Source organism: uncultured Aliivibrio sp. (assembly GCF_946479765.1).
Taxonomy (GTDB): Bacteria; Pseudomonadota; Gammaproteobacteria; order Enterobacterales; family Vibrionaceae; genus Aliivibrio.
Genome location: NZ_CAMLHO010000027.1, coordinates 1 through 53062 on the forward strand (window position 1 = coordinate 1; position 53062 = coordinate 53062).

The 53062-nt window shown below is 39.2% G+C and carries 37 protein-coding genes, 1 tRNA gene and 2 pseudogenes; 27 read left to right on the forward strand and 13 right to left on the reverse strand.

Annotated elements, in window-relative coordinates:
* Window positions 1-308: 308 nt before the first annotated feature.
* Together Q1K78_RS11235 and Q1K78_RS11240 are read right to left on the reverse strand one after the other, a co-directional pair.
* Entirely contained in the window at window positions 309-1577 is a 1269-nt protein-coding gene (locus Q1K78_RS11235) for a HAMP domain-containing sensor histidine kinase (RefSeq protein ID WP_300178404.1), read from the reverse strand.
* Window positions 1574-2251 (reverse strand): response regulator transcription factor, encoded by a 678-nt coding sequence (locus Q1K78_RS11240; protein WP_300178407.1) that lies wholly within the window; start codon window positions 2249-2251, stop codon window positions 1574-1576. Before Q1K78_RS11240 ends, Q1K78_RS11235 begins: the two co-directional genes overlap by 4 nt.
* A gap of 155 nt (window positions 2252-2406) precedes the next feature.
* Here Q1K78_RS11240 and Q1K78_RS11245 point away from each other — a divergent pair, with 155 nt between their 5' ends.
* From Q1K78_RS11245 to Q1K78_RS11265, 5 genes are all read left to right on the forward strand, one after another.
* A complete protein-coding gene (locus Q1K78_RS11245) occupies window positions 2407-3435 on the forward strand; it encodes a glycosyltransferase family 2 protein (protein ID WP_300178410.1) in 1029 nt (342 codons plus the stop codon).
* Window positions 3432-4847, forward strand: a complete 1416-nt coding sequence (locus Q1K78_RS11250; protein WP_300178413.1) for a glycosyltransferase family 39 protein — start codon at window positions 3432-3434, stop codon at window positions 4845-4847. Before Q1K78_RS11245 ends, Q1K78_RS11250 begins: the two co-directional genes overlap by 4 nt.
* Window positions 4847-5236 carry a GtrA family protein gene (locus tag Q1K78_RS11255; protein ID WP_300178415.1) on the forward strand — a complete coding sequence of 130 codons (390 nt, stop codon included), beginning with the start codon at window positions 4847-4849 and terminating at the stop codon, window positions 5234-5236. The genes Q1K78_RS11250 and Q1K78_RS11255 overlap by 1 nt, the downstream gene beginning before the upstream one ends.
* A gap of 82 nt (window positions 5237-5318) precedes the next feature.
* The gene (locus tag Q1K78_RS11260) at window positions 5319-6083 is read left to right on the forward strand and encodes an efflux RND transporter periplasmic adaptor subunit (RefSeq protein WP_300178418.1); all 765 of its coding nucleotides are present in this window, start codon (window positions 5319-5321) and stop codon (window positions 6081-6083) included.
* Window positions 6080-9082 (forward strand): efflux RND transporter permease subunit, encoded by a 3003-nt coding sequence (locus tag Q1K78_RS11265; protein WP_300178421.1) that lies wholly within the window; start codon window positions 6080-6082, stop codon window positions 9080-9082. The genes Q1K78_RS11260 and Q1K78_RS11265 overlap by 4 nt, the downstream gene beginning before the upstream one ends.
* 134 nt (window positions 9083-9216) lie before the next feature.
* Here Q1K78_RS11265 and Q1K78_RS11270 read toward each other — a convergent pair whose 3' ends face one another.
* On the reverse strand, window positions 9217-12627 hold the full coding sequence (locus Q1K78_RS11270) for an Ig-like domain-containing protein (RefSeq protein WP_300178424.1): 3411 nt from the start codon (window positions 12625-12627) through the stop codon (window positions 9217-9219).
* Window positions 12628-13280: 653 nt separating this feature from the next.
* Here Q1K78_RS11270 and Q1K78_RS11275 point away from each other — a divergent pair.
* From Q1K78_RS11275 to Q1K78_RS11285, 3 genes and pseudogenes are all read left to right on the forward strand, one after another.
* Window positions 13281-13511 carry a hypothetical protein gene (locus Q1K78_RS11275; RefSeq protein ID WP_300178426.1) on the forward strand — a complete coding sequence of 77 codons (231 nt, stop codon included), beginning with the start codon at window positions 13281-13283 and terminating at the stop codon, window positions 13509-13511.
* Window positions 13512-13944: 433 nt separating this feature from the next.
* A pseudogene (locus Q1K78_RS11280) lies at window positions 13945-16203 on the forward strand (ATP-binding protein); the annotation flags it as partial.
* A 261-nt stretch (window positions 16204-16464) separates the two neighbouring features.
* Window positions 16465-17694, forward strand: coding sequence for a hypothetical protein (locus Q1K78_RS11285; RefSeq protein WP_300178431.1), 1230 nt, complete (start codon window positions 16465-16467; stop codon window positions 17692-17694).
* A 68-nt stretch (window positions 17695-17762) separates the two neighbouring features.
* Here the strand turns inward: Q1K78_RS11285 and Q1K78_RS11290 are convergent, their stop codons facing one another.
* The 3 genes from Q1K78_RS11290 to Q1K78_RS11300 form a co-directional block, all read right to left on the reverse strand.
* Window positions 17763-18122: a DOPA 4,5-dioxygenase family protein gene (locus Q1K78_RS11290; protein ID WP_300178433.1), complete on the reverse strand. Its 360-nt coding sequence runs from the start codon at window positions 18120-18122 to the stop codon at window positions 17763-17765.
* 98 nt (window positions 18123-18220) lie between these two features.
* Window positions 18221-19252, reverse strand: a complete 1032-nt coding sequence (tdh, locus tag Q1K78_RS11295; RefSeq protein WP_105063835.1) for an L-threonine 3-dehydrogenase — start codon at window positions 19250-19252, stop codon at window positions 18221-18223.
* On the reverse strand, window positions 19252-20448 hold the full coding sequence (locus Q1K78_RS11300; protein WP_300178440.1) for a glycine C-acetyltransferase: 1197 nt from the start codon (window positions 20446-20448) through the stop codon (window positions 19252-19254). The genes tdh and Q1K78_RS11300 overlap by 1 nt, the downstream gene beginning before the upstream one ends.
* A gap of 121 nt (window positions 20449-20569) precedes the next feature.
* On the opposite strand from Q1K78_RS11300, the gene Q1K78_RS11305 reads away from it, so the two are divergent.
* From Q1K78_RS11305 to Q1K78_RS11320, 4 genes are all read left to right on the forward strand, one after another.
* On the forward strand, window positions 20570-21490 hold the full coding sequence (locus tag Q1K78_RS11305; RefSeq protein WP_300178443.1) for a LysR family transcriptional regulator: 921 nt from the start codon (window positions 20570-20572) through the stop codon (window positions 21488-21490).
* A 2-nt stretch (window positions 21491-21492) separates the two neighbouring features.
* Window positions 21493-21870: an ATP-binding protein gene (locus Q1K78_RS11310; protein WP_300178446.1), complete on the forward strand. Its 378-nt coding sequence runs from the start codon at window positions 21493-21495 to the stop codon at window positions 21868-21870.
* A gap of 324 nt (window positions 21871-22194) precedes the next feature.
* A tRNA-Glu gene (locus Q1K78_RS11315) sits at window positions 22195-22270 on the forward strand.
* A 162-nt stretch (window positions 22271-22432) separates the two neighbouring features.
* Entirely contained in the window at window positions 22433-23353 is a 921-nt protein-coding gene (locus tag Q1K78_RS11320; protein WP_300178449.1) for a manganese-dependent inorganic pyrophosphatase, read from the forward strand.
* Window positions 23354-23786: 433 nt separating this feature from the next.
* Here the strand turns inward: Q1K78_RS11320 and Q1K78_RS11325 are convergent, their stop codons facing one another.
* A complete protein-coding gene (locus tag Q1K78_RS11325; protein WP_300178452.1) occupies window positions 23787-24317 on the reverse strand; it encodes a DUF2062 domain-containing protein in 531 nt (176 codons plus the stop codon).
* Window positions 24318-24323: 6 nt separating this feature from the next.
* Between Q1K78_RS11325 and Q1K78_RS11330 the strand changes: the two genes are divergently transcribed.
* From Q1K78_RS11330 to kdsB, 5 genes are read left to right on the forward strand one after another with little or no spacing between them, the layout of a single operon-like run.
* Window positions 24324-26630 (forward strand): DNA internalization-related competence protein ComEC/Rec2, encoded by a 2307-nt coding sequence (locus Q1K78_RS11330; RefSeq protein ID WP_300178455.1) that lies wholly within the window; start codon window positions 24324-24326, stop codon window positions 26628-26630.
* 34 nt (window positions 26631-26664) lie between these two features.
* Complete coding sequence (msbA, locus tag Q1K78_RS11335) at window positions 26665-28413, forward strand: lipid A ABC transporter ATP-binding protein/permease MsbA (RefSeq protein WP_300178458.1); 1749 nt, start codon at window positions 26665-26667, stop codon at window positions 28411-28413.
* Window positions 28413-29420: a tetraacyldisaccharide 4'-kinase gene (gene lpxK, locus Q1K78_RS11340; RefSeq protein ID WP_300178461.1), complete on the forward strand. Its 1008-nt coding sequence runs from the start codon at window positions 28413-28415 to the stop codon at window positions 29418-29420. Before msbA ends, lpxK begins: the two co-directional genes overlap by 1 nt.
* Entirely contained in the window at window positions 29401-29598 is a 198-nt protein-coding gene (locus tag Q1K78_RS11345; protein WP_300178464.1) for a Trm112 family protein, read from the forward strand. Before lpxK ends, Q1K78_RS11345 begins: the two co-directional genes overlap by 20 nt.
* Entirely contained in the window at window positions 29580-30326 is a 747-nt protein-coding gene (gene kdsB / locus Q1K78_RS11350) for a 3-deoxy-manno-octulosonate cytidylyltransferase (RefSeq protein ID WP_300178467.1), read from the forward strand. Before Q1K78_RS11345 ends, kdsB begins: the two co-directional genes overlap by 19 nt.
* Window positions 30327-30419: 93 nt before the next feature.
* Here the strand turns inward: kdsB and elyC are convergent, their stop codons facing one another.
* Complete coding sequence (gene elyC / locus Q1K78_RS11355; RefSeq protein ID WP_300178470.1) at window positions 30420-31289, reverse strand: envelope biogenesis factor ElyC; 870 nt, start codon at window positions 31287-31289, stop codon at window positions 30420-30422.
* 135 nt (window positions 31290-31424) lie between these two features.
* Here elyC and Q1K78_RS17395 point away from each other — a divergent pair.
* From Q1K78_RS17395 to Q1K78_RS11375, 5 genes and pseudogenes are all read left to right on the forward strand, one after another.
* Window positions 31425-31526: pseudogene (locus Q1K78_RS17395) on the forward strand (tRNA uridine 5-oxyacetic acid(34) methyltransferase CmoM); the annotation flags it as partial.
* Window positions 31527-31871: 345 nt separating this feature from the next.
* Window positions 31872-33209 carry a chromosome partition protein MukF gene (gene mukF / locus Q1K78_RS11360; RefSeq protein ID WP_300178475.1) on the forward strand — a complete coding sequence of 446 codons (1338 nt, stop codon included), beginning with the start codon at window positions 31872-31874 and terminating at the stop codon, window positions 33207-33209.
* Entirely contained in the window at window positions 33190-33933 is a 744-nt protein-coding gene (gene mukE / locus Q1K78_RS11365; RefSeq protein WP_300178478.1) for a chromosome partition protein MukE, read from the forward strand. The genes mukF and mukE overlap by 20 nt, the downstream gene beginning before the upstream one ends.
* A complete protein-coding gene (gene mukB, locus Q1K78_RS11370; protein WP_300178481.1) occupies window positions 33930-38402 on the forward strand; it encodes a chromosome partition protein MukB in 4473 nt (1490 codons plus the stop codon). The genes mukE and mukB overlap by 4 nt, the downstream gene beginning before the upstream one ends.
* Window positions 38403-38496: 94 nt before the next feature.
* Window positions 38497-39111 carry a DNA-J related domain-containing protein gene (locus tag Q1K78_RS11375; RefSeq protein WP_300178484.1) on the forward strand — a complete coding sequence of 205 codons (615 nt, stop codon included), beginning with the start codon at window positions 38497-38499 and terminating at the stop codon, window positions 39109-39111.
* A 4-nt stretch (window positions 39112-39115) separates the two neighbouring features.
* Here Q1K78_RS11375 and Q1K78_RS11380 read toward each other — a convergent pair whose 3' ends face one another.
* From Q1K78_RS11380 to Q1K78_RS11395, 4 genes are all read right to left on the reverse strand, one after another.
* Window positions 39116-40465, reverse strand: coding sequence for a HAMP domain-containing sensor histidine kinase (locus Q1K78_RS11380; protein ID WP_300178487.1), 1350 nt, complete (start codon window positions 40463-40465; stop codon window positions 39116-39118).
* A complete protein-coding gene (locus Q1K78_RS11385) occupies window positions 40446-41123 on the reverse strand; it encodes a response regulator transcription factor (protein ID WP_300178490.1) in 678 nt (225 codons plus the stop codon). Before Q1K78_RS11385 ends, Q1K78_RS11380 begins: the two co-directional genes overlap by 20 nt.
* Window positions 41124-41339: 216 nt before the next feature.
* Window positions 41340-42800 carry an N-acetylglucosamine-specific PTS transporter subunit IIBC gene (nagE, locus tag Q1K78_RS11390; protein WP_300178495.1) on the reverse strand — a complete coding sequence of 487 codons (1461 nt, stop codon included), beginning with the start codon at window positions 42798-42800 and terminating at the stop codon, window positions 41340-41342.
* 154 nt (window positions 42801-42954) lie between these two features.
* Complete coding sequence (locus Q1K78_RS11395; protein WP_300178516.1) at window positions 42955-44139, reverse strand: NnrS family protein; 1185 nt, start codon at window positions 44137-44139, stop codon at window positions 42955-42957.
* A gap of 213 nt (window positions 44140-44352) precedes the next feature.
* Here Q1K78_RS11395 and Q1K78_RS11400 point away from each other — a divergent pair, with 213 nt between their 5' ends.
* On the forward strand, window positions 44353-45204 hold the full coding sequence (locus Q1K78_RS11400) for an alpha/beta fold hydrolase (RefSeq protein WP_300178498.1): 852 nt from the start codon (window positions 44353-44355) through the stop codon (window positions 45202-45204).
* A gap of 49 nt (window positions 45205-45253) precedes the next feature.
* On the opposite strand, the gene Q1K78_RS11405 is transcribed toward Q1K78_RS11400, so the two are convergent.
* The gene (locus Q1K78_RS11405; RefSeq protein WP_300178501.1) at window positions 45254-46279 is read right to left on the reverse strand and encodes an acyltransferase family protein; all 1026 of its coding nucleotides are present in this window, start codon (window positions 46277-46279) and stop codon (window positions 45254-45256) included.
* A gap of 190 nt (window positions 46280-46469) precedes the next feature.
* Here Q1K78_RS11405 and Q1K78_RS11410 point away from each other — a divergent pair, with 190 nt between their 5' ends.
* From Q1K78_RS11410 to Q1K78_RS11425, 4 genes are all read left to right on the forward strand, one after another.
* Window positions 46470-46889, forward strand: a complete 420-nt coding sequence (locus Q1K78_RS11410) for a hypothetical protein (RefSeq protein WP_300178504.1) — start codon at window positions 46470-46472, stop codon at window positions 46887-46889.
* 104 nt (window positions 46890-46993) lie between these two features.
* Window positions 46994-48328 carry a TolC family protein gene (locus Q1K78_RS11415; RefSeq protein WP_300178507.1) on the forward strand — a complete coding sequence of 445 codons (1335 nt, stop codon included), beginning with the start codon at window positions 46994-46996 and terminating at the stop codon, window positions 48326-48328.
* Between the two features lie 10 nt (window positions 48329-48338).
* Window positions 48339-49808, forward strand: coding sequence for an efflux RND transporter periplasmic adaptor subunit (locus Q1K78_RS11420; RefSeq protein ID WP_300178510.1), 1470 nt, complete (start codon window positions 48339-48341; stop codon window positions 49806-49808).
* Window positions 49805-52936, forward strand: a complete 3132-nt coding sequence (locus Q1K78_RS11425) for an efflux RND transporter permease subunit (RefSeq protein ID WP_300178513.1) — start codon at window positions 49805-49807, stop codon at window positions 52934-52936. Before Q1K78_RS11420 ends, Q1K78_RS11425 begins: the two co-directional genes overlap by 4 nt.
* The last annotated feature ends 126 nt before the right edge of the window (window positions 52937-53062 follow it).

A 53062-nucleotide genomic window follows, 5' to 3' on the forward strand; every position in this document is an offset into this window, starting at 1 on the left:
TGGCTATTACCTCAGCCTTCCAAGCTGATGATGCGGGTTCGATTCCCGCAGTACGCTCCAATCTCTTTTTATCTTCCTCAAGAGATTGTTCCTGTTTATATTCATAAATACTTATTAAAAACAAACTACTTAGTTGTATTTTTCCACATTTGGAAAATGATCTTTAATTAATAGCTTATTTGCCTAACTTACATTTAGTTATTTTACTAAAAATTTGCTTTTCACTCCAGATAACGACGATTTATCCAGAACGTTATTTGATTATCAGTACATAAAAAATAGGTGCTAAATAGGTAGGTGAGCAATGTCTATTGGGATGCATTAAAGGTAATTTTAGCATTACATCCGCGTTCGGCATTATTTTCAAGGGTAAAGTCCCAGTCATAGCGATGACACAAATCGCTTACGATCAGTAAGCCAAGTCCATGTCCATCCATATTGGGCTCAGAAGATAACCCTGGACCTTCATCTTTAATTTGCACATCATTCTTAGTCATCTCAATATCAATGTTGCCTTGTTCGGTAACGGCAATGGCATTACGCAGCAAATTACCAATGATCATATTCATTACTGCTTCAGAGGCTTTAACTTTGGGTTCAGAATGAGTGTGTAGATTAATCGTAACCTCTTTTTCATGCGCTTGAGTTGAATTCTGCTTAATAATAGAGGAAAGCTCTTGTTGAGAAAAATCCCTCACAGGAGAGTAATCTTGATTTTTCTCATATTTTACTAAGCTAAGCAGTGCGTCAATGATGGTCGACATTTGATAGGTTGCATGGTTAATTCGATTTAACTGTCGAGTATCAAAGGCATTTTTATCTGTTTTTTGCAGTAACGTGTTAGATCCTTTAATCACGGTTAATGGTGTTCGTAGTTCATGACTTGTATAACGAGCAAAAGCTTGTTCTCTTTTTATTAGATCATTAATTTCATGTCGATAGTGGTTGAGTTGTTGTGATAGTTGGTGAAATTCAGTTGCAGAATGATCTGAAATAATAAAATCTTGATGAGTATTACGTGTGTTTTGATTTAACTGTATTGATAATTGGTTGATGGGTTCAATTAAGCGTTGAGAAAGCCTTGATAAAACCGAACCAAAACTGAAGAGTAAGATAGCCAATAAACTAAATACAAGAGCACTAACAATAACAACCTCTTCTGAGGTTAACTCGAGTTCATCGACTTTTGTTTCGACAACGATAGGGTATTTTTTACCATTTAAAAGGTATTCACTTTTCATCACTAATCGACTATTCGGGTATTCCCCTATCTCATTTAAGAAGGTGTCTTTTTCTGAGATTTCATTGTTAATAAAGTCGGGAAGTAAAGAAAGATCATTGTATGCGTTACTTAATGTATCCAACGTAATTTTACCATTTTCTCCTGCCATAAAACGATGGCTCGCCGCATTAAGGTCAATTCTAATGCGTTGAGCGCTTAATCTATCCTCAGAAACATGCAATGCGGCGAAAAAAATAAGATAAGAATATACTGCCACCACGGTGGATAGTGATATAAAAAATAGGGCCAATCGGCCGGTTAAACTTTTTGTGTTATTTAAAAATGGAGTCATCATATCTTTTGCTCCAACCGAAAGCCGATTTTTGGAACGGTAACCAATAATGGCGAAGCGAAAGGTTTATCAAGTTGAGCTCTTAGTTGATAAATATGACTGCGAAGTACGTCATTATCCGGCTCATTCTCTTGCCATAATTTATAAGAAATCTCTTCTCTTGTGACGACATCAGGCGCCTTTATACAAAGCAGTTCTAATATGGAGTATGTTTTAGGGTTAAGTAATAGGGTTTTACCTTGGCGAGTGGCTGTGCGTTTTTTTTGATCTATTTCTATATCAGCATAAGTGATGGTTGTTGACGTCACGGTTCCACGATAGCGTCGAGTCAGCGCATTCATTCGAGCTTCAAGGATATCTAAATCAAATGGTTTAGTTAGATAATCATCAGCACCATGACTGAATCCATTAAGCATGTCTTCTCGGCTGTCGAGTGCGGTGAGCATTAAAATAGGGGTATTGTTACCTTGTTCTCGCAACTTATTACAGACGGTTAATCCATCCATTCTAGGAAGCATTAAATCGAGTAAAATCACATCAAATGTATGTTCTAAAGCTAACTTTAAACCAAGCTCTCCATTATCTGCGTAATCTAGATCAACGCCTAAACACTCAAAATAATCAAACAGCATGTTTGCGATGTCACGGTTGTCCTCTACAAGTAATACACGTTTCATTGTCAGCCTCTAGTATATGAAGATGTTGATTATCAATAAGTCATGTCGAAAAAATGTAAATTTAATAAAGCAGGGTAAATTCTAACATTGACAAATTTTTCACATGATAAGAAATACCATACTCAGTATTGAAATACTAATAAAGAGTAACGTGTATGACAACTTCTTCGCCTGTTTCAGTGATATCTAACCGGTTACATTGTATTGATGATGCAGTGCCATTGACCCTTTCTGTCATTATCCCTTTTTATAACGAAGCCTCTGTCATTACTGAGTGTCATGAACGATTGATTGCGGTACTTAATACCATTAAAGGACATTGTGAGATTATCTATGTTGATGATGGGAGCATTGATGGAAGCCGTCAATTGGTTGAGCAATTTTCAGAGGATAACGTTAGCTTAAGATACATTGGACTTAGTCGTAATTTTGGTAAGGAAGCAGCGATGAGTGCAGGATTAGAGTATGCACAAGGAAGCGCGGTTATTTTACTTGATGCGGATTTGCAAGACCCACCAGAGTTAATTCCTAGCATGTTAGATAAATGGCAGGAAGGCTACGATGTGGTCAATATGCAAAGAATAAAGCGACAAGGAGAAACGTGGGTTAAACGTTTTTCTGCGAAGTGTTTTTATAAAGTATTAAATGCCCTTAGTGATATAGACGTGCCTAGTAATGTGGGTGATTTCCGATTATTAAGTCGTGAAGTCGTTTTACATATTAATCAAATGCCAGAAAGAAATAGATACATGAAAGGTATTTTTTCATGGCCAGGATTTAATCAAACCACATTACCGTTTGTTCGCGATGCGAGATTCAGCGGTGAAACGAAATGGAATTACGTTAAATTATTTGGGTTAGCGGTGGATGGAATAACCTCTTTTTCAATAAAACCATTACGCATAGCGACCATTCTAGGATGTGCAATTGCGTTGTGGGCGTTTATTTATGGAATGGTCATTATTATAAAAACCATGATCTTTAGTGAGGTGGTCAGTGGTTACCCGTCAATGATGGTGGTGCAGTTAGCGTTGGGGGGGATTCAGCTCCTTTGTATGGGCGTCATGGGGGAATACATAGGACGGATCTTCATAGAAGCAAAGCATAGACCATTATATCTAATTCAAACCGTTATTGACCAACCTGCAGTTCAGGCTGCTCAAATTTATGAGAAATCAGCATGATCATGAAACGACATCATTTATGGCTATTACTTGGCTTTGCTTTGGTTATCAGACTGGTCTCATTGGCTGCATATCCTTTAATGGACACAACAGAAGCACGGTATGGGGAGATGGCGCGCCTCATGGTTGAAACGGGTAATTGGTTAACTCCGCAATTTGACTATGGTATTCCATTTTGGGGGAAGCCTCCGATGTTTACTTGGATGAGTGCTTATGGACTAATCTTATTCGGGTTTAATGAGTTTGCAGTAAGAGCCCCGCATTGGCTTGCGGGTGTATTAACTTTAGTGCTAATCGGATTTATGGCAAAGCGTGCTGGATTCAACCCATTAATTGCTTCTATTGTACTAGCAACGTGTGGGATTTTTTCTATTTCAGCAGGGGCCGTAATGACGGATATGGCTCTGACGTTAACGTTCACCGTGGCAATGATGGGGTTTTATTACGCTTGGTTACATCATGAAAACAAGCATAAAGGCCGCTTATGGGGTTACCTTGGTTTTGTGGGATTAGGACTTGCGTTATTAGCTAAAGGTCCTGTCGCGATTGTTCTGATGGGTATTGCTGTGTTCCCTTGGTTGGTTTTACAGCATGGATTGATTGGCGCTTTTCGTGTTTTATGGCAGAGATTCCCTTTAATTACAGGCTCAATGTTAATGCTATTGATTGCGCTTCCTTGGTACATCATGGCAGAAATAGCAACGCCTAATTTTTTAAATTATTTCATTATTGGCGAGCATTTTAATCGATTTTTTGTCAGTGGATGGGAAGGGGATTTGTATGGTTCGGCGCATGATCAGCCTAAAGGAATGATCTGGGTTTTTTGGTTACAAGCTGCCGCACCTTGGTCTATAGTATTGCCTCTTTTAGCGTGGTTTAGAAGAGACCGAATTAAAGAAGTGAATCAAGATAATGTAGGGCTAATTTCCTTCTTTGTTTGTTGGTTACTTTCGCCTTTATTCTTATTTACAGTGGCAGGTAATATCCTCCCTGCTTATGTTTTACCTGGCATACCAGCATTGGGCATGTTAGTGGCTATTTGTACGACAGAAAAAGACTATAAATGGTTTGCGGGTGTATCTATGATTTTACCCGTGGTGCTATTAATTGTTTTATTGGTTCTAAATTTAGGGAAAGCAGATGAAAAAAGTGATCGTATTATTTTTGAAGCAATAACCCAAGATTTACCAATGTATTACGTAGGTAAACGTCCATTTTCAGGGCAATTTTATAGTCAAGGTAAAGCAAAAAAAATAGAAGATAGAAGCAATATAACGGCGACATCTGATTTTTATTTGATAGGAAAAAAACAAGACATTGAAGCGTTTGTCGATAAAGAAAATGATCTGTGTGCCTTAATATTATCGGCGCCCTCAAAAAGAGAACTTTATCATTGTTCCATTAAATCGTAATGATTAAGTTAATCAAGTTCGCTTGTGTGGGTGGGGTGGGTTTTGTCGTGGATAGTACGGTATTTATGCTGTGCTTTCATCTCTTTGATGCTCCTATTGCGGAGTCTAGAGTGATCGCCTTTTTCTTTGCCGCTACGACAACGTGGTTAGGAAATCATTGGTTTACGTTTGGCTCTACACATAATACGGCCTTTACTTTACTTAAAGAGTGGAAAAAATCGATGTTATCAGCATGCATTTCAGCGATACCTAACTTTATTATTTTTATGTCAGTGGTATCCGTATTAGGGAAAGAAACTGTATTTCTATATAGCGGATTATTATTAGGTGTTATCGGTGGAATGCTTAGTAACTATTGGTTTAATTTAAAATGGGTATTCAATAAATAAAACTATATTTCAAATTAAAAATTAACATTCATATATTAACCATATTTTTATGGTTACAAAATAAAAAATACAGGCTGAATAAATGAAAAAAATACTGTTTTTATCGTTATTTATGATGACATCTTATTCTTTTGCAGACAATTATATTGTAGGTAAACTTGCACCAGAAAAAATGGTGACCATACGCAGTGAAGTGAATGGGGTTGTTGATTCTTTCAATGTTGATAATGGGGACAATGTGTCACTAAGATCACCCTTGCTTTCTATTTCAGAAAAGGATTATTTATTAAATATTAATTTGGCTAAGTATGACTTAGATGCCAAAAAAGCAGAGTTAGAGATGCAAGAAAAGCAGCTGCAACGTTACCAATCTTTATTTAAAAAGAAAGGTATTTCTGAAGGCGATTTTGAAAATCAATTTCGCCTTACTCAGATTGGCCGAGCGCAATACAACATGAGCAAAACACAATATGAGATTGCCAAGCGTGTTTTAAATAAATCGACACCTGATGCTCCATTTGATGGGGTTGTCACGCTTCGTTCTGTTGAGGTTGGTCAATTTATTTCTGTTGGTGATCCACTATACGCTATCGCAGACCTATCTAAACTCAAAGTGCGTTTTCATCTTCTTGAAAGTGATTTTGAACAGTTTCAAAAAGGGGATAGTGTAAAAATAACGATACCGTCATTAGAAAAAAGCCTTACAGGTATCGTGACATTATTCTCACCATTAATGCAGGAAAATGATCCCGGCTTTTTAGTGGAAGTCACATTAGATAATACCAGTAATCTTCATCCTGGAATGGAAGCATATGTGTACTTCAATCAGAGTGAGGACGGTTTATGAACCTGATGCTTTCTTTTCTTTTTACTCGTAAATTTGCCGCTAAGCTACTGACACTGATGATTATTTGTATCGGTGCATGGACGGCATACAATTTACCACTAGCAGAAAAGCCACGTTTTGATATGAGGCAAGGCGACATTGTGACTCATTATCCTGGAGCAACGGCATTAGATGTAGAAAGTAATGTCACCAGTAAATTAGAAAAAGAACTCCTATCTATCTCTGGCATAAAACAATTTACATCAACATCAGAAAATGGTGTGTCAAACATTAGCTTTGAATTAAATAGTGATGTTTCTGTACCGAGTGTCACGTACCAAGATATTCGAGATGCGATTACTCGCGTTTCAGATTTACCCGCTGGGGTAACGGAAGCCCCAACCTTGTCGATTAAAAAATCGTACAGTCTTGATTTTATGGTCGTTGGTATTTCAGGTGATGTGCCTTATGCCACGCTTAGGGATAAAGCTAAAAATTTAGAATTAGCGTTGAGACGATTGGATGGGATAGGGGAAGTTCACCCTATTGATTTACGTAATCCTGAATTTATCATTCAGCTTGAGCCGATATCACTAAAACGATATGGCTTAACGATTGATGAGGTAGCCTCGATTATCGCGGAACGAAATGCGCTGATCAGCGGGGGGCGTTTAGAAGAGCTAAAAGATAACCCAGAATTAATTACCACTGCAGAGCTAAATAATATTAAAGATTTACAGGAAATGTTTATCTCTTTTAACCCTAGCTTACAGTTAAAGAATGTAGCGGGTGATATCGTTAACGGATTTGAAAAAGGGTCCTCTTATGGCTCAATTAATGGCAAACAAAGCATCCTTTTTGATTTACGTACTAGTGAAAGTGCGGATGTTATCAAAACCTCTCAAGTAGTTAAAGCCTTACTTGAACAAGAAGAAAAGCGAGTTGGAGATCAGTATACGCTAGCCATTGGTTCGGATCTGTCTGCGGATATAAAAGAAAAAGCGAATATAGTTCAAAATAATGGCTTAATTGGGTTGGCGTTAGTATTAGCGACATTAGCCTTATTCTTAAACAAACGCATTGCCTTTTGGGTTGCTGTTTCTATTCCTGTTTGTATTTTTGGAACGTTGGCAGCGTTGCCACTATTTGGTCAAATTTTAGATGTGTTCACATTGTCGGCATTGATTTTGATTATCGGTATTATTGTCGATGATGCGGTGGTTGTGAGTGACAAGATAGTCTCGTTAGTCGAAGAAGGATATGACGTTGATAGTGCAGTAATTGAAGGCGTTAAGCGTGTTTTTCCTGCGGTATTGGCAAGTATCGTATCGACCATGGTCGCTTTTATTCCATTGTTATTTTTTCCAGGAAATACAGGAAAAATGATGTTTGTGATCCCACTTACGGTGATCATCGCATTGTGCTTCTCTTTTATTGATGCGCTGTTTTTTATTCCAGCTCACTTAAAAGGAGTATTAAAAAAAGGGCACTCTTTAACGAAAAAGAAGAGTAGCCAATTTGTTGCGGTTAATAAATTAATCGGAGGAATGATTTCGCGTTATAAGATGGTCTTACCTTGTTCGATAATCATTGCGGTTGCTATCAGTGTGTTGTCATTTAAAAACATCAGTTATTTATTTTTCCCAACGGATGGTGCTTATTTAATTGAAGTTAGCGCAGAAGCCAATTCAGAATTATCGCTAGATGAAGTGTGGGAACAAACCCAACAAGTGGAAGCCATGTTTGAAGCCTCACCAGAGGTGGCGTATTGGTTTGGTGAAGTCGGCTCTCCAAGCAGTATATGGGCAATATCATTGACTCCACCGAATGACAGAACACGATCTGCAGAAGATATTGTAGAAGAATGGGAAGGTAACCTCTCTAATATCAAAGGATTAAATCAGGTTGAGTTTGATATTGATGGTGGTGGACCTCCTGTTGGGCGTCCAGTTGACTTACGAATTGTAGGCGGAACAGACGAAGGGCGTGAGCGATTAGCGGATGAATTAGTGATCTATCTGGCCTCTTTAGAGGGGACGAATCGAGTGAAGCGAGACGTGAATGATTTAGCGCCTCAGATTAATGTCGCGCTTCAACATCGTTGGTTACAGTATTATGGGATTAGTGCAACTCAAGTGGGTGAAACCCTAAAATATGCGATTGAAGGTCAGCGTGTTACCCGTATTTTTAACGGAAGAGAAGAAGTGTATTTTCGAGTGACCCTGGAAGATAATGATAAATTATTAAAAGATCTTGAAAATATAACACTACGTGCAAAAAATGGCCGTTTGGTGCCATTGAAAGAATTAGTACGTTGGGAGCACAGCGAAATGGCGGCTAAGTTAACGCACTTCAACGGCGAGCGAGTCATTCGAGTCTCTGCTGGGATTGATTCTGTGATTACCGATCCTATTGCGGTATTTGATCAAGTACAAAGTGAGTTTACCGGTAAGGATTATCAGGGCGCAAAAATTGTACCTATGGGACAAATATTAGAGACACAACAAGCGCAGACGAGTTTTGCAATCGCAATCGCTATTGCCTTGATTGGTATTGCCGTTATTTTATTGTTGTTGTTTGATAATATTGTGGAATCGTTGATTGTACTGTCTGTTATTCCTTTTGGTATTGGTGGTGCATTATTTATTTTGTTTATTCATAATCAAGTGCTTAGTTTCTTTTCTATTATCGGAATGATCGCCTTAATTGGTATCATGGTAAACAATAGCGTAGTTTTAATTTGGCATTTTAAAGAAACGAAGCAAGAGATTGAAACATTAGGATTAGTTGATTTTGTTATTAAAGGCACATTAAGTCGCGTTAGGGCAATTAGCTTAACAACGATTACAACTGTTGCAGGTCTTATTCCACTGGCTTATGGGTTGGGGGGGTATGATAATTACATGTCACCAATGGCGCTTGTGGTTGGTTGGGGTTGTGTTATCTCCCTTATTGTGACTTTAACCATTGTGCCGTCAATTTACCTTCTGACAATGAAAATAATGCATCGTCGATATTAATAAATGTGGTTTGATATTCTTTATTTCATAGTAAATTAATCCCATAAAAAAAGCCCCCAGCGTCGAAAACTGGGGGCTTTTTATTTTAGTTAATGTAACTTAACTGATTTTTCTCTAGAGCCATTTGCCACGTATTATTGTGGGTTAAGACCTAGTTGTTCTAATACAAGTTTAAAGTTAGTGCGACGTTCTTTAACGTTATGAACTTCACCAGTAGAACAAACTAAATCTGGGCAACCACGGTTAACAATACCAGATACGTCATCAATAAAGTCAGTACCTTTCATGCCACCATCAACATACTTTTTAAGTTCTTCATGGTAGTTCCAGCCGCCGTATTGGCCAGTTTCATCAGGGTATGCTTGTACTGAAGTAACCCAGTAGAACAGACCTGCAATCCACTTAATTTCTTTATTCTCTTCAGAGCTACAAATTAGGCCTGGGTTCGAACAGAAATCTAAGTCAGCGTATAGTGGATTTTCTGGTGGAGCTTGAACAACGATACCATCAATTGTTTTACCAATTGTCTCAGGGTCAACGTGTGAACGACCTAAGTAATGGTTAAGCGTACCGAAGTTTTGACGGCCAGTCGTTTGAATTACACCACGACCCCACCAGCCACAACCTTCAACGTCTGCTTGGCTACTGCCATCCCAGATGAACTTACCTGCTTTTTGGTCAACGTAAGTTTTACACTCGTCACGTTCCCATACTTGCTTAGAGCCATCTACAGATGTAGGTACATCATTACAGTGACCGCTGTTTGTCCAACGACCAACGCTACCGTTAACAAGTAAACCACGTTCTTCTAGTACTGCATTTGGTGCTGCGAATACAGGAGCAGGAGCGCCATACCATTTAGCATGAGTTAGTGCACTTACTTCCATTTTGTTATCACGAGGACAAGAGTAAGCGTGATCTAAACCAGACTCAGGGTTAACACCGTAATCTGCATATTTTTGACCAAGTTGACCACAGCTTGCAGACATTGGGTAATCTGTCGCTGCGCCGTATTTAATCTCAGCCCAGTTGTTCTCATCACATGCATTGTAGCGAATCGTTTCTTGCATACTTTGTGCTAAGAACGCAGCAATCGCAACTTTTGCATATTTGATGTTTGTTGCATCATCAAGGTTTTCGTCTAGTAGCCAGAACTTGTTACCAGCCACACCAACATTATGCATTGCATTCAGACCAGTCATGAAGTCACTCCACTTATAAACAGTAGACGGAACCCATTGTGATTGAGGTGTTTCGTACAAAAATGCAGTGTTGTTCATTGTATCTTCAGCATTCATTAATTCGTTGTTTAACGCATCAATGATAGTTAACTTGCCATTTTCTGTTGATTCACCAACATAGTACAGTGGCATTTTAGCGTCTTGGTAATGCTCAATTTCACTTGATAATGCAGCCGTATTTTTGTCAAACAGAATAGCAAATATATTGCTGAATGCCGCTTTACGAATTTGCGGTTTGTTTGCTTTATCACCCATAAAGTAAGCAGAAGCTTGCTCTGTTGGGATGTTGCTCAGCATTGCAGGTGTTTTAACAAAATCAGTTACTTGCTTAACGTACTCTAGCGCGTTGTGCCATTGCTCACTAGATAACGCTTCTGTTGAGTTTGATTTAGTGAAAGCAACGAAATCAGCTTTAGTTGCTACTTCTGCTTTGTAAAGCTCTAATTTATCAAGTAAATCAGCTGTGTAGCTAGATGCTTCATCCCAAACAGATTGTCTGCCAGAGTGAGTATCAAAAGCAAAATCACCAATGCTTAGAGACCAACCGTAGTTTGCTTCTGGTGCTAGCGTAGAAATGATTAGGTGATGAGCTTGAGCCCAACCTTTCAAGTCATTGCTAAGTGCGTTGATATCATCAATGTCAATCTTGTTGCCAGTGATATCCATTGCTTGAATTAGTGCTTCTTTAACCGCAATGCTGCTTGAAGATAATGCTTTATCTTGTGTCGCTGCATCAAGAACATCACTGTTGATGATGATTGATGCAGAACCTGCTTGTGCAGCTGCTTCAATGATTGATACAAACGTGCTTGTTAGCTTATCTAAATTAGCTAAATCAGCGCTGTTGCTCGCATTAATTGTCAACATTTTTGGTGCTGCTGACGATGGGCTTGCAACAACTAGTGTGTTTGGCCAGCCAGCAACTTCTAGACGAACTGGGTCCATCGGGTTTGGTAGAGAAAGAAGTGGCGCAGTGCCTGGTTCTGTACCATCACAATTTAGGTGAAGAGCCCATGAGCTATCACTGCCTGGAAGCGTTTGAGTCCAGTAAATTGCAGAGTAAGCGATGTTGTTATGAACCATAATGTCGCCGCCAGTAGCGTGATCGCCATTTGTCCAGTCAGGGTAAACATTAAAGTCTTTACATAAATCGCCAGGTGGCGTTACAGGTGGTTCAATTGGCGGGTCAATTGTTTCTTCTTCAACTGTGATTTTCACACTTGTTGTAGATGAAAGGTCTTGAGCATCAGTAGCAATAGCGTTAAAAGTAACGTTACCTGCTTGAGTTGATTGCCACTCACATGTAAATGCTTCTGTGTTAGTTGCATCAAACGAACAGATTTGCTCGTTGTTTGCTTTAACCACTAGTGTTGTTAAATCGTTATCAGCATCTGTCGCATTCACAGAAATAGAAACAGTTTCAGCTACTTTAATTGTTGAACCATTTGTTGGCGTCACAAAAGTTACCACTGGTGCTACAAAGTCTTCGTTAACATCAGCTTCTACAGTAACAGATACTGATTTCTGTTCGATTTTTTGGTTATTTTTATCGAAAACGAATACGTTAACTGTTGCGCGACCTTCTTCACTTGGTGTCCAAGTGTGAGAGTACTGTGTATTATTTTGGTTAACTGCTTTTTCAGCAAGTTTGATGTTGTTAACCCAAAATTCAACTTTAGATGCTAAGTTACCATCAACGTGAGCATTGATTGCGATCGCTTCGTTAGCTTTTAGCAATTGACCAGCTGTTGGGGCAAGAATTGATAATTCAGTTACTTCTGGTTCAGGCTCAGGTTCAGGGTTAACTGGTTCGTCAGAACATTCAGTTAGAGTCCAGAACCAAGAACTAGCACTTGGCGTTTCCCATACACCCGGATTATTTTGCGCAATAAAACACTGGTTGTCATAAGAAACAACGTCGCCATTAGTAACCTGAGTTTTACCTGGAATAAAAGGAATAACGTCGCCCAAATCAGGATCTGGAGTTGGCTCAGGATCTGGAGTTGGTTCTGGATCTGGGGTTGGCTCAGGATCTGGAGTTGGTTCTGGATCTGGAGTCGGCTCGCCTGAGCATACCGATGAATCCCAAAACCATGAGCTTGCATTTGGAGATTCCCATATGCCAGGGTTGTTTTTGGCAATAAAGCATTCGCCATTATAAGAAACCATATCACCATTTTGAACTTTTGTTTCACCTGGAACAAAAGATACAACATTAGAGGCTGGACTTGCGTCAGCGGCATATAAATACCCACTGAACATAACACTAGTAATAGCTGCTGTTATTTTATTTATTTTTATCACTGCTTATTTCTTCTTTATTATTTATCTTTTTAGATAAATTTATTAGTCATTAAAGGCGTGAGGCAAACATTAACAAATGTTAAGTTCGGTCACAAAAAACTTACATATTAATGTGAGTTAATATCTAAATTTGAATATGTGCGCATTTTAGCGAGAAGATCGGTTATGTGAATTTTATTTTATCAATTATGTGATATTGGTTCTATTTATTGTCTGGTCACCCGTCATGTTCTATGTTAGAAGCTCGTATTTTGAGCATATTCAACCAGATTTATTGTTAATTTTAAACAAATCAATAGTCAAATTAATCTTAAGTCAATGGATGCTATGTAGCAAATGTGAGATCGGTCTGTAATCTTACATTTTAAAAATAAACGACAAGCACTAAGTTGATAGTGTTTTTTTATCGCTGAATGCGGAGATAGGTTATTATCTTGGGTTTTATGTGGTGTTAGTGTTAAATTTTAGATCTTTATGACTAACTCAAAAGTAGTAGAAAGCAAGCTGTTTTCTTTTTATTGTCTGGAGCCTTATTCAATAGGTAATTAATGTGCCACAAGTTAATGTTTTCGTAAGCTTATAAACAGAACTATAACTAACTGAATAACTACTATGAGTCTCAACAAAACGACATTCATCAGAGAGGCCATATCATGTGCAAGCAAATTAATTACAGTAAATATCAAAAGCGCGTTATTAAATTTTTAAATGATCTGCTTGGTACAGATACGCCTTTTTCTTATGAAAGAGCTAAAAATAATCATTTGAAAGTGTTAATTGAAGGCATACCAAAACCAATGTTTACAGGCTCAACACCATCGGATTGCAAATCCATCAACAATTTTATGGCAGAAGTAAAACGGCACATTATCTTAACGTATTAGATAAGATGAAGGCGGACGTTCGTTTATATAAAACAATGGGCTTAGAAGATGAAGGTTAATGGCGACAAAAAAGCTATGATGAGTTAGGTGAGTTAAAAAAAGATTTTGTTCGTCAATCACTTAATGGATTACATAAATCGTTAAAAGATAAATTAGTGCCTGATCTTTTTGATAAAATCAAAGTGCATTCTGATGGGATTAAATCTGGCTCAACGTATCATATTCAAGCTGATGCGGTGTTTATTTGTGACAATCTGAGGTTATAAAGTGGATTTAACGGGATATAGGGGTTTCATCCATTAACTTATGAGTATTGAGTTATATGTAATGATTTACAAAAACCTTCTTTTTCAAATAGTTAAACGTAGATCACTTAATTTTGTGTTTTTTCAATCTATACTGATGAAAATCATAAAAAACAAGAGGTCGCCTTATGTTTACTTTACCTCTCACGCATAAGCAAGTATATCGCTCAGCAACACTCGATGAAAACACATGTAAATCAACCAAATACATAACCCCTATTGATGAAATTGTCGGACAAGATAGAGCGCAACAATCCGTTGAGTTTGCCATGTCTATTCCTGATCGTGGTTATAATATTTATGCCGTAGGTCAAAATGGTCTTGGCAAACGAACGATGATTTTACGTTATTTAAAGCGTCATAATCCCGTAGGTAATGGATTATGTGATTGGTGCTATGTCACTAATTTTGATGATACACGAACGCCTAAAGTGTTGAAGCTACCTGTAGGTACAGGTGCGAGTTTTAAGAAAGAGATTGAAAAGATAACCTTAAAATTAGCAAAAGCGATCCCACTGGCGTTTGATAATGAGCTTTACTACACCAGAACAGGCACACTAAAAAATCAGTTAGCGGATAAGCAAGAGTCTTTACTTGGTACACTCACCAAAGAAGCAAAAACCAAAGGGGTTAGTCTGGCGGTTACGACTCAAGGTGATTATCAATTTATTGCAATGAATGGTGAAGAGTTACATAGCGAAGAAACGTTTGATGCGTTAGAACGACAAGAACAGCGTCAATTTGAGTCAATTATTGATGAGTTAGAAATTAAATTACGCAGTTTGGTTCGTCAATTGACTGAATGGGAAGATAAATATTCCGATAAGATTGAAAAGTTAAATGAAGACGTTATTTCTCAAGTATTAACTGTTAATTTTGAAGTAATTAAAACTAAATATAGTGATTCAAAAATCATTACTCAACATCTTAAAGATATGGAAAAAGACATCGTAGAAAACTTTGATGTTTTCCTTCAAGAAGGTAATGAAGATGCTGAACTCGCGTATGCTTCTTTAGAGAAAAGGTTACCTCGTAGATATCAAATTAATCTACTTGTTAGTCAAAAAGAGGAACAGTTTCCGTTAATTGTGGAAGAAAGTCCGAGTTATCACAATTTATTCGGGTACATAGAAAATGCGACATTTAAAGGAACCGTCTTTACCGATTATTCATTAATTCGTGCTGGTAGCCTCCATAAGGCGAATGGCGGAGTATTACTTATGGATGCGGTTAAAGTACTTGAAAGACCGTATGTTTGGGATGGATTAAAGAGAGCGCTACGATCTCAAAACCTAAACCTAAGTTCTCTAGAAAGGGAAGTGACGCTATCAGGTACCGTGTCTTTAGAGCCTGAGCCGATCCCGTTAAATGTAAAAATAATCTTATTTGGTGATTACCAAACTTATCAGTTACTCCAACATTATGACTCAGAATTTAGTGAACTTTTTAAAGTCACTGCTGATTTTGAAGATGATATGCCAAGAACTGACGCCTCCGAATTTCATTATGCTCAGTTTATTTCCAGTATTGTGCATGATGGTAAAATGCTGCAATGTGATAAAAAAGCGATAGAGCGAATTATAGAATACAGCTCTCGTCAGACTGGAGACCAAAATCGATTGTCTTTACATTCTGAAGATATTTCCAATTTATTAAAAGAAACCAATTATATTGCCAGAGCGGCCAAGTCAAATATGATCCGCTTAAAGCATGTTGAACAAGCCTTAATAAATAAAGAGCATCGAGTTAACCGAGTTCAAGATGGGGTGATGCAAAGTTTTGTGAATGGAACAACCTTAATGGAGACTGATGGGCTAGTGGTGGGGCAAGTGAATGCTTTGTCGGTCTTATCGACGTCTAACCATCAGTTTGGGATGCCTAATCGCATTACGGCAACGACGTCTTTTGGTAAAGGTGAAGTTTTTGATATTGAAAGAAAAGTTGAGCTTGGCGGCAGTATACATTCTAAAGGTGTTCTTATTCTTAGTGCGTATTTAGCATCGCTATTTGGTAATGAGAAGGCAATTCCATTAAAAACGCATTTGGCGTTTGAGCAATCATACGGCGGTGTGGATGGGGATAGCGCATCAATGGCTGAGTTCAGTTCCATTATCTCTGCATTTTCTGGAGTGCCAATTCGCCAAAATATCGCGATTACAGGCTCAATGAATCAATTTGGTGAGGCTCAACCCATTGGTGGAGTGAACGAGAAAATCGAAGGGTTTTACCAAGTGTGTAAAATTAAAGGAGTAAACTCGACACAAGGTGTCATCATTCCGCAGTCAAATATTCAAAATTTAATGTTGAATAATGAAGTAACTAAAGCTATTGAAAAGGGAACGTTCTCTATTTGGCCTGTTAAGCACGTAAGCCAGGCGGTTGCGATTTTAATGGATTGTGAGACGGAATTAGATAATGGTGAAGGGGTCTATAATAAGATCCGTACTAAATTAAGTGTCTAATATGGTTTAATAAGAAAAGGCATGGGATCAATTTCATGCCTTTTTTTATATTGTTATAAGAAAATTGAATTAATAATTAAAACGGTGATATAATCACTGCTAGATAACAATAAAATAAAAGGCTCTTTCTCCAAGAGCTTACTTTCTTCCTAGTTTATTTCATTTCATGTGTTCAGAGGTTTCTATATGTACCATCCCTTATCACCCCGACTCGATTTCAATACATTTTTAATCGTACGTGGAAAGAAAACGTATATTGAAGAAAATTTATTGTTACGAGTGAAGTTGGTTGATATTGCTGGTACTGAATATTGGATCCCAATCGGAATAAATTGGAATGATGGGCAATCAACAAAACGACGAAGAATGGAATTTGCTCAAGTACGTTTTGCTCGTAAGGGGCAGCGCTATTACAGTAAGGCCTATTATGCTGATTTTGATAATGAAGATAATGATATAGACGCTCGCTCAGAAGCGATTATTGAAGCCGCGTGGTCAATTGCGGAATTAGTCGAGCAAGATGAATATGAAACCGCAGATGCAGCAAGAAAAACAAAGACGTTTACAGCAAAGTCCGCATATCAAGGCTTACATCCTAATATTCAATTAAAGTTGTCTATGATAAAGGGGACTCCTTACGTTAATAGTCATTTTGAACGACATGAAAGTAAGTCTTGTTATCGCTCTCATAATTTCTCTCGCAGTATTTATTCGGTAAATTTTGATGATCTGGGTGAATATCTAGCTGAGCTTAATGCTATCGGTGAGGTTTTAGATACGTATTTAAAAACCCAAGATGCTGATATTTCCGCTTTTAAACCGGCAAAAGGGTTAACCACGACACCGCTTTCTAAGTTTGAAATGCGTGAAATTTGTGATGATATGGTTCAAAGAGCAATGGATGGATGCCGATCTGAGTGTGGAAAAAAATGGTTTGAATTTAAACGAAAACCAAAACAGATCCTCATGATTGAAGCGGAAGATAAATCGAGTTTTAATGTAAGAAAAGAGACCGTTAAGACTGGAACAACGATTAACATCAATAATTTTACTGCGTGTACACACCCTGGTCATGTATTAAGAAAAGTTGCTTTAATGAAAGCAAATTATAATTGGGCAAATTTCAAAAACGAACGTAAGGCAGAATCGGCAAAAGGTAAATATTTCATAACAGCCCATCCTTCTTCTAACGTTGTTGGTGTCGTCGTTAAAGTGACAGAGAGTGAAACTATTTTTAAAGGGATTGTAGGGCAAACCCCGCGAAGTAGTTATAAATTTAAAACGTTTTCAACGAATAATATGAGTGATAAACAGGCTTTTATTGCTGCGAAGCAAGCTTTCCTTGAGGCAATGGAAGAAAAAGAATGGTCTGAGTATATGTTGAATAAAGAATTTGCGGTATACCAATCTAAATAATTATCTGCTTTACTCCTTTTGATTATCTATCCTCAAAAGGAGTAAGATTATTTAATTAGCGATATTTGTTACGATCTAGCGTTTAATTCACTTTCTGTAAAAATACTGAGGTCTAATTTAATTGGGGTTCCAAGCCATACTGCTGACTGAGTATGGTCAAGGTATTCATCGTCTGTTAATGGGTGAACGAGTACAGAAAGTTGCGCTCTATGTGCTTCAATCCACATAATAACCTCATCATAATCGCTATGTTTAAAAGACACCTGGCGACTCCATACGGGATGTGGTCCCACTGGTTTCTTATTTATTCTTCCCAGTTCATAGCCAAATTTGTCATTTAACTGTTCTGTTAAACTAATGGCGAAATCAACACTGCTTTCATCGAAGTAAACGTGAATATGATAACCCTGATTTTCTAATTGAGGCATAGTACTCTCTAAGATTTATATTGGATTTGTAGTTAAGCGGTATAAAAAAGGCCAAACCGAAGTTTAGCCTTATTATAGTTCATTTTAAATGAGAATGATTATTCCCAATCTAGAATAACTTTACCTGACATACCTGAACGCATCATATCGAAGCCCGCTTGGAAGTCGTCGATTTTGTAATGGTGGGTAATGATTGGTGTTAGATCTAGACCCGATTGGATCAGTGATGCCATCTTGTACCAAGTTTCAAACATTTCACGACCGTAGATACCTTTAATGACCAAGCCTTTGAAGATCACTTGAGTCCAGTCTACTGTCATGTCAGATGGTGGAATACCTAATAGAGATATTTTACCGCCATGGTTCATGTTAGTTAGCATGCTGTTGAATGCAGATGGAACCCCTGACATTTCAAGACCTACGTCAAAACCTTCAGTCATGCCAAGATCTGACATTACATCTTCAAGCTTTTCGTTCATCACATTTACTGCACGTGTTACCCCCATCTTTTTAGCAAGATCTAGACGGTATTCGTTAACATCAGTAATTACAACGTGACGAGCGCCAACGTGTTTTGCAACGGCTGCTGCCATGATGCCAATTGGACCTGCACCAGTGATAAGAACATCTTCACCTACTAAGTCAAATGATAGGGCAGTGTGAACCGCGTTACCAAATGGGTCAAAGATTGATGCTAGATCATCAGAAATACCTGCTGGGATCTTAAAGGCATTAAATGCAGGAATAACTAAGAACTCAGAGAATGCACCAGTACGGTTTACACCAACACCTGTTGTATTACGACAAAGGTGAGTACGGCCGCCACGACAGTTACGACAGTGACCACAAGTAATGTGACCTTCGCCAGAAACACGGTCACCAATTTCAAAGCCACGAACTTCTTGGCCAATGCCAACCACTTCACCTACGTATTCGTGACCAACAACCATTGGTACAGGAATGGTTTTCTGTGACCATTCGTCCCAGTTGTAGATATGAACATCAGTACCACAAATTGCCGTTTTCTTGATACGGATAAGAAGATCGTTATGACCCATTTCAGGTTTTTCAACCTCGGTCATCCAAATGCCTTCTTCAGGTTTTAGTTTTGAAAGTGCTTTAATTTTCATTATTTGATGATCTCCATGTCTTTACCTACAGCGATAAAGGCATCAATTGCGCGATCTAGTTGCTCACGAGAATGAGCAGCAGACATTTGTGTACGAATACGAGCTTGACCTTTAGGCACAACAGGGAAAGAGAAAGCAACAACATAGATGCCTTTTTCTAACGCACGTTCTGCGAATTCAGCGGCGAGCTTTGCATCGCCTAACATAATTGGGATGATAGCGTGGTCAGCGCCACCCATAGTGAAACCAGCGGCTTCCATGCGAGTACGGAAATGTGCTGAGTTTTCCCATAAGTTTGTGCGTAAATTACCTGACTCAGCCAGTAAATCAATAACACGAATAGAGGCTGAAACGATTGCTGGAGCGACTGAATTCGAGAATAAGTACGGGCGAGAGCGTTGACGTAACCAATCGATGACTTCTTTTTTACCAGAAGTGTAACCGCCTGATGCGCCACCCATTGCTTTACCTAGCGTACCTGTAATGATATCAATACGGTCAATAACGTCATGATGTTCATGAGTACCTGCACCGTTCTCGCCCATGAAGCCAACAGCGTGAGAGTCATCAACCATAACAAGCGCTTCGTACTTATCAGCTAAATCACAGATAGCAGGAAGATTAGCAACTACGCCGTCCATTGAGAACACACCATCTGTAACGATAAGTGTATGACGAGCGCCAGCTTCTTTTGCTGCAATTAGTTGTTCTTCTAACTCAGCCATGTTGTTGTTTGCGTAGCGGAAACGCATTGCTTTACAAAGACGAACACCGTCAATGATTGATGCATGGTTTAGAGCGTCAGAGATAATGGCATCTTCTGCACCTAAAATTGTTTCGAATAAACCTGCGTTTGCATCAAAGCATGAGGTGTAAAGGATGGTGTCTTCTTTACCTAAGAAAGTAGATAGTTTTTCTTCTAGTACTTTATGTGAGTCTTGAGTACCACAGATAAAACGTACAGAAGCCATACCAAAGCCGTGCTCATCCATACCATTTTTCGCAGCTTCAATAAGAGCTGGGTGGTTAGCTAAACCTAAGTAGTTGTTTGCACAGAAATTTAGAACTTCTTGGCCTGTAGAGATAGAAACGGATGCTTTTTGAGCTGAAGTAATAATACGCTCAGATTTATATAAACCTTCGCTCTTTACTTCTTCAATTTGATTTTGGATCTGAGTGTAGAATGCAGAAGACATTATGTTCCCTTTTTTAGTTATGATTGTTGCACATAAAAGTGTAATCAAAATCCGATAAATAGATTCTAATTCAAATCAATTACGACTATTATCCCTAAAACTGGAAAAGCATTAGTGAATCATGGTCACAAATAAACTTATTACTTTATTACCCGATCTTGCTACGTATATTGTAGTTGTAAATGAAGGCAGCTTTACGGCAGCGGCTAAAAAACTTGGGGTAACGCCATCTGCGTTGAGTAAACTCATTACTCGATTAGAAAGTGCGCTATCTGTAAAGTTATTTGAGCGAACAACACGCAGTCTATTGATCACTGAATCGGGTAAAAAAATATATCAGCAATCGGTCATTATGGTCGAGGCAGCACAACAAGCGATTGATATTTCTAGCTCAGAGCACATTGTTCCGTCTGGAAGTTTAACGGTTGCGGCACCAAAAGCATTTTTAACGATTGTACTTCAACCGCTCATTACTCCATTTCTGATCAAATATCCTAAAATCCAATTAAAGCTAAGAGCATCGGATGGTGATATCGATATGATCGCTCAAGGGATTGATGTGGTTTTTCGTTTAACAGATAAACCAACGGAAGGGTTGATCATGAAAGAGATAGGAAAGGTCAACCTCAGCTTATGTGCCAGTCCTTCTTATATAGAAGAGAGAGGATTACCAATTAACCCACACGATCTTATTCACCATGACTGTCTTTATTTAGGTGAAACGACAACAGATCATATTTGGGAATTTGTAAAAGCGGAAGAAAGCCATGTTATTGCGGTAACGGGTCGTTACGCTGTTAACCATTCGCAAATGAGATTAAATGGCGTTAAGGATGGTTTTGGTATTGGGATCTTTCCTGATTTTGTTATTAAAGAGGCATTAGATAATAACGAGGTGGTTCCTGTTCTTTCTGATTGGCAGATAAAAGGGAATTATCACGGTGTTATCGCGATGCAGTATGCTCAAAATAAATACATGCCTTCAAGGATGAAAGTATTTACTGAGTTTGTAAGACAGAATTTAATGAAAGAGCAGAGCTAACGATGAATAAATTAGAATTACGATTATTGAGAGGTTTACCTGGTAGTGGAAAATCAACATTGGCAAAAACATTGGATTTGGTACATATAGAGGCGGATCAGTTTTTTGTGAATGATGATAATGAGTATAGCTTTGAAGGATCATTATTAAGCTCGGCTCATCAATGGTGCCAATCTCAATGTGAATTTAATCTTTATCATGGTAGAAGTGTGGTGGTGGCGAATACGTTTGTTAAGCAGTGGGAAATGGATGCTTATCGGAAAATTGCCCGACAATACGGAGCAGTGCTGAATATTGAAGTGTGCAAGGGCCAATTTAAAAGCACGCACGATGTGCCTTATGATGTAATTAAAAGAATGAAAAAAGAGTGGGAAGTTTAATTAATTGCATTGGTCTAATTGTTCTTTTTTGAGTGAATGACGAATGTGATAAAAAAAAGACTTGCAACTCATCGCCAAATCTCTATAATTCGGCTCCGTTGTTAGAGCAAACTTTACTTGGTAAGGAATGTGAATTCAGCAGAAGTGAAACATTGACGCGAACCGAGTCTTCAAAAGTTGCTTGCAGCTTACTTTTAGTAATTTAAATGACACTTCAAGCAAAATAAAGTAAAAACTTTGTTTTGAGCTTTTTGATGATTACACCCAGCAGCTTTGCAGAGGTTGAAAATTAAAAAGATATGAAGGTGTTTACACCTTCATAGTGTCCCGTTCGTCTAGAGGCCTAGGACACCGCCCTTTCACGGCGGTAACAGGGGTTCGACTCCCCTACGGGATACCATTTTTAAGCGTTCTTTCTGAGAGCTTTTAAAAATGGTTGAAAGCAAAACAACAAATTGAATTACAGTATTTAAAGGCTTGTATCGAAAGGTACAAGCCTTTTTGCTTTTCAAATTCCCTCAATTTGTTAGAATATCGCGCATATTTAAAGGAGAGTAATAGAATGTCAATGTATGTAGTGGGCCATAAAATCCCAGATTCAGATTCAATTTGTGGTGCAATCGCACTTGCTTACTTAAAAAATCAAATCGGTGAAGCTGCTATTCCTGCTCGCTTAGGTGAACTTTCTCCTGAAACCGCATTTATTCTTGATAAATTTGGTTTAGAATCTCCAGAGTTTAAAACGAGCTACGCTGGTGAAGAAGTGTACATCGTTGACCATTCAGAGCTGACTCAAGCGCCTGATGATATTGCAGAAGCAACGATCGTTGGTATTGTTGACCACCATAAATTGGGTGATTTAACAACGTCTACACCATTAGAATGTTGGATCCGTCCTGTTGGTTGTAGTAACACAATCATTAAGATGATGTTCGATTTCTACAATGTTGAAATTCCAAAAAATATTGCTGGCATTATGTTATGTGCAATTTTAAGTGATACAGTAATTTTTAAATCACCAACATGCACAACTGCTGATATTAAATGTGTTGAAGCACTTGCTGAAATCGCAGGTATTGAAGACTTTAAAGAATTAGGCATGGATATGTTTAAAGTGAAATCAGCAGTAGAAGGTACGCCAGTGCGTGATCTTGTTATGCGTGATTTTAAAGACTTCAATATGAACGGTGAACTTGTTGGTATTGGCCAACTTGAAGTAATCGATCTTTCTGTATTTGATGACATCAAAGAAGAGCTAGAAGCAGATATCGCAGCAATGAAAGTGGAAGGTAATCGTCATACTATGATCTTACTTTTGACGGATATCATGAAAGAAGGCTCTGAGCTATTAGTGGTTAGTGATAATGCAGAACTAACAGAAAAAGCTTACGGTAAAGCGACAGAGAATGGCCGAGTTTGGCTTGATGGCGTACTTAGCCGTAAGAAGCAAGTGGTTCCTCAGCTACAAGAAATATTCGCGTAATTACAAAATAACGCTGATACAGTAAAAGTAAGCCCAGACTTAATTGTGTGGGCTTTTTTTTATTTATATTATTTTATTATGTAGTAAATATTATGTTCTCTTTTTCCCCCACAAGCCAAGTACCCTCTTTTTTTATTACTCCGCAATCTGAACAGATCACTGTATTTTCATTATCTGAAATGAGCAATTCATCAGAAAGACACTTGGGACACTCAGTCAGTTCATGCATGTCGTATTCCTTAAGTAGCAGTAATAAATGGTATTGGTATTTTTTTTATTATTTATTCACAGTAAGTGAAAAGCCCAATTATTAAGATATAGGCAATTATATCATATTGGAGCTATCATACTGTTTGTTAGTAAGAGGAATTTTGTGAACTGACAGCAAAAAATCACTGCCAGCTATAGTAAGAGCATAATAAGAGAGGCTAAATTAGTTTTTGTGTGGAAACTTCAAACGTAATGTTCGTTTTTTCCAGCTTCTTACGACGGAATAGCGCCAAAGCCCTCGGATACCAAAATAACCAATAAGTGATGAAGCAATGGCACAAATTGCGCATCCAAGAAGGAAAGGAGGCCCAATAGTCGACATTTGTGATCCAATAAATTCCCATGAAAGCTCAAAGTGAAAATGTTGAGCAGGGGTTGAGAGCACCCAAGCACCAATCTTATAGGCACCATAAAATAACACCGGCATGGTGACAGGATTACTAACCCAAACTAATGCAATCGATAGTGGTAGATTAACACCACAAAGAATAGCAAGGCCTGCCGCCATAATCATTTGACTAGGAAGAGGAACAAAAGCCATAAACAGCCCGACAGCAAAAGCACCCGCAGCAGAGCGACGGTTCAAACACCATAAATTTGGGTTGTACAATACGTTGCCAAATACTTTTAATGCTTTTTGGCGTTTAATGGTTTCGTGGTTCGGTAAAAAACGTTTAATGAATTTTCTTGGCATGAGTTAATGCTTCTGTTTAATGACATGCGTATAAAGATCGCTGTCGTAATTCTTATTCTTCTGTCGTCAGCCTACTGGCCAACAAACCTGCCGTCGTTTGTATTTTCATTGTGTATTTTTAGCTATATAATCGCACTAAAATTGCCCCAAGCTAAATTAATACAAGGCATCCTGCTGGGGTTAATCATCACATCCTTACACATAACTTACTATGAAAGTGCCAATAAGCGGCTTTATAGTCAAGGTCATGATATTACCATCAAAGGCGAAATTCAAAGTCTAATTGCATTTAACGAAAGAACATCATCAATTTTAGTTCAAGTTCTTGAGATTAATACTCAATCAATGAATTTTTTTCATCGACCCTTATTACGATTGTCGATCCGTGATTATAAAAAAGGGCTTGATAATGATCCTGAAGAGATATTGTTCAAACAAGGCCAACAATGGCAATTTGATGTGACATTACGCCCTCCCATAGGGCGACATAACGAAATCGGTTACAAACTTGAGGATTACGCCTTAGCAAAAGGTATTCATTCTTACGGTAAGGTTACGAATGCAACCTTGATTGACAGTTCAGCCTCATATAGAAGTCAATGGTTTACTCAGGTTTATGATAATACGGTAGGCAAGGAATATCAGTCTTTGCTTCTTGCTTTAACCTTTGGTTATAAAGGTGATATCGATAGCAATGAATGGCGAATATTACGGAACTCCGGTTTAGCTCATTTAATGGCAATTTCTGGTTTACATATTGGCTTTGTTTTTGCGATTGGTTGGTGGTTAGGGAAAATAGGTCGAATTATGCACGCTAGCATGAATAATCGATGGTTTCCTGCGATTAGTGGTTTTGTCTGTGCGGTATTTTATGCATGGCTTGCTGATTTTTCATTACCGACGGTCAGAGCGCTGATTGCGTGTTTTATAGTGTCTATTTTATTGATCAATAGATTTTACTGGCCAAAGCACGTATTGTTTTTGTGGTGTTTATTTATTTGTTTGCTTATTAACCCATTCTCGTCTCTTTCAATGAGTTTTTGGCTTTCATTTAGTGCTGTCTGTGTCGTTTTCTTATCACTACATTGTTATCAAATTTTAATGAAACATAAACGATATTCATTAGTGGGAAAGTGGAGTCAAGTTGTTTTTATTCAATTTGGGCTATTTATTCTGCTAGCGCCTGTGCAAGCTTATTTCTTCTCTGGCGTGAGTTACCTGTCCCCATTGATTAATCTCGCTTCAGTCCCTTGGGTTAGTGTGTTTACGGTTCCGTTAAGTTTGTTTGCAGTGGTCACTGAATTGGTTAATCGTGATATTTCAGCATGGTTTTGGTCTTTGGCGAATGTATCGCTCTACCCTGTATGGTGGTTGGCTGAAAAAGCGGAGCAATCATGGTTAATATTACCGATGTACATCAACGTTGTTCTTATTTCGATTATCTTATTCTTTGTTCTTAAGCTTACCTTGCCATTCGAGTTCTTTTTTCAGCCTATTATTTTTTTACTTGTAGGATCATTGCTTGTTAAACCAGAACAAGAATGGCAGGTTGATTTTTTAGATGTCGGTCATGGTCTGTCGGTACTATTATCGAATCAAGAACACACCGTTGTTTATGATACAGGCATGAAGTGGAGTAATGGCAGTATTGCAGAAAGTGTCATAGAGCCTATTCTATATTCGCGTGGTGTTAAGTCGATTAATGGCTTAATTATTAGTCATTCAGACAATGATCATGCCGGTGGAAAAATGCATTTAATTAATACATTTAAGCCAGAGTGGATAAGAACAAGTGAGTTTGGATTAAATAATAAAGCCTGTATTAAAGGTCAACAATGGAAAGAGGGAGGCATGGAGTTTACAGCGATTTGGCCTCCTAAAATGGTTGCGAGAGCTTATAACCCTCATTCATGTGTAATTAAAGTTAAGATTGAGCAATGGACATTTTTATTAACGGGTGATATTGATGCAATTTCTGAAATGTTAATATTAAATCAAAATCAATTTGATGATGTCGATGTGTTTTTAGTACCGCATCACGGCTCAAATACCTCTTCGACGGATCGATGGGCCGAAAAGATGAAGGGCAAAATAGCTGTTGTTTCTACTGGTCGATTTACGCCATGGAATTTACCGAGTCAAAAAATCAAACAAAGATACCTCGAAAAAGAGATTGAGTGGTTAGATACTGCACAATTAGGACAGGTAAGAATAACTAGTGAAGGGGATGATTTGAAGATTAAAGGTTATTCATTGCTCAATCACAGTGTCTGGTACAGAAAGCTATTTGGCGATAATCTAAATTCAGAGTAGAATAAAGGTAATTGTATATGAAGAATAAGTACTTATGACTATTGAAAAAGACGAATCTACATGGGCAACATTTAAGCGTTTATGGCCACTAATCTCTCTGTATAAGACAGGGCTTTGGGTTGCTGTTGTTGCACTGGTGATTAATGCATTAAGCGATACATATATGCTTTCGTTATTAAAGCCATTATTAGATGAAGGTTTTGGTAACGCGGATTCAGATTTCTTGAAGAAAATGCCATTTATCATTTTAGCAATGATGTTTATTCGTGGCTTAAGTGGTTTTATTTCTGGTTATTGTATGAGTTGGGTTGCGAGTAATGTCGTGATGCGAATTCGTCGTCAAATATTCAATCATTTTATGCACATGCCTGTGAGTTATTTCGATCAAGAATCTACAGGTCGCTTACTGTCTCGTATTACGTATGACTCAGAGCAAGTTGCTTCAGCAACCAGTAAAGCCTTAGTGAATATTGTTCGTGAATCAGCAAGTATTATTGGTTTGCTTGGTTTGATGTTTTGGAATAGTTGGCAGCTTTCTTTAGTGCTTGTTGTGGTTGCCCCTGTTGTTGCTTTCGCGATTAGTTTTGTCTCTAAACGTTTTAGAAAGATCAGTAAAAACATGCAAACGGCGATGGGCTCATTAACAGCAACCTCTGAACAAATGTTGAAAGGCCATAAAGTTGTTCTTAGCTATGGGGGTCAAAAGGTTGAGTCTGAACGTTTTGATAACATCAGTAATCACATGCGCCAACAAGGCATGAAAATGGTGGTAGCTCAAGGTTTAGCTAACCCAATTATTCAAATGATTGCTTCTTTTGCTTTGGTTACGGTTTTATATTTAGCAAGTGTAGATTCTATTAAAGAGACATTGACTCCGGGTACATTTACGGTTGTTTTCTCTGCTATGTTTGGTTTATTGCGTCCGCTTAAAGGACTGACCAGCGTAACGTCTGATTTCCAACGAGGTATGGCGGCATGTCAAACGTTATTTGAATTAATTGATATGGATAAAGAAAAAGACGACGGTGTTATTACTAAAGATAAAGTGGAAGGCGATATTAAAGTTGAAAATGTCACCTTTACTTACCCAACATCAGAAGGACCAGCATTACGTAACGTGAGCTTTGATATTCCTACTGGTAAGACGGTTGCATTAGTCGGTCGCTCTGGTTCTGGTAAAAGTACCATTGCCAATCTATTTACCCGTTTTTACGATGTTGACTCTGGATCTATCTCGTTAGATGGCAATGTAATTGAAGATTATAGACTTCCTAATCTTCGTAAACACTTTGCGTTAGTGTCGCAAAATGTGCACTTATTTAATGATACGGTAGCAAATAATATAGCTTATGCATCAGAGGGTAAGTTTACTCGCGAAGAAATTGAGAAAGCGGCAGAATTGGCTTATGCGTCAGACTTCATCAATAAGATGGAGCAGGGTTTTGATACCATGATTGGTGAAAATGGTGCGAATTTATCCGGTGGTCAGCGTCAGCGTATCGCAATTGCTCGTGCTCTATTGCAAAATGCATCAGTCTTAATTCTTGATGAAGCAACTTCTGCATTAGATACCGAATCAGAAAAAGCGATTCAGTCGGCTCTAGATGAGCTGCAAAAAGATAAAACCGTATTAGTTATTGCACACCGTTTATCAACCATTGAAAGTGCGGATCAGATCCTAGTGATAGATGAAGGTGAAGTGGTTGAGCGTGGAACTCATGCTGAACTAATTGCACATGATGGTGCTTATGCCCAGTTACATCGCATTCAGTTTGGTGATTAATGGTTGAGAAGATTTGGTTTGATAACCATTTTTTAGGTAAATTGTTGTGGCCGATATTGTGGCCACTCAGTTGCGTATTTAAACGGTTAGCCGCAAAGCGTAAAGCAGATTATCAGTCAGGTAAGAAAGAGAGCTACCGATCTTCTGTTCCTGTTGTCGTTGTGGGTAATATCACTGCGGGTGGTAACGGTAAAACCCCTGTTGTTGTATGGCTCGTTGAGCAACTTCAATTAAAAGGTTACAGAGTTGGGGTCGCTTCTCGTGGCTATGGTGGTAAAGCACCGTATTATCCATTTTTGCTTACCGAGACGACCACGCCTGATATTTCCGGCGATGAACCAGTATTGATAAAACAACGCACCAAAGCGGATGTTGCTGTTGCCCCTGTTCGCAGTGAAGCGGTTAAAATGCTTGAGCAGCAAGGTGTAGATATCGTCATCACTGATGATGGTTTACAGCATTACGCTCTACAACGTGATATTGAATTTATTATTATTGACGGCAAACGTCGTTTTGGTAATGGACAATACATCCCATTAGGGCCATTAAGAGAGGGAACTGATCGTTTATCAACGGTAGATTTCTTAATTTGTAATGGAGAGCAACCAAAAGAGAACGAAATTTCAATGAAGCTTGAGCCGAGTGAGGCGATTAACCTAGTGACAGGTGAAAAGCGCGTAATTTCTTCATTATCCAACTTGGTTGCGTTTGCTGGTATTGGTCATCCACCACGTTTTTTTGATACGTTAATCTCGTTAAAGGCAGATGTGGTTCATACCCAAGGCTTTGGTGATCATAAAGCGTTTGAACCAACAGAAATTGAAAATTTAATGCAGTATGGCGAGCAATTAATAATGACGGAGAAAGATGCGGTTAAGTGTCAGTCTTTTGCTCAATCGTCATGGTGGTATTTACCAGTTGATGCCAAATTCCCAGAAGAAAAAGCACAACAAATATTAGATAAAATTATAGAGGTAAAAGAACAATATGGATTATCGTCTTCTTGAAATCGTTGCTTGTCCTGTATGTAATGGAAAACTTAACTACGATAAAGATAAGCAAGAATTGATCTGTAAAATCGATCGTCTTGCATACCCAATCACAGAAGGTATTCCAGTAATGCTTGAGCCTGAAGCTCGTCGTATGACAATGGAAGAGGTAGAGCTATGTCGTTCACAGTCATAATTCCTGCTCGTTACCAGTCAACACGCTTACCAGGTAAGCCATTGGCTGATATTTGTGGTAAACCGATGATCCAATGGGTTTATGAGCAAGCATCAAAAGCGGGGGCTGATCGCGTTATTATTGCAACCGATGATCCTCGTATCGAAGCGGTAGTTAAAAGCTTTGGTGGTGACGTATGTATGACATCACCCGATCACGAGTCAGGCACAGAGCGCCTAGCTGAAGTGATTGAAAAATGTGGCATTACCGCTGATGAAATCGTAGTGAATGTACAAGGGGATGAACCACTTATTCCACCAAGTATTATTCAACAAGTCGCTCAGGATTTATCTGATTCGATTGCGCCTATGGCAACCTTAGCAGTACAGATTGATGAAGAAGACGATGTATTTAATCCAAATGCAGTTAAAGTAGTGACTGATGCAGAAGGTTATGCGTTGTACTTTAGCAGAGCGGCGATCCCATGGGATCGTGATGCGTTTGCAAAAGGCGAGAGCCTAACTGCAAATCCATTGCTTCGTCATATTGGTATCTATGCGTATCGTGCTGGCTTTATTAATACTTATATTAATTGGCAACCAAGCGTACTTGAAAAAATCGAGTGTCTTGAGCAATTGCGTGTGCTTTGGTACGGTGAAAAAATTCATGTAGCTGTAGCAAAAGAAGCACCAGCCGCTGGTGTAGATACACCTGAAGATTTAGAAAAAGTACGAGCTTTATTGGCTTGATTTACGTCTTAGTCAGACAGCTAAACGAAAAAGGCCCGAAAACTAAGTAAATTAGTTCCGGGCCTTTTTAATGTCTAACTGATTATATTAATATTACAAATTGTCTTTTTTAGGTAAAGGCAGTGAGTTTTTTATCTCATCTACTTTATCTAATACATCATTTATTTCAACCTGTGGTGTTTCTTGTGCTTGCTGTTCATTGGCGACGAGCATGTCTTTCAATTGCATAAACCAACGACCCATCTGTTCGTACCAAAAACGCTCAGATTGCTCTAAATATTTGGCTTTTGGTGCGTATTTTTCCCATGGCTGTTTAATCTCAGAATGGGCTAAGTAATTTGTTGGAGCAGGAGTAGGGTTCATACCTAACTTGTTAAATTCAGCCATTGCGCGTGGCATATGGCTTGCCGAAGTAACAAGAACTAAGGTTTTATTTCCCACTGAATTTAGTGTTTGAATTGCTTCTTCTTGCGTATCTCTTGCTCTTTCTAATAAAAGAATGTCTGATTTATTAACCCCAAGAGAAAGCGCAACACGAGCCATCATTCGAGCGTGGCTAACCGTTGTTCCGCCCTTATAGCCAGACAAAATTAACTTTGCGCCAGGGTACATTCGATAAATACGGATCCCTTCAGCTAAACGCATAACAGCGGCGCGTGATAATTCAGAGATCGGTGAGATATCGTCGTCAACAACATGACCATTACCAAGAACTAGAACATACTCTACAGGGGCTTCAGGGCTTATATACGAAGGATATATTCGCTCTGTAGATTTCAGTAATGGTGTTGTGACGGGTTGAAAAGACAATAAGAAAATCCCAATAAGAGACAGTGTCAGTAAAAAAGAGGCAAACCCTTTCCTTTTTGAAAACCATAAAATGAATAGGCCGATGAAGCCAATCAGGAGTAATCCTGGCAAGGGCATCAGCATTGATGATACAAACTTCTTTAACTCAAACATATTTTTTGACTATTACCGCTGATATAGAATGAAAAATCACCACTTGAGAGCAAAAAACAGCGTCATGCTGTTACTTCCTTGAGCTCTTATGCGACAATGCTTGTTTCCAATAGATAATATCATAACTTAACCACTGTGAATAAAGACCGTAATTTCGACGACATCACCTACACATTTACAAAGAGCCTGTATGGCGTAGATAAAAGTGATATTCGTCAAATTATAGTATGGCAAGATATGAAGCTATCATGGTGTATAGTAAGCAAATTCTGCGCCAGTTACCATATTAGATATGGGATATAGATGCGGTCAGAGTCTCAATGTTCACTTATTTACTCCGCTGTACAACAAATTGAACAGCACGGGGCGGTTAAGGTTGATATTCTATTGAAAAGTGTGATTTGTGGCAATATTTCTCATGTTTTTGATAGCATGCCACGTTGGAAACAGTTTAAGTTACCACCATAAAACAGGGTACTATAGACGAGTAGTTATGCCGTCAAGAACCTTATCTGTCTCTTGGTCGTTATATTTATATATGGACGAGGAGAAAATAATAATGATGTACACAAAGGATACACAATGAGTGAGTTTTCTAATGCTGTTACAGACCAAACGGTTGATGAACTGGTTGGCTGGGTAAAACAGCACGATTTCTCATTGAACTTGCCGACCGAGCGTCTGGCATTTTTGTTGGCCATTGCTGTTCTCAGTAATGAAAGATTTGATGATGAGCTGGGTGAAGGTGAACTTCACGATGCGTTTGGCATCATCAGTGGTTTATTTGGTCAATCCAATGACACCATTGCTTTTCGTGCGAACAATGCAATCAATGAATTAGTAAAACAACGTTTAATTAGCCGCTTTAGTGGTGAAAGTACCGATGGAATGAACATCTATCGTCTAACACCATTAGCGATTGGTATTACCGATTATTACGTGCGCCACCGTCAATTCTCTAAATTGAAGCTTTCTATTCAGTTGACGATGGTTGCAGAAGAGATCCAGAAAGCATCGCAAGCGGCTGAAAAAGGTGGTGATGCGAAGCACTGGCGTAAAAACGTATTCGGTGTTTTGAAATACTCTGTTGGAGAGATTTTTGATCGTATCGATCTAAACCAACGCGTAATGGATGAACAACAACAATCAGTTAAAGAAGAAATTGCTGTGCTGCTAAACCAAAACTGGCGTGAAGCGATCTCGAGCTGTGAAAAGCTACTTGATGAAACCTCGGGTAACTTGCGCGAATTACAAGATTCATTGCAAGCAGCAGGTGATCAACTTCAAACGGAATTACTGAATATTCAAGAAATTGTTTATGGTAATGACGAGTTAGAGTTTATTGACGCCATGCTGTATTCATTGCAAATGAAGCTTGACCGTATTGTGAGTTGGGGACAACAAGCGATTGATTTATGGATTGGCTACGACAGACACGTACATAAATTTATTCGTACCGCAATTGATATGGATAAAAACCGTGCCTTTAGTCAGCGTCTGCGTGATTCTGTAAAAGGGTATTTTGATGCGCCATGGTTATTAACGTACGCAGATACAGAGCGTCTACGTGATATGCGTGATGAAACGCTCATGCTGCGTGATGATGAAGTAACCGGTATCGTCCCTGAAGAAATGGAATTTGAAGAGCTGACCATTATTGCCGATCTCTTAGCTGAACAGATCAGTGAAATGCTACAACATCATAAAGACACTGGTGAGGCGATTGAGTTGGGTACTGTACTTAAAAAGTATCTAGCGATTCATCCTCATTCTCAGCACTTTGATCTGGCCCGCTTAGTGGTAGATCAAGCCGTGCGTCTCGGTTATTCAGAAGCCGATTTCCAAGCCGTTCAACCTGATTGGCAGTCTATTAACGAATTCGGTGCGAAGGTACAAGCAAATGTCATTGACAAATATTGAAGAATTTATGCCTGAGAAGTTAGCAAAAGCAATTGCTAATCCATTATTCCCAGCATTAGACAGTTTATTGCGTTCTGGCCGCCATATTGCCAGTGAAGATTTAGATAACCACGGTTTATTGTGTGAGTTTGAACATGAGCTTGGTATGTTTTATCAGCGTTATCATGCTGAATTAGTAAAAGCACCAGAAGGTTTCTTTTACTTACGTCCGCGCTCTACCTCTTTCATTGCACGCAGCGTATTGGCTGAGATAGACATGCTAGTTGGTAAAGTCTTGTGTTTCTTATACCTAAGCCCAGAGCGTTTGGCTCACGAAGGTATCTTTACGAACCAAGAGCTGTTTGATGAGCTATTAGTGTTAGCTGATGAACAAAAGCTAATGAAGTTAGTGACTAACCGTGCATCAGGTTCTGACTTAGATAAAGAAAAGCTGTTTGATAAAGTTCGTACTTCACTGCGTCGTTTAAAGCGTCTAGGTATGATCATTCAAGTAGGTGAGCAGGGTAAATTCCGCATCAGTGAAGCGGTATTCCGTTTTGGTGCAGATGTTCGCTCTAATGATGATATGAAAGAAGCACAACTGCGCTTGATCCGTGATGGTGAAGCGGTTGTCGTTCACAATGAAGAATCGAGCCAATCTAGCTTCGATCTTGATGAAAATGAAAAATTAAGTGATGTATCTGCAGAAGAGCAGCATGAATTAGAATTGGAAGGTGATGCATGAGCATGATTGAACGTGGTAAATATCAATCACTCACCATGGTTAACTGGAACGGCTTTTTTGCTCGTACCTTTGATATTGATAATCTAGTAACAACACTTTCTGGTGGTAACGGTGCCGGTAAATCGACCACAATGGCCGCGTTTATCACCACGCTAATTCCGGATCAATCGCTACTGCATTTCCGTAACACAACCGAAGCGGGTAGCTCACAAGCATCACGTGATAAAGGGTTACACGGTAAATTAAAGCCGGGTGCCTGTTATGCTGCACTAGACGTAGTAAACTCGCGTAATCAACGTGTTCTTTTTGCGGTTAAATTACAGCAAGTTGCTGGTCGTGATAAGAAGGGAGACATCAAACCGCTTATTATTATCGGTTTGTCAAGTCACGTGAAAGCAACCGATTTAATGATTGAATCGGTGTTTGAAAACCAAGCGCGTGTTCGTCAAATTAATGAAGTAAAAGACATTGTGGCTGAATACGAAGGTGTTCAGTTCAAAGCGTTTAACTCAGTCACTGATTACCACGCGCAAATGTTTGATTACGGTGTTCTGCCTAAGAAACTTCGTAATACCAGTGATCGTTCTAAATTCTATCGTCTACTTGAAGCATCTTTATACGGCGGTATCTCTAGTGCAATCACGCGTTCTTTACGTGATTACTTATTACCACAAAATGGTGGTGTTAAGAAAGCCTTCCAAGATATGGAGGCGGCATTGCGTGAAAACCGCATGACATTAGAAGCGATCAAAACAACACAGTCTGATCGTGATTTATTTAAGCGCTTAATTACTGAATCAACCAACTATGTTGCTTCAGATTATATGCGTCATGCGAATGATCGTCGTAAAAAACTGGAACAAACATTAACGCACCGTGTTGAGTTAATGAATGCACAAAACAGCTTGGTTGGTTTATCTTCTGTATTGAACAACATGCAGAGCGAACTAGAACTGCTTACGGATTCAGAATCAGGTCTTGAACAAGATTATCAAGCAGCCTCAGATCATCTTCAATTAGTGCAAACAGCCGTTCGTCAACAAGAGAAGATTGAACGCTACTCTGAAGATCTAGAAGAGCTAACAGAGCGTCTAGAAGAGCAAGTTATGGTGGTAGAAGAAGCCGCTGAACAACTTGCGATGTCAGAAGAGCAAGCACAATTAACTGAAGAAGAAGTTGATAGCCTTAAAACACAACTTGCTGACTACCAACAAGCGTTGGATATGCAGCAAACCCGTGCGCTTCAATATCAACAAGCCGTTAAAGCACTTGAAAAAGCACAGCAGCTAACAGCGAATGATGAACTAACGCAACACAATGCAGTCGATCTTCAATCTGAGTTAAAAGCAAAAGAAGAGCGTCAAACAATCGCACTTCTTGCTATTAAACATAAGCTGGACCTTTCTTCTGCTGCCGTTCAACAATTTGAACGTGGCTTAGCATTAGTTACCTCAATTGCCGGTCATGTTGAGCGAAGCGAAGCGTCAGATAAAGCAAAAGCCTTAATTGAGAAAGCTCGCCAGTTCAGCAATATTGCAGAGCGTGCAGAACAGCTTAAAGCGCAATACAAAGATTTAGAACGTGCCGTGCGTTTACAACGTCAAGCTCAAGAATTGGCGGCTGAATATGCAAAACGTTTTAATATCACTGTTGATTCTGAAATCGTACTTGAAGAAGAACAAGCTCGTTATGAAGAGATGCTTGAAACCGTTCAAGAACAGCAAGAAAATATCATTGATAAACGCTCAGAGCTAAAGCGTCAAGAACAGCAACTTCGTTCTGAAACTCAGCGTTTAGAATCAATCGCACCGAAATGGATTGCAGGTAATGATGCGCTACATAAACTGAATGATCAGTGTGGTGTTGAGTTAGAAGATAGCCACATGGTTATCAGTAAAATGCAAGAAACGCTAGAAAACGAACGCGTACTTTCAACCAATAAAGATCGCCTTGCTGCTCGTAAACAAGAGTTAGATGGTGAGATTGAACGTTTAGCGGCTCCTGGTGGTAGTGGTGATGCTCGCCTTAAAGGTCTTGCGGATACATTAGGTGGCGTACTGCTTTCTGAAATTTACGATGATATTACGTTAAGTGATGCACCGTATTTTAGTTCGCTTTACGGCCCTGCTCGTCATGCTATCGTTGTGTCTGATTTATCTGGTATCAAAGAAAAACTGGTGGATCTTGATGATTGCCCAGATGATCTTTACATCATTGAAGGCGATATTGACGCGTTTGATGACAGCGTATTTGATGCCGATGAAATGGAGAATGCGGTTTGTGTTCACCTAAATGATCGCCAAATGCGTTACTCTCGTTTCCCTGAGCTGCCATTGTTTGGTCGCGCTGCTCGTGAGCAACGTTTAGACACATTACGTGAAGAACGTGAAATTGCGGTTGAAGAGCACGCGAAAGCGGCATTTGATTCACAAAAACTTCAACGTTTATACCAAAGCTTCAATGGTTTCGTGTCAACACACCTAGTAGTCGCGTTTGATGCCGATCCAGAAGTTGAATTGAAAAAAGCACGTGAGCAATTATCGCAAACGAGCCGTCAATTAAATGAATTGGTAGCGACTGAGCAACAACACAAATCTCAACTGTTAGCATCAAAAGAGGCACTGTCTCAATTAGCTAAAATTGCACCTCATATCAATGTGCTTGAAGATGAAACCATCACTGAGCGTTTTGAAGAGATCAGTGTTCAAGTTGAACAAGTATCAGAAGCAGAAAGTTTCCTACGTCAAAATGGTAAAGTGATTGTTGAGTTAGAAAGCTTGCAACGTGCATTAGAAGTGGATCCTGAACAGTTTGATGCATTAAAAGCTGAACATGAGCAAATTGATGCGCAGTTACAAAGCATTAAAGCACAATTGTTTGCTATTTCTGATTTAGTCGAGCGTCGCCATCACTTCGGCTATGAAGATGCGGTTACATTGCTTAATAAGAGCAGTGAACTAAACGAACAACTTAAAGCGAAATTAGTACAAGCAGAACAAGCGCGTACTAAAGCGAAAGAGCAACAAAAGCTATCCCAAGCTCAAGCAAACCAATATAACCAAGTAATGGCATCGCTTAAGAGTTCGCATCAAGCTAAGCAAGAGACCGTTCAGGAATTTAAACGTGAGCTGCAAGAGTTTGGTGTTCACGCTGACCAAAGTGCGTTAGAGCGTGCTGAAGTTCGTAAAGGTGAATTGAACGAACGCCTACACAGTTCTCGTGGTCGTAAGAGTGAGCTTGAAAAAAGCATCACATCAAATGAACTTGAGATTAAAGGCTTAGTTAAGCAATCACGTAAAGTTGAAAAACTGTACAAAGAGTTACGCACTTTTGTGGTTAACGCAAAAGCAGGTTGGTGTTCAGTTCTACGTTTAGCTCGTGAAAATGATGTTGAGCGTCGTCTACACAAACGTGAATTGGCGTATTTAAGTGCTGAAGAGCTGCGCTCAATGTCGGATAAATCATTAGGTGCGCTTCGTTTAGCAGTTGCAGATAATGAAGACCTACGTGACTCGCTGCGTGCTTCTGAAGATACAAGTAAGCCAGAGCGTAAGGTTCTATTCTACATTGCGGTTTATCAGCATCTTCGTGAGCGTATTCGTCAGGATATTATTCGTACTGATGATCCAGTTGAAGCCATTGAAGAGATGGAAACGGAGCTTGGTCGTTTAACTGAAGAGTTAACTTCTCGTGAGAATCGCCTTGCATTAAGTTCTGAAAGTGTTGCCAGCATTATACGTAAAACGATTCAGCGTGAGCAAAACCGTATTCGTATGCTAAACCAAGGTTTATCTCAAATTGGTTTTGGTCAAGTAACGGGTGTTCGTTTAAACGTTGGTATCCGTGAAACGCATGCGACGTTATTAGCCGGTCTGTCTGAGCATCAAGCACAGCATCAAGACTTGTTTGGTAATCCTAGCTTTACGTTCTCAGAATCAATTGCGAAACTGTTCCAACGTATTAATCCACATATCGATGTAGGTCAACGTTCTCCGCAAACATTGGGTGAAGAGTTACTGGATTACCGTAACTACTTAGAACTGAACATTGAAGTAAACCGTGGTGCTGATGGGTGGTTACAAGCAGAGTCGGGTGCATTATCAACAGGTGAGGCGATTGGTACGGGTCAAGCGATCCTACTGATGGTTATCCAAAGTTGGGAAGATGAGTCTCGTCGTCTTCGTAGCAAAGACATCATGCCTTGTCGCCTATTGTTCTTGGATGAAGCGGCACGTCTGGATGGTAAATCTATCGCGACATTATTTGAATTGTGTGACCGTTTGGATATGCAATTATTAATCGCGGCGCCAGAGAACATCAGTCCAGAGAAGGGTACGACGTATAAACTGGTTCGTAAGATCTTCAAAGATCGTGAGCACGTTCATGTGGTGGGCCTAAAAGGTTTTGGACAAGATACAGCAGCAAGCCGAACTCAACAAACGCTAGAAGAAGCAGAGATTGCTGAATAACAGTAAGTTAAGTTTGTAAATTAAATGGCAGTCAGAAATGGCTGCCATTTTTTATGATTATTATGTGAATTGAACAAATGAGGCATAAGAAGTAATGGATAAGCATTTAGATAAAACGGACGGCAAGTTTGAAAACCCGTTAGTTTGGCCGTTATTTGAGGTATTACAAGAAGCAGATCAAGAATGGAAAGTTCATACACTCTCTTCTCATTTGATCGAAAAAGGCTTACTAACACAACTTGATGAAAGCCCAGATAAAGATCTGTTTAAGCGTAATTTTTTGATCATGAATGCACTTTATCAACTGCAAACTGAGTTGTATCCAGAACAATGGTTGCAAGTGGAAGCCATGAGCATACAGCTGTTCTCGGTGGTAGAAACAGTAGGTACAACCCCCGTTATTGATACCACACATCCACTTCGAGAATATTATTTAGAGTGGACAAATTACCAAGTAGAAGAAGATGAAGTTAAGCGTTTACTGAACGAATTTTGGAGTAACTACCGTCGTTATTTAGGGGGTTCAAGCGCTATTTCCACAATAGATCGCATTCAGGCGTTAAAATTGTTTGGTTTGTCAGAAAGCGCCACGGCAAAAGACATTCGAAAGCAATGGCGAAAATTGGCAATGAAACATCACCCAGACAGAGCGACAGGTAATGCCGATAAGTTTAGAGTGATGTGTGAGGCTTGGAATGTACTGCGGTAATGACTTATTGAGTACTGCTTACTGTGTCGTCAAATAATAGACGGGCTCGTAAGCCTGGGTAGTTGTCACTTAAGCTGATCTTTCCATTGTGTATTTTCATTACTGTTTTCACCAGAGCAAGGCCTAAACCAAAGCCATGCTCTGTCCGGCTAGGATCTAAACGGACCAATTGATCTAATGCTCGCTCTCTATCTTCTGGTTTTATTCCAATACCATTGTCGGCGACCACAACACCAAAGCAATCGACAATCACTTCAATCACGCCACCATGATGGGTATATTTGATCGCATTATCGATGATATTAAATACGGCACGAAAGAGCAGGCTTGGATTAGCGTAGAGTCGGCAGGGCATCTCGATCGTTAAATACAACATTTGTTGTTTATCTAATGCGGTAGGCTCAGCAAATTCAATGGCATCTTGGACTATTTTGCTGAGCTCACACTGCTGTTTATTAATGGGAGTTCCGCCATTTTCTAGGTGATATAACTCCATCATTCCATTAAAGGTATCAAGCAGAAGAGAAAAATCAGATTGAATGTTTTCTAATTTTTCCTGATGATAATCGGTTACGGTATTATCATATAAAAGGTCTTCAATACGTAACTTAATGCGTCCCATGGGTGTTCTTAAATCGTGAGCGATATCTACGGTTAATGATTTAAGCTTTGATTCACTCTGCTCCATCTGCTCTAGCATATTGTTTAAATGCAAAGCCAGTAAATCAAATTCATTCATATCAGGGCCAACTTTTAAGCGAACATTACGCTCACCTAACATCACACGATGCATGGTTTGATTGACAAGATTTAAACGTTTAAGAATATAAATAGCAATTAGAATCGCGATTAAACATAAGGCGATAAACGGGAAGAAGGTTCCCCAAATAACAGAGCTATCCAATTGTTTTTTGAAATTTAAATATCGATTTTGATCAATGCCAACCGTTAGCAGTGAGCCATCTGGAAGTTCAATTTTTGTTGCTCGCATATTCGGAAAATCATTATTGGCTTGATACTGTTTAATCTGAGCAATAACAGGGTAAGAGGTTGACGATGTATTTGTTGGCATTGGGAAGGCGTGGTGGACAATTTGATAAATATAGCGGTTATTATCTTTACTATTATCAATGCTCTGTTGAACCCCTTCAATACCTTCGCTATTTGCTATGGATTGAAGCTGTGAGGTTTCCCCCTGTAGCCAATCATCAAGGTTTTGGTTATATAGCTGCAGTGAAGTGGAATACAGTTGATAAAGAAGAAGAGCCATCATCAAGAATAAGCCAACCGCAAACCAGATTAATAGCTTTAAGATGGATGAACGATATAGCTCATCACGCTTGTCTAATAACATAACCCGCTCCACGTACCGTTTCGATCAAATTTACCGCGCCACCGTGTTCTAGTTTTTTACGCAATTTAGCGATGTGAACATCGATGACGTTGGTTTTTGGATCAAAATGATAATCCCATGCGGCTTCAAATAAGCGCATACGAGAGACAACTTCATCAACATGCTCGACAAGAAAGCGCAATAAAATGAATTCTTTATTTTGTAGTGCGATAGGCGCGTTATTTATGGTGACTTTTTGAGAGCGAAGATTAATGGTTAGATTATTGATCTGTATTTCGTTCAACGTATTCTCTATTGGACGATTACGGCGCAAAATAATATTAATGCGTGCTAGCAATTCTGCTAAAGCAAAGGGTTTCGTTAAATAATCATCACTGCCCGCGGTTAAGCCTTCAACACGCTGATCTACGCTATCTAGAGCGCTAAGAATAAGAACGGGTGTATTATTATCAGTCGCTCTAATCGCAGACAAAATCTTTAAACCATCAAGGTTAGGAAGCATGCGATCTAATACAATTAACTGATATTCACAGCTAATTGCCATCATTAATCCTTCTTTACCATCGCCAGAGCTATCGACAATGAAGCCTTCTTGCTCTAACGCTTTTGCAATAAAATCACGAGTGGTTTGATCGTCTTCTATAACCAATATTTTCATAAGTATTCTCTATGTTTAGTTCAGATATTGTAGCAAGAAAAAGAGAGGGATTAGAGCGTTAGTATTGAAAATACCAAAAATAGGAATACATCATAAAGAGCCTTATCAAGGGGGAAGAGTTAAGGCTCTTGAGTTGTACTCACATTACATGACATCAATATCACTAATTATCAAATTAATAGTATTGATATCACATCTGGTATGAATATTTATGTGTTAGACCTTTAAAATCACTTTCATTTCAGCAGCAACTTTATCAACTTTGCCTAAGCCAATGATAACTTGTAAGCCACCTTTACCCATTGGAACAACACCTGCTGCACCAATTGATTTCAGTTTATCTTTATCAGCAAGACCAGAGTCTTTTACTGTTAAACGTAAGCGAGTAATACAGTTATCTACTTCTAGAATATTGTCTGCACCACCAATTGCTTTAATGTACGCATTCGTTACATCAGTAATGTTCTCTTCTACAGAGTCATCTTTATTCATGTCTTCGCCACGACCTGGAGTTAGGAAGTTAAACTTCTTAATCGCAAATCTAAAGATTGTGTAGTAAAGAACAAAGAATAGAAGGCCTTGTGGGATCAACATGTACCATTTAACCGCTAATGGGTTTTGGCTTGAAAGTACAAAATCGACTAAACCTGCAGAGAAACCAAAACCAGCCATCCATTCCATGCTTGCCGCGATGAATAGAGATAGACCCGTTAAGATAGCATGAATCAGGTATAACCACGGCGCAAGGAACATGAAACTGAATTCTAGCGGTTCGGTAATGCCGGTAAAGAATGACGCCATTGCAGCAGCAAGCATGATAGAGAATACAGCAGCCTTGTTACGTTTTTCTGCACAGTGGTACATAGCAAGTGCTGCACCTGGAAGACCAAACATCATGATAGGGAAGAAGCCAGCTTGGTACATACCTGTTTGACCAGGAATACCAGTACCATTAGCGATAGATTGCGCACCACCAAGGAAGTTCGGAATGTCATTAATACCAACAACATCGAACCAGAACACAGGATAAAGCGCATGGTGCATGCCAACACTCAGCATTAAACGGTTAAAGAAACCGAACAGACCAGCACCTACAGCACCCATCGATTGAAGTTGAGTACCAAAAGAGATTAGTGCATCAAAAATAGCAGGCCAAATATAAAGAAGTACGAATGATAAAGCCATACCCGCAATTGATGTTAAGATAGGAACAAGACGTTTACCACTAAAGAAAGCTAATGCTTTTGGTAGTTCAACTGTAGAGTATTTATTGTAAATTTCAGCAGAAATTACACCAACAATAATACCGATAAATTGGTTATTAATTTTAGCGAATGCCGCAGGTACTTGATCCAAAGGAATGTTTTCAAGCTGAGCCACTACCGCAGGAGAAAGAAGGGTGGTAACCACCGTGAAAGAGATGAAACCTGCCAGTGCCGCTGAACCATTTTTGTCTTTACTTAAACCAAACGCCACACCAATGGCAAATAGCATCGGCATTACATCAATGATGGCTCCGCCTGATTTAATTAAAAATGCAGCAAATACACTGTTTGCACCCCAACCTGTTGGATCCATCCAGTAACCAACACCCATTAATATTGCGGCAGCAGGAAGCGTAGCGACGGGAACCATCAACGCTTTACCTACTTTTTGCATATAACCTAATACATTCATATTGTATTCCTTAAAGTAAATTTCATATTTTTTAATTTAAGCTAAGGATACAGAGGGGAAGATTAAGGAAAGGTGGTGTCAACATTAACTATTGTTAATGTTGACAGTAAGATCTGCAATGTGTGAGTTAGATCTTGTTTATTTGAACTGCAAATTAACCTGGGTGACCATCAACACGTTTTTTACATAGCATTGGCGCAAAATGCCAAACAAACAGACCAAATGCAAATACCCATAGTATTGCGGCAATGTTGATCATATTCATCATATATTCAGGGGAAATGATGACACCAACAGAACGAATAATGGCAGCAAGGATAATGGCAGCGAAAGCAGGCCACATAACAGGTCCTTTATAGATCTCACGGCCTGTATGGCCCATCGTTACACGAGCGATCATCGCTAGAATGACACCACCTAGCGCACCAATAGCAAATAAGTGAATAGCGGTATGAGAGATAAAACCGTTACTCGCCAATCCACGAATTAATAGACTTAATGGGATACATAAATAACCAGCATGAAGTGACCATACTAATGGCTCACTTAATGTTTTATGACCTTTCCAACGAGCCATGCGAACTAATTGTGCAGTGCCTGCAATTACCATTAAATACGGGCTAATTTCAGCAGAGGTAAGAGGGAAAAAGCTAAGAACAAATAGCATTGCCAGAGGAATGTTGCATAAGGCTTCTAACCACATGACGGGTTGTGCTTTTTCAAACTGAAAGCGACGCGCAGTAAAGAAAGGGATAACACGTGCCCCCATTACCGAAATCAGTAAGGTAAACCACCACAACATAGATTCCCAAACGGCCGCAGAAGTAAAAGGCGGCATTCCTTTGATCGTGGCATAGCTTGCGAAGTTCGCTGCAATTGCGACTAAAAAGAGAGGAATGAAGAAGAAGTTACGGACACCTTTGGTTTTGATAACTCGAAATCCAACTTCATAAGCAATAGCAAGTATGAATAAGGCTTCAATACTTGAAATTAACCATAATGGAGCTGCTGTCCAAAATAAAAATCGAGGCAATAACCATAACAACACAATAAAACCGAGTCGTTTGTCGGAGGTTCCTTTAACGTTGGTCCAGTTCTGCACTGCACTTAAAACAAAGCCTGCGACAATCGCCATTGCAAACCCAAATAGCATTTCATGAACATGCCACCATAATGCAGGAACCGTTAACTGACTAGGTTGCCCAGTTTGAAATGCCCACACCCAGATGGCAACAGCAATGATTGCGTAAATGCTACCTAATAGGAAAAAGGGACGGAAACCTAAACGTAAAATAGGTGGGATTTTTTCTTCTACCGCTTTATCAGTAATATTCATTATTAATGATTCTCAAAATTGTGGATACCGCAGAAGTATAGCGTAAAGAATAGTTAATAACATGCATTTTTTATACATGTTATGTTTTTTTGATTTTAAACAATAAGAACGATAATTAAAGCGTGTGATAAAATTGTTAATAAAATAGAACGATTACTCGACAATTTATAGAGTTAATATAAGATGATGGCATAAAAATTATAACAGGAAGAGAGCATGAGTCAGGACATCTATTTTGGCACAGTGAAAAAATTCAGCTTTAAACGCAGCGCCTTAAATATTGTGACACGCTTGCACCACACATTAATTCCTAATCACGCTAAGAAAATGGGACGAAAACTACTATTAACCCCAGTAAGAACTAAACCCAAAAATACAGAACCTACAGGGCTAATAAAGAGTAAATTGAATTCATCAGAAGGTGAGCTTAGTCTTTATCAACTTGGTTCTGGGCCAGTATGGGTACTTGCTCATGGTTGGTCGGGTAATTCAAGCCAATTCTTTCCATTAATGGAACACATCGCTTCTAAAGGTTTTACTGCGGTGGCTTTTGACCATTCAGCGCATGGTCAAAGTGAAGGTAAGCATGCGCATTTACCAGCCTTTATTGAAGGACTAAATGCAGTGTTAGATGCTCAAGAAAATGTGGTTGGTGTGGTCGCTCATAGTATGGGGACAGCAGCCGTTTTAGAGTGCCATCATATTAAGTTAGATGATACTCCGCTGTTACTTATTGCTCCTGTATTGAATTACACTGAAAATTTATTTGGTAGTATTGAACGCTCAGGTTATTCGATTAAATTGTTTAAAGCGATAGTCGGTGATATTGAACACCAATATCAACGTACGATTGACAGTTTTAATCCATACCAACGATTACAACTGCGAAAAAACAAAACTATCATTGTGCATGATAAAGAAGACCGTTTTACTAGTTTTGATCTCTCTAAATCAGCGTCTGAGCATATTGAAAATGTGACGTTGTACCCAACGACAGGTTTGGGTCATGGCCGAGTAATGGCAAGTGATGAAGCGAAGAAAGCATTTGATGAGTTAAATCATATTTGATTGGTATTACATTAGCGATACACGAAAAATATCGTGCATCGCTGTATTTTTATCTAAATAACCATTTCTTAAGACTTGTCTTATCTACAGCAAGAACAAACGAAGTAGATAATATAACAGTCCCGAACACAACGGTAAAATCTCTTACCGCCAATGTAACGCCCATCATTTTTGTTAGGTTCCATAGCACCGCAACGAACAATAAATGACAAATATAAATGCTAAGTACATGTCTACTTAATTTAAACGTCAGCGGGTGGTTCCCTATATTAGGTCTAGATAACAACAATAAAAATAGACCGATACCTATCAATGGTGTGCCTGTTAAGAAATCATGTTGATTAAAAGGAATATGATAAGTGGTTAGCCAATACGCTTCACTAAAATGAATAACGATACCTACTAGCAAGAGTAGTAAGGATTTTGTTGAAGATAACGTCACCTTGCGTTTTCTCAGTTCAAAGCCAATCACTACCATCAATGTACTAAAGAAGGGGCCATTACGAGTAAAGAAGGGCGTCCATACTTCAGTTAATGTTTGATAACTGCCGCCCATAACGCCATAAGCATAAAAGATAACCGCAACAGGAATAAGTAAAGACGATTTATTGAAATGAATCAATAATGCGATAATCGCAACCGCGATAACCAGTGCAGGGATAAACCACAAATGCACCATACCACCTTCCATTAAGGCATTGAGAGGGTTTTGAGTTAACCAATTCCAATAGCCTGTACGCTCAGCCAAATACCCATCGGTTGCTACCCGTTGCCAATTAAATGGCATTGCTAAACATAATAGGCTCCAAACTAGCCAGATCTTAATTAATGGTGATGAGTATTGCTTAAGTGTATTGAACGGTGATGTTGATAACTTAGGTTGGATCAAGTAACCAGACAGAATAAAAAAGAAGGGAACAGCAAAACGGGTCAGTTGATTAAAAGCATAACCAAAAACGGGAACATCATCGACTAATAAATACGTCATGAAGATTTGAGAATGCAAAGCAATAATCGCAAACAGAGCGAACAGTCGCCCTAGCTCTAAACTCGCGATTTTATGAGGTTTTTTCATTAAAAGAACATCCTTGAATTTTTCGCTAATCTAGCAAAAGTTCTCTTGTAAAAATATGCGTTACGTTAATTCATTGACGTTTCGTAAGCGGTTGATTTCAAATTTGAGACGTTTTTCACATAAAAGAATTGACCTTACCCTAAGTGGAAGGCTTATTATCCTCATATTCTGTGTATTTGGACTTTTTATCGTGTTTACTTCTTTTTCTAAATGGTTAGTAACAAGTATTACGCTGGTGGCATTAGTGCTATCAAGTGCTGCTTACAGCTATCCAATGAAAATGGAAGGAATGGTGATGAATATGCCAATGGAAGCTGCACAAAATACAGAGAGTATGACGGATTGCATGTCAGATTGTCACTCTTCTGAAAGTAATGACACCAGTTATATGCAGTGTGATATGTCATTAATGTTGATGGATAACAGTCATCATTGTTCTGATAAAGGTGATAGCTGTTGTAAAACCATTTGTGTCGTGTCTGTTTATGCTTTACCTATCGGGTTTACTGCTCATACTAATGCTACTGCATCCGTGATTGTATATGCTCAATATAATGAGCAAACACGTTCATTTACCTCTTCTTCGCTTTACCGCCCTCCAATAGCGTAATTCCAATTAAATCAATTCTCTAAATAAGATATTTAACGCTTATTTATCGGTTTAATCATGGCAGTGATCCGTCTTTATGATCACGTCATTATTGGAATGATTCCATGAAAAATACATTACGTACACGCTCTAAAAAGGTGTGGTTAGCTTCAATGATCTCGCTAGTACTTTCAGGTCAAGCCTTGGCAGAAAGTCAATTGACGCAGCTTATCGAACAAGCGTTGTCTTCAGATGCAAGTCGAGAGCAAATATACGCGCAATCACAAGCACTACGCTCCACTGGTATTGCAAGTTCAACGCTTGCTGATCCTACTCTTAAAGTCGGATTTGGTGGGCTACCAGTAGACAGTTTTAAGTTTGATGAAGATCCAATGACCAATATTTCTGTCGGATTAATGCAGAAGTTTGGGCGAGGATCAAGTTTAGATTTACAACAAAAGCAAACTGGGCAGCAAGCGGATGTATTGGCGATGCAAATTCAAGTTCGTGAACTCGATGTAGCAAATACAATCACTCAACTGTGGATAGAGCTAGGCTTCTTACAAAAAGCAGAGGCGATTTTGCATGAAAACCGTCAGCTATTGTCTGAAATGGAAAGATACATTAATACCAATTACGCCATTGGTAAAAGCGAAAGTCAGGATCTTCTTCAAGCACAGATTCAGCTAACTCGACTCGATGAGAAGTTGCAAACAAATCGTCAATTACAAGGACGAATTTATGCGCAGCTTAGCGAATGGTTACCTAACTTAGCGGATCAAAAATCAAAAGAAATAACACCATTAGGGTGGTCTACCTTAGAGCGACTATTAGCGAGTAAATCACCTCAAGAAACTGAATTCTATGACTTATTAAATTCAAACCCAAGTGTAAAAATGAGTGAACTCACGATCACGGCAATAAAAACAAAAGTAGATATTGCCAATGAATCTTACTCTCCTCAATTTGGTGTCGAGGTCATGTACGGTTATCGTCAAGCGAATGGAATGGGAGGGCAACCCGCCTCTGATTTAGTCAGCGCTTATTTAACGATGGACATCCCTCTATTTACCGATAAACGTCAAGATCAAAATTATGCGGCTGCACAATATCAAGTGGGTTCTGCGAAATCACAACGTGATGTTCTATTACGACAATTGAACGCCAAAGTGAATTCACTGTTAGTGGATAAAGTGAATTTTGAACAACGTCTTTCTCGTTACAACAATACGTTATTGCCTCAAGCAAAAGAAAGAACCAAAGCGGTAGAACGAGGTTATGAAAATAATACGGCACAATTTAATGATGTGATTTCCGCAGCCAATGATGAGCTGAGTATTGAGTTAGAGAAACAGCGTTTATTTAGTGATTTAAGTAAAACATACAGTAACTTAGCTTTTTATTTAAATGGCTTTGATTATGCCGTATCTGCACCACAAATAACCCCGTCTGAGCATTAAGGAAGAGAATATGAAACCAGTTAAAATAGCATTACTTTCAGTTGTTATTGGCGGTGTTGTTGGTGCAGCGAGCATGAATTTATACTCGGGACACACAATGAGCGCAATGGCGATGACGGCTCAAGAAAATAGCGCATCATCAAGCAGTGAGCCTTTGTATTGGGTTGCCCCTATGGATGCCAATTATCGCAGAGATCAGCCGGGTAAATCACCAATGGGGATGGATTTAGTGCCTGTTTATGCCGACGATGCACAAGGTGAGAAGTCACCAGCGGGTACCGTAACAATAGATCCAAGCGTGGTGAACAATTTAGGCGTAAAAAGTGCTTTTGTTGAGAAAACGATCCTGTCTCCAAATATAGATACTGTGGGTTATATCGCGTTTGATGAAAGTAAGTTGTGGCAAGTAAACGTACGTGTAGCAGGCTGGGTTGAAAAGCTAAATATCAATGCCATAGGTGAAAAGGTAAATAAGGGCGATGTGTTATTTACTCTTTACTCTCCTGAATTGGTGAAAGCACAAGAAGAGCTACTAAACGCGTATCGAACAGGTCGAAAAGGACTGGTCAAAGGCGCAAGAGAACGCTTGCAGTCATTGGGTGTGGATAAAGCTCAAGTTAATTCTATTGTTAGAAGTGGTAAAGCAAATAAAAACATAGAGATAAAAGCGATTTCAAGCGGTGTCATTGCGAGTTTAAATATTCGAGAAGGTGGCTATTTATCACCCTCTCAAATCGTTATTAGTGCAGGACCTTTAGAAAATGTATGGGTAGATGCTGAAGTTTTTGAACGTCAGGCTCACTGGTTATCTTCTGGTAATAAAGCGGTGATGACGTTAGATGCGGTCCCCGGGAAACGATGGGAAGGTGAAGTGGATTACGTTTATCCGATTTTGGATCCAAAAACACGAACCATGCGCATGCGTTTAAAATTTGATAACCAAGACGGTGCATTGAAACCAAATATGTTCGCTAACATCACCATTCACCCTAAAACAAAAGAAGAAGTATTAACAATACCTCGTCAAGCGGTCATCCGTTCAAATGGCATGGCCCGAGTGGTATTGGATGAAGGTAATGGGAAATATCGCTCAGCTCGAGTTATCGCCGGTCGCGAAGCAGGCAATAAAGTAGAAATAGTTAAGGGATTGAAAGAAAACGATAAAGTAGTCACGTCAGCTCAATTCTTATTGGACTCTGAATCAAGCAAGACGGCAGAATTAAGCCGAATTAATGGTCCTGAAAACAGTGTGTGGATTTCTGGCAATATTACTATGCTAATGGCTGATTTTGGCATGGTTACCTTTGATCATAAAGCCGTCTCACAATGGGATTGGAAAGCGGGTGAAATGAATTTTTCGGTTGATAAAAAGATTGATTTGGCTTCTTTTCGTGAAGGTGAAGCGGTTCAGTTTTTAGTTCAAAAAGTAAATGATGAATATCAATTGATTGAGATTGAAAAAGAAGGGGCGTTATTATGATCCCCGCCATTATTCGTTGGTCGATTAAAAATCGATTTTTAGTTCTGGTTGCGACTTTTGCTTTAGTTGTTGCAGGAATTTACAGTGTAAAGAATACACCAGTCGATGCTTTGCCTGATCTTTCAGATGTTCAAGTGATCATTAAAACCAGCTACCCAGGACAAGCGCCTCAAGTGGTGGAAGATCAGGTGACTTATCCATTAACTACCGCCATGCTTGCGGTTCCGGGAGCGGAAACGGTTCGTGGTTTTTCATTCTTTGGTGATTCCTATGTTTATATCATTTTTAATGATGATACCGACATGTACTGGGCGCGTTCGAGGGTGTTAGAGTATTTAAGCCAAGTTGCACCTAGATTACCCGCAGAGGCAAAACCCACATTAGGGCCCGATGCGACAGGGGTTGGCTGGGTATACAGTTATGTATTACAAGACAAAACCGGTAAGCACGATTTAGCGGAATTACGTAGCTTGCAAGATTGGTTCTTAAAATATGAACTACAAACGGTTGATGGTGTATCAGAAGTTGCGACTGTTGGCGGAATGGTGAAGCAATATCAAGTGGAAATTGATCCTGATAAATTGCGAGCTTATAACCTAACGCTACAACAAATTAATAAAGCCATTAAAGAGGGGAATCAAGAGGCGGGCGCTTCGGTTATCGAAGTCGCGGAAGCTGAACACATGGTTCGTACTTCGGGTTATTTAAGCAGTATTGAAGAAATAAAATCATTGCCGCTGAAAGTAACCGATAAGGGAACGCCTTTATTACTTGGTGATATCGCTGATATTAATCTTGGACCACAAATGCGCCGTGGTATCTCTGAATTTAATGGAGAAGGCGAAGCTGTTGGTGGTGTAATTGTCATGCGCTTTGGTGAAAACGCCAGTAACGTCATTTCAAATGTAAAAGAGAAATTGGCTCAATTGCAAAAAGGCTTACCGGAAGGGGTAGAAATTAAAGCGACTTATGATCGCTCTAAACTTATTGACCATGCAGTAACAAATTTATGGGAGAAATTGGCTGAAGAGTTTATCGTTGTTGCCATTGTTTGTGCTTTATTCTTATTTCACATTCGTTCTTCGTTGGTTATCGCATTAAGTCTGCCTGTTGGGATCCTTTGTGCGTTCATTGTTATGCATTGGCAGGGTATTAATGCCAACATCATGTCATTAGGCGGTATCGCAATTGCCATTGGTGCAATGGTTGATGGTGCTATCGTAATGATAGAAAACGTTCATAAGCACATAGAAAAAACACCATTAACGGATGAAAATCGTTGGCAGGTAATAGGGAAAGCGGCAGAAGAAGTTGGACCTCCGCTCTTTTTCTCATTGCTTATCATTACCTTAAGCTTTGTTCCTGTATTTGCATTAGAAGGCCAAGAAGGGAAGATGTTCTCTCCATTAGCCTTCACAAAAACCTTTGCAATGGCGGCTTCTGCTGGTCTAGCAATTACCTTAGTACCTGTATTAATGGGCTATTTTGTTCGAGGTAAAATATTGCCTGAGAACAAAAATCCAATAAACAAAACGCTAGTGGCACTTTACCGACCATTACTGAATTTGAGTTTACGCTTTCCAAAAAAGATACTTTTGGTTGCCGTTATCTTAATGGGATCGTCATATTATCCAATCTCTAAAATGGGCAGTGAGTTCATCCCACCATTGGATGAGGGCGATTTAATGTACATGCCAACAACCTATCCAGGCATCTCTATTGGTAAAGCGCGTGAACTATTACAGCAAACCAATAAATTAATTAAAACCGTTCCAGAAGTCGATACCGTGTGGGGAAAAGTGGGTCGAGCAGAAACCGCGACCGATCCGGCACCATTAACCATGATAGAGACGGTTATTCAGTTCAAGCCTAAAGATGAATGGCGTGACGGTGTAACTACTGAGTCAATTAAAAAAGAGCTAGACCAATTGATTCAATTCCCTGGAATAACGAATGCGTGGGTGATGCCAATCAAAACGCGTATCGATATGCTAGCAACAGGAATTAAAACCCCAATAGGGATAAAGATAGCGGGGCCAGATCTTAACGTAATAGAAAAGATCGGGGCAGAGTTAGAACCTATTTTAAATAACGTTAAAGGAACCACCTCGGTTTATGCAGAGAGAGTCGCTGGTGGGCGTTATATAAATATCGATATAAAACGTCGTCAAGCCGCTCGATATGGCTTGAATATTAAAGACATTCAGCAAGTGATATCAACCGCAGTTGGTGGAATGAATGTAGGAGAAACCATTGAAGGGTTGGAGCGTTATCCAATTAATGTTCGTTATCCACAATCGTATCGTGATTCTGTTGTTAAGTTGCAGAACTTGCCATTGATAACGGCGAACGGTGCTCGAATTGCCTTAGCTGATGTCGCGGATATTCGTTATGAAGATGGTCCTCCGATGATAAAAACAGAAAACGCACGACCTAATGGTTGGGTGTTTGTCGATATTGACGGTCGAGATCTAGGTTCTTATGTGCATGAGGCTCAACAAGCAGTGCATGATCAATTGGATTTACCCGCGGGCTATTCCCTTGGTTGGTCTGGCCAATACGAATACATGGAACGAGCAAAAGAGAAATTAACGACGGTTATTCCTGTAACCATCGCGATTATTATGCTGCTTTTGTATTTAAGTTTTAAACGAGTTGGTGAAGTGTTAATTATCATGGGGACATTGCCGTTAGCTATGGTTGGCGGTCTGTGGCTAATGCACATCTTAAACTTTAATTTCTCAATTGCCGTTGGTGTAGGGTTTATTGCTTTATCTGGTGTTGCGGTTGAGATTGGAGTGATCATGCTGGTGTATTTGAACCAAGCATGGGATGAAAAACAAGCCACGGCAAAAGAAAACCACAATTCGGTAACGCAGCAAGATTTAACGTTAGCCATTGGTGAGGGCGCTGGGTTACGTGTTCGTCCTGTTATGATGACGGTACTGACAGTGATCATCGGTTTAATTCCAATTATGTATGGTTCCGGTACGGGATCAGAAGTAATGCAGCGTATTGCTGCCCCAATGATAGGCGGGATGGCGTCGGCATTATTATTGACCTTAGTCGTTATCCCTGCGGTATTCAAATTATGGAAACAGTGTTTGTGTAAAGATTTTTCAGAATGAAATTTACATATAAATATGTTAAATAAATAAGAATATTAGTGACTTATGCCGATAATGGAATAAGTCACGTAATAAATAATTAAACAAAAAAAAAGGAAATGAAAATGAAAAAGACAGTATTAGCAA

Excerpts from the sequence above, each read along its gene's own strand:
- lpxK (WP_300178461.1), top strand. The coding sequence starts at position 28,413 with ATGGTTGAGAAGATTTGGTTTGATAACCATTTTTTAGGTAAATTGTTG.
- Q1K78_RS11250 (WP_300178413.1), top strand. The coding sequence starts at position 3,432 with ATGATCATGAAACGACATCATTTATGGCTATTACTTGGCTTTGCTTTG.
- Q1K78_RS11415 (WP_300178507.1), top strand. The coding sequence starts at position 46,994 with ATGAAAAATACATTACGTACACGCTCTAAAAAGGTGTGGTTAGCTTCA.
- Q1K78_RS11400 (WP_300178498.1), top strand. The coding sequence starts at position 44,353 with ATGAGTCAGGACATCTATTTTGGCACAGTGAAAAAATTCAGCTTTAAA.
- Q1K78_RS11235 (WP_300178404.1), bottom strand. The coding sequence starts at position 1,577 with ATGATGACTCCATTTTTAAATAACACAAAAAGTTTAACCGGCCGATTG.
- Q1K78_RS11255 (WP_300178415.1), top strand. The coding sequence starts at position 4,847 with ATGATTAAGTTAATCAAGTTCGCTTGTGTGGGTGGGGTGGGTTTTGTC.
- Q1K78_RS11240 (WP_300178407.1), bottom strand. The coding sequence starts at position 2,251 with ATGAAACGTGTATTACTTGTAGAGGACAACCGTGACATCGCAAACATG.
- kdsB (WP_300178467.1), top strand. The coding sequence starts at position 29,580 with ATGTCGTTCACAGTCATAATTCCTGCTCGTTACCAGTCAACACGCTTA.
- Q1K78_RS11405 (WP_300178501.1), bottom strand. The coding sequence starts at position 46,279 with ATGAAAAAACCTCATAAAATCGCGAGTTTAGAGCTAGGGCGACTGTTC.
- nagE (WP_300178495.1), bottom strand. The coding sequence starts at position 42,800 with ATGAATGTATTAGGTTATATGCAAAAAGTAGGTAAAGCGTTGATGGTT.
- Q1K78_RS11325 (WP_300178452.1), bottom strand. The coding sequence starts at position 24,317 with ATGCCAAGAAAATTCATTAAACGTTTTTTACCGAACCACGAAACCATT.
- Q1K78_RS11420 (WP_300178510.1), top strand. The coding sequence starts at position 48,339 with ATGAAACCAGTTAAAATAGCATTACTTTCAGTTGTTATTGGCGGTGTT.
- Q1K78_RS11245 (WP_300178410.1), top strand. The coding sequence starts at position 2,407 with ATGACAACTTCTTCGCCTGTTTCAGTGATATCTAACCGGTTACATTGT.
- Q1K78_RS11305 (WP_300178443.1), top strand. The coding sequence starts at position 20,570 with ATGGTCACAAATAAACTTATTACTTTATTACCCGATCTTGCTACGTAT.
- msbA (WP_300178458.1), top strand. The coding sequence starts at position 26,665 with ATGACTATTGAAAAAGACGAATCTACATGGGCAACATTTAAGCGTTTA.
- Q1K78_RS11425 (WP_300178513.1), top strand. The coding sequence starts at position 49,805 with ATGATCCCCGCCATTATTCGTTGGTCGATTAAAAATCGATTTTTAGTT.
- Q1K78_RS11345 (WP_300178464.1), top strand. The coding sequence starts at position 29,401 with ATGGATTATCGTCTTCTTGAAATCGTTGCTTGTCCTGTATGTAATGGA.
- mukF (WP_300178475.1), top strand. The coding sequence starts at position 31,872 with ATGAGTGAGTTTTCTAATGCTGTTACAGACCAAACGGTTGATGAACTG.
- elyC (WP_300178470.1), bottom strand. The coding sequence starts at position 31,289 with ATGTTTGAGTTAAAGAAGTTTGTATCATCAATGCTGATGCCCTTGCCA.
- Q1K78_RS11285 (WP_300178431.1), top strand. The coding sequence starts at position 16,465 with ATGTACCATCCCTTATCACCCCGACTCGATTTCAATACATTTTTAATC.
- mukE (WP_300178478.1), top strand. The coding sequence starts at position 33,190 with ATGTCATTGACAAATATTGAAGAATTTATGCCTGAGAAGTTAGCAAAA.
- Q1K78_RS11320 (WP_300178449.1), top strand. The coding sequence starts at position 22,433 with ATGTCAATGTATGTAGTGGGCCATAAAATCCCAGATTCAGATTCAATT.
- Q1K78_RS11265 (WP_300178421.1), top strand. The coding sequence starts at position 6,080 with ATGAACCTGATGCTTTCTTTTCTTTTTACTCGTAAATTTGCCGCTAAG.
- mukB (WP_300178481.1), top strand. The coding sequence starts at position 33,930 with ATGAGCATGATTGAACGTGGTAAATATCAATCACTCACCATGGTTAAC.
- Q1K78_RS11275 (WP_300178426.1), top strand. The coding sequence starts at position 13,281 with ATGTGCAAGCAAATTAATTACAGTAAATATCAAAAGCGCGTTATTAAA.
- tdh (WP_105063835.1), bottom strand. The coding sequence starts at position 19,252 with ATGAAAATTAAAGCACTTTCAAAACTAAAACCTGAAGAAGGCATTTGG.
- Q1K78_RS11260 (WP_300178418.1), top strand. The coding sequence starts at position 5,319 with ATGAAAAAAATACTGTTTTTATCGTTATTTATGATGACATCTTATTCT.
- Q1K78_RS11375 (WP_300178484.1), top strand. The coding sequence starts at position 38,497 with ATGGATAAGCATTTAGATAAAACGGACGGCAAGTTTGAAAACCCGTTA.
- Q1K78_RS11290 (WP_300178433.1), bottom strand. The coding sequence starts at position 18,122 with ATGCCTCAATTAGAAAATCAGGGTTATCATATTCACGTTTACTTCGAT.
- Q1K78_RS11380 (WP_300178487.1), bottom strand. The coding sequence starts at position 40,465 with ATGTTATTAGACAAGCGTGATGAGCTATATCGTTCATCCATCTTAAAG.
- Q1K78_RS11330 (WP_300178455.1), top strand. The coding sequence starts at position 24,324 with ATGCTTCTGTTTAATGACATGCGTATAAAGATCGCTGTCGTAATTCTT.
- Q1K78_RS11300 (WP_300178440.1), bottom strand. The coding sequence starts at position 20,448 with ATGTCTTCTGCATTCTACACTCAGATCCAAAATCAAATTGAAGAAGTA.
- Q1K78_RS11385 (WP_300178490.1), bottom strand. The coding sequence starts at position 41,123 with ATGAAAATATTGGTTATAGAAGACGATCAAACCACTCGTGATTTTATT.
- Q1K78_RS11310 (WP_300178446.1), top strand. The coding sequence starts at position 21,493 with ATGAATAAATTAGAATTACGATTATTGAGAGGTTTACCTGGTAGTGGA.